Below are 56,859 nucleotides of genomic sequence, written 5' to 3'. Positions count from 1 at the left end.
AAACACGCTGTAGAAACTGCAAATATTGCTTTAGAAATAGAGCAAATGCCCTTAGGCTATCAAACCGTGATGGGAGAAATGGGCAGGGGATTAAGTGGTGGGCAAAAGCAGCGTGTACTAATTGCCAGAGCTTTATACAAAGATCCTGAATTTTTATTTTTTGATGAGGCAACTAATGCACTGGATACTATTAACGAACAAAAAATAGTGACGGCCCTTGAAAATGTGTTTAAGGAAAAAACTGTGATAGTAATTGCTCACAGGCTCAGTACTATTAGGAAGGCAGATCAAATAGTTGTTATGCAAAACGGAATGATAGTAGAAGTGGGTACCCATGAAGAACTTTTAAAAATGCAGAGAAGATACTGGCAGTTAGTACAATCGCAAGTTGATTTGGTAACTAATATTGAAACTAGCAAGGCAAATGATGTCGCATTAACAACTCTGACCTCTTAAACGTATCAAAATGACTAACGAAACTACAATCCCACATATATCACAACGTACTGAAGAAGTACAGGATATTATAGACCGCATGCCAACAAAGTTTGGTATTTTAATCTCAGCATTTGCGTTAACCCCGGGTATATTGATTTTTGCTATTGGGTGGCTTATTAAATACCCAGACGTAGTAACCGGAGTAATTGTTATTAACGCAAACTCGTCACCTGTGAGATTAGTCGCAAATGCAAACGGTAAACTTCTGTTAAATAAAGTGCATTCACAAAGCTTTGTTCATGAGGGTGATTACATCGCCATAATTCAAAACTCAGCAAAATTAGAGGACATCGTATCTGTGCATAAATTAGTGATGGATTTTAATTTAAATGCGCTCAATACTATTGTGAAATTTCCGAAAAGTGTATCCTGGGCGATCTTAACACAAAGTATTTTGCTTTTATAGATGCCTATGATGAATTTATTAACCACCGCCAAGATGACCTTTTAACAAAGCAGGCCGATATTGCTAATAAAATACTAGCCGAGCAACAAAACTTGCTCATGGTTGCCCTGCAAAAACAAAAACTAAGCACCGAAAACGTTCGGTTAATGAAGAAGTTTCATATTAGAGATTCAACATTATATAAAAGAAAAGTCATAACCGAAGCTGAAATGGATAAATCTGATATGAATTATCTTGGAATTCAGGACTCTTACAATTCTACGCTTAATGATATTACAAATATCAGAGAACAAATCAAAGAGTCTACGAATAAAATACAACAAATAAATATTCAGAAAAGCCAACTGCAAGCACGCGCACGTTTAAATTTAATAACCACCTATACTGAACTTGCTGATAGTTTTAAAACGTGGGAGCAGCAATATGTATTCAAAGCTCCGATATCAGGTCGACTACAATTTTCAAAGTTTTGGACTAATAATTATTTCATTCAAGCAGGCGAACCTGTTTTTACAGTTGTGCCTGTAAAAACAAAATTGTCGGACAAATGACTTTACCGTCAACAGGAGCAGGTAAAGTTGAACAAGGACAGGAAGTAATAATTAAATTAGAAAATTATCCATATCGCGAGTACGGAAGCATAAAAGGTAAAGTTTCTTCAGTCTCACTTACTGCAACTGCAATGAAAACAGAGAAAGGAGAGATTGAAACCTATCTTGTAAATGTTGAACTACCTAATGACCTTAAAACTAATTATGGTACGTATCTCAAATTTAAATACGAAATAAAAGGCGAAGGCGATGTAATAACAAAAGATAGGCGTCTGATAGAAAGACTATTTGATAATATGCGGTACTCGGTAAAAAAATAATCAGATAACCATAACCACTTTAATATTTAAAACATGCTTGAAATTAACGCCTCTATAGCAAAACACAAGGGAAGGATATGGTGCTGTTACAGAACTAAACATCTATTTCAATATGATTCAAAATCTTATATAACCGAATTAAATGCCGATTTTACCCCTATTTCTAATAGGAAATTAACTGTAGAAAATGGAAACACTGCATTTGAAGATGTAAGGCTTTTTTCTACCGGCGAGCATTTACTGGCTTTTTATACCTACCTGCCACGTTTAGCTTCTGGAAAATGGGATTGGATATTTGGGGTTGGTATGGGTACGTTAGATGTGGACAAAGCTTGCATAGTTAAACAAACTTCATTAAGGCCAATGTCAAAGCGTGTACACGAAAAGAACTGGACTCCTTATATGTTTGCCAACGAGTTGTTCCTTATAACAGACCTTGCCCCATTTTTACGCGTATTAAAATTAGAATTGAACAATGGCAAAAATTTAGCGCGTGAACATTTTTTATCAACTACCAGAACATTGGGGTGGCCATTTGGAGAACTTAGAGGCGGAACGCCTTTATTGCAACAACCTGGCGATAACAGCGGATGGGTTTATGGCTTTGCACATTCTTATTTGGATAATTTTAACGGATTTAAACGATTTTATTATTATACAGCTATAAGATATAATCATTATCGAAAAATTCTAGAATATCATCCTGATGCACTTGGTTATAAAGATGAGGACCCTGATAGTGAGTATAAAAAACTTTGGCACTACAGTAATAACAGCGAATTAAAAATTGTTTTTCCAATGGGTATCATGTATCAGGATGATGGCGTTTTGGTGTCTTTTGGTAAAGATGATGTTTGCAGCTTTACGCAACACTTTAAATGGCAGTACTTAAAATCTCTGTTTAAAGACAGTTAACCTAATCGGTATGATAAAAAAACAATTCATCAGATAACTGGCCCTAAGGCAAATAGCTTTATAGAAAACTGTTTAACTTCATGGGAGATCTTAAAAAAAAACGACTTTGAAATTACACGTTGGACAGACCAACTAATTGAGCAATTTATTGAAACGCATTATAAATTTGCATTAAACGCTTTTAAAGAAGCTCGTAATCACGGGGAAGCGTCAGACATAGCAAGATACCTGATTGTATATCATTATGGAGGGTATTACGTTGATTGGGACCTTGAGCTAATAAACGCTACTAAATTTCTGGAGCTTCATTCAAAATACAACAAGGGATATCTAATTATAGATCCTAAAACATCAACATTGTCTTCCGAGCACTTTTCTGCCCGGATAGGTGAACCATATCTATTAAATGTAGCCAGCGATATTGCTATTTCATTCGATAACTATGATCGAAACTTTATGAACACGCCGGAGTACTCTGGACCGGGCAGAATGAAAAGGTCCTTTGAAAAACATAAAGGTTCTGATCAGGAACTAATTAACATTAAAAATATTTTTGAATATGATTATTGGGAAATTAAAAAGGCAGATTTTAAAACTCGCTCTAAAATAATGATTCATTATTGGTTAAACTCTTGGATACCGGATGAAGTAAAACAATCATCATCAAAGTAGTTCGCTAGATTAAGTAAGAACAAATTCTATCTCAGCTAACTGACGGAATTTATGTTTTTATTGTCGATATCTGCGTATAAAAACCAACAAATAAATATCGCCAAACCTAAGTGCACCTATAAACCTTTCACTAAAAATAAATGAAAAAAAAGTAATGCTCCGCACTGTAATTCTATGTGCAATAAACATCTCACTAATTTCTATTACCACCACAGGGCAGGAAAAAATAACTTTACCTACTGCTATTCAACGCGCGTTATCCAACAACATCGCAATTAAGCAATCAAAAATAGACGAATCGTTGAATACTCTGGAGATTAAACAAGCTAAAAACAATTTGTTGCCAAGTTTAAGTGCCAGTACAGTTGGGGGCTATAACTTTGGCCGCAGCCAGGCTGCGGGTACTTTTGCCTATACATCATCAACCTCAATAAATGTAAATGGCGATGCTCAATTACAAATCACACTTTTTAAAGGCGGAGCTCTGCGAAATCAAATAATCCAAAATAAGTTACTTTTGGATATTAGTAAAAGTCAAACTAATAAATTAAAGAATGACCTGACTTTAAACGTTTTAATAACCTATCTGCAAATTTTAACAGATCAGGACCCGGTAGTGGCAGCCAAACAACAATTGGAAATCGCTAATCAAACACTGCAAAAGTTGATGATAGGACAAGAGGTGGGTAGCCAGTCGTTGGCAGATGTTTCGCAAGCAAAGGCGCAAGTATCAGTCGCCACCCTAAACTTAACTACTTCTCAAAGCCAGTTAGATATTTCAATGCTTACTTTAAAACAATTTATGGAAATGGATCCGTATGCCCCAATTGCTATTGAACGCCCTAACATAAATAACGAAGCTGGGGTAAAAACTTTTTATGACGCAAAAGAAGTGATTAAAACAACTTTAATGGTTAACCCCGATATGCTATTGGCAGAGTTGCAACAAAAGACATATCAGCAGGCTATCCGCATTGCTAAAAGCGGATATTATCCGACGGTTACTTTATTTTCTGGAATTGCATCAAGTTATTCTAATACAGTTCGTGAACATACTATTGCAACAACACCTGTAGAACAACAAATAGGCACAACTGCTTTTAGTGGCGAACCTGTGGTTACAACTTCACAACAACCCGTTTATGCACATTATCCTACATTTAGACAGATAGGAGATAATTTAAATCAAAATATAGGATTGAGTATTGAAATACCCATTTTTAGCCGATTCAATAATAATTCAGTATTAGCAAAGCGAAATTAAACTTGCAAAATGCTCAGCTTAATACTCTAAGTGTTAAAAACAATCTAAGTAAAACTGTAATCCGGGCGATACTGGATCTTGACGTTGCGGATAAGAGATGCAAATCAGCACAACAAAATTTTGAAACTAATAAGGTTGCTTTAGACAACATTAAACAACGTTATGAGGTAGGGCTAATAAATTTGGTTGATTACAATGTTGCAATTACAAATTTCGATAAAGCACAAAACGATTTTATAGAAGCGAGGTATGCCGTTATTTTTAGGAGTAAAATAATAGACTATTATCAAGGAAACGCGATAAAGTTTTAATAGGCAATATGGGTTCATTGAAATCCAAGACGTTCAAGGGTCTGTAAAATAAGCTGTGTTAGTTGTAGCTATGAGATTATTTATCTAATCACATATTTGCAAAGTATGATCATTGTTAAAATGGAAAAGTGTTCTTCACCTTTACAACCGTTGTTGTAGACCCCTATGACTTTGGCAATCTCCCTTATAGTAAGCCCTCTTTCAAGACATTTAGATATTTGCCTGGAAATGTTTTTATTTAAGAATTTTTTTTTCGCTCCCGTTTGTACCTTTCGGCCTACCCAACTTGCCGCCGTTTTGTAAATCTACACCTTTCTCACCTTATGGTAAGCAATTCATCAATTTTATAATCTGATAGGATCATTATTTCTTTGAAAATCAATAAGATCAGGCATTCTCGCTTTATTCATTAAAAATCTTCTATAGCTGTTATAATAGCTACTATAATGCAAGTGGTGGCGACGGGGAGTCGCCACTTACACTTACGACCAATTGTACATACTCAGGGACTAAGCATGTAGATTTTAATATTATTGCTCGCGCGGATCATAGATTTGTGGCAGCCAAACCCTAAACCAGGAATTTTGATCAATAGTATTGCCTGCTGACGCGTAATCGCAGAGCGTTACAGCTATAGGTTTATTCCCGCCTTCTTTATAGGATTCGACTTTGAATAAGGCATTATATTTCATCCAAATACCATTTTTATCAACACCGGCAGGTTCCGGGTTGATAAAGCTGTCTTTACCTGTCACCGGCGTAATACTGGCATCCACAGCAGGGCCACCTAAGCGCAGATCGCGGGCTAAAACAACGGGGCCGCGCATAATAGCGATATACTGAGGGGCCGCACCAACGTAGGCTAACCTGCCACGCATATCAAGCTCCAGTTTAACAACGTCGCCTGTTTTCCATAGTCGGTGTATTGCAGCATATCCGCCGGGTTTTACCTGTATTTGTTCTCCGTTTACAGTAAGCATACCTTCCTTGCTCCACGCAGGGATACGAATAAAAACATCCATGTTTTCGGGCTTAGGTACCGTAAACTCAATAGCTATATTACCAGATACCGGATAGCTGGTATGTTGGGTTACTTGCAGGGGCTGACCTGCAGGAGTTTGAAGCTTATAATTTCCATCAACAAAAAAATTAATATATGGGCCTTGCTTCCCTCCCATTACCGCGGTTAAAGGCAAGGTAAATAACCCACGCGGGCCGCTCGCTACGCAACAATTAATTCCCATGCCGCATTGTTCATTACCTTCCAACCTTTCGCCCGCCGGGGGCTGTATTTAGCCCAATCCGATCCGTCAGATTTCATGGCTCCCAGTAAAGCGTTGTAATAAGATTGTTCTATAGCGTCTGCATATTTAGCTTCGCCGGTTAAGCGTAGCAATTGCTGGCTTAGTTTTATCCATGTAGCAGTTACACAAGTTTCACGGTAATGCGCAACAGGCATTGCCTGCAAGCTTTTGCCGCCAAACCAACATTCAACAGCCGACCCGGAACCCGCTATATTTATCTCAGTATTCTTAATATTCTCCCGGTTTGCCCAACAGCTTCGCGATATTTGTTTTTGCCGGTTATACGATACAGTTCCAGCAACCCCTCGTAACACGACATCATTTCATAAGCCTTTTGGCCCTGATCCCAGCCAAACCATACTTTTGGTTTGGCAAAACGTTTAGCTACATCAACATTGGCTTTACTTATTAACTGCGGTCCGTTTGGTGATTCCCATTGGCTCACGATCTCTTCGGCAAATGCCGGTAACTTTTATCGCCGGTGCGGTTATACAGTAAACAAATTGGTTCCAGAACTGATGTAGCAGCCATGCCCCGGTGGTTGCCTTTTTTAACTATGAGTACCTTTTTATCGGCAAGTTCTTTTATTAAATGGTCGGCAAGTCTACGGGTGGCATAAAGTACTTTTTGATCCTTAGTAAGATCAAAATAAGCCAGCAAGCCCAACATACAATATTTACGCCCCCAAATATCCCATTGTTCAAACCGTGCAGCTTCGGTATAGTTACCTATGTAGCCATCAGGTGTTTGGGTTGCCAGCAAATCTGCCACAGCTTTATTAAGCACTGCTTTCAATTTAGGCTCCGGGCGATATTTATAGGCCAAAACGGCCGAAGTAAACCATTTACCCCAAAACTCGGTTTGCCAGCAACTGGTTTCTGTACGATTTTTAAATGGCGCTATCAGGCGATCAACATCCTGTGCAAGTATGCGGTTTTGGTAAGATGCATCTAACTTTTCACCAACATAACCTTGCATTTTAGCAGTTTGGGCCGGCGAAAGCAGATCAACAACGGCAGGCCTTACAATTGTTTGTGCAACGGCACTCCTAAATAAAACATGCAGCAATAGCAGTGCGGTATAAATCTTTATCCTCATATAAGTTTTAATCTGTATTGGTAATTGGTTATCCCTGTAATATATGACAGTAATGCACATACTTGGGCGTAGATAATAATTAAAAAATGTTCGCACTGATTTATTCTATATAAGACGGAGATAGCATGTGCTTATCATATATTATTCTATTTGGGCGTAGCTACTATTTTAGGCATGCCAACTTTAGAAGCGTCTAATACTAATGATGCCTTTAATAATTGTTCTTTTAGCTGCTGATAACTAACCTGTTGTACTGTTATATGCGCATCAATAGCCAATGCCGACGCGATGGCACAGGCCTGGCCCAGCTCCATGTAAGTAAACTCGATACGTATTGCGCCATAAGCAATATGGCTGGATGAAAGACAGGTTGGGGTTAAAAGGTTGGTGCATTCTTGTGTTTTTGGCGTAAGCGCCCGATAAGAAATACCGAACGGCCGCCAATCGTTCCCACCAAAAACATAGCCTTCATTATAGGCATAACCATCTTTAACAATTCGGCGTACCGAATGCAAATCGGTGGGCCAATAAGCTACGGTTACCGGGTCGGGTGCTATTGAAGGATTATTTCGATTAACATATTGCTGTGTTATTACAAACTTTGAAACCATACGCCGGGCATCGCGTACATAAAATTGTGCGGGCCAGCCTTTAGTATCTTTAAACTCATCTTTACAAAGCCCCCATTGCTGCCATTCTTTTTGCAGAGCCGGGGATAATTTGCCCACTTCTTCATCATTAGCCAAAAAGTAGAATAAGCCACGGGTAAAAGTTTTATGCTGGTTAAAGATTTGTTTGCGCGTAGCGTAGTTACCGGTAGGATAAGCCCGGTTCATGCCATATAAATTATGAGAGAGGTCATGCCGCGCCCAAATCGGTTTTGCCATTGGGGATACTTACGTCAGGCACATAAAGTTTGCCGCCGGCTTTTAAATACCTTAGATAGATCTCGTACAGACCACGGTCATAATTTTCGGGCTTGCTAAAGGCGATCCGATTTTGCGGGTTCCCGGTAAGGCACGCCCTAAAACAATAGGCTTGGATTAACCGATCCCCATCTCCCGGAACGCCAAATGGTTCATCCCGGATGGTTGGAATAACGCCGCTGTTCGGATCACCCGGTATTTTGTAAGGGTCTACTTTTACCAAAAACTGTGCTTTGGTGGTTTCGCGGATGATACCGTTTTTAGTTTCATTGTATAACGCATTACTTTCACGGCCCCGGGTAAAACTCACACCTGCCCGCGCCATCAAATCACCTTCAATTGTGGCATCAATAAAGATGCGGGCCTTAAAGATTTTACCGTTTACTGTTTTTATTTGTGTAATGTTGGTACCTGTCTTTTTAACAGCATCGGCACTTTCTTTTAAAGGCATATTAATAAACACCTGAATTTTATATTCATCAAGCCAGCTTTTGATAATACTATCGGCTACATGCGGTTCAAAACGCCAGATCGTAAAATCTTTTTGCCATTCTTCAGCTTATCATCAAATTCTTCAAGCCTGCCGTAGTGTTTGGCAACTTTTCGGTAAAACTCAATGCAATACCAGCAACGGCGGGGCTATTTTGAAATTCTGGTGATTATCAACATCGGTACCGCCCAAACCGTTAACCATAATGCCCCTACGCTGGCCAATGGTTCAACAATAGTTACGCTTTTACCCAACCTTGCTGCCTGTATGGCAGCGCTAACCCCGGCGGGTGTAGCCCCATAAATTACAATATCAAATTTATGCGTGGTTTTTACCTGTGCTGCACTATTAAACGCCAGAATTAGCATTTGCAGTAAAACTACCGCTATATATTTTTTAGGCATGTTTATCTATATTTTATCATCGCTATGCCATTGTTGGGCATCGCGGTTATATACTACACCCGCTTTTTTAAGTTGCTGATGTAAGACGTTAATATTTATTTGTTGTACAGGTTTTTGCTTTTTGCTGCAATACCCGCTGCTATGCCTGCTGCCCGGCCCAATTGCATCCACGTAACTTCGACACGTAGCGAACAAAAACCAACATGCGAAGCAGAGAGCGCTACAGGTACTAATAGGTTGGTACACTCTTTTTGTTTTGGGGTGATACTACGATACGACACCTCGTAAGGCTGGTCGACTTTAACCCATATCCGTCCCTCGTTTATATACTGTGTTTTTGAAACGGCGACCCGTTGTACGTGATGGCAATCAACAAAGTGCGAACCTAGAGCGATGGCATCTTTTTTATACGGATCAGTAAAAATATCTTTTTGCGTTTGTACATAGTCGCCTATCATTCGCCGTGCTTCGCGTACGTACAGGTAGTATGGAAAATTATGATTATCTATAAATTCATCCGCAGATAGCCCGTATCTGGCTGTCTCAGCTTTTAATGATGCAGGTACTGATGGATCATTCAGCAGGAAATAAAAAAGGCCCAGCGTCCAGTCTTTATGATCCTGGTAAATAGCTGCCCGTTTAGCATAATTAGCGTCGGGATATTCGGCATTGCCTCCAAAAAGGCCCAATGATATTAGCGCGTTTTGTTTATTGTTTGATTCAAATTTACCCTTTGGATAGTTCCATGAATAGAGGTCGATAATATCCTGCAACTTAGTTTGGGGCCGAGTGGCAAGCAATCGCTTTAATAACAGAAAACGATTGGGGTCATACTTTTTGGAACGGGGAAAGGTATTTTACTATCTAATGTAGACAGCATCAGCCTGAAATTATAATTGATTACCCGTTTACTGGCTTTACCATTTTCCAACGTCGCGGCATCAACAAAGCCGGGCAATAAATTGCCATTATCATCATACGGTGAAACATCTATAGGTTTATCTAACAGCCTTATACCAGCAAGTGGTTCGTTATATTGGGCAGTGCTTTCCCTGCCATAAGTGTATACTACGCCAGAGCGGGCCATTAGGTCGCCCTCATAGGTGGCATCAATAAATACATCGCCGCTGATAGTTTGGCCATTAGTTAGGTTGATGTTTTTGATAGCGCCATTAGCCTTATTTACCTTTTTTACGAAAACTCCAAAATAATTTTAACATGTGCATCGCTAAGCAACTTATTAAATACTTGCTCGGCCACGTGCGATTCAAAGTAAAACGCGGGTTTACTTAAGCCATAATTTTTACCCAGCAATGTATAAAACTCTAAAGGCAGGCCAGATATGGTCTCCTCTATCATATGCTCTGTTTCGGCAGTACCTATGCCACTGGTGTTAAGTCCGCCTACATGTTTGGTTTGCTCAATTAGTACCACACTGGCTCCCTGCCTTGAGGCAGCAACCGCTGCGGTAATACCGCCGGGCGTACCCCCATAAACAACAACCGAATATTTTTTTGCGCCGGGAGTGACCCGGAAAAAAGAGCCTGTATGCACAGAAAAAAAAGATAGACTTTTTTCATATCATATTTAAATAAACCCCTGCTATTCAGCAGGGGTTATGGCACGAATTAATAACCCAGATTTTGAGTAAGCGCGCTGTTAACGTCGCGCTCATTTTGCGGAATAGGATACAATAAGTTTTTTTGTTGTACCGGTATACCCGCCGCTTGCAGCGTAGAAAGATATTTGCCTGTACGTAACAGATCCCAGCGGCGGTGGCCCTCAAAACATAGCTCCCAGCTTCTTTCTTTTAACACAGCATCACGAAACTGATCTTGCGTTAACCCACCAAGATTTTGCGGATTGGCTGTTGCCACGCCATTACGTGCACGTGTACGCACCTGGTTAATGGCATTATAAGCTTCGGTAGTAGGGCCGCTCATCTCATTAACAGCTTCGGCATACATTAACAATACATCAGCATACCGTATCACCATAAAATTGTTGCGAGCTGGTCTAAACCGCATGGTGATGGATCCCAGTATTTATCCACATGCGAGCCGGTACGCGAATCTACTTTTGTATTGTTGGACGGATTTACCTTCGAGGTAATTATGGTTACTTTTTTCGGTAATCATCCGGGTAGTATGATGAAGCAAAAAGTTCTTCGGCCCGGCAACTACCACCGCTTTGCTGAATTGGCCATGAAAAGAATATGGCAAAGTTAAGCCCCATGCTACTACCATAGCTACTTTTTACGCAGCTATACTGCACTGAAAAAATATGCTCGCGCCCGTTTTTATTTGCCGGCGGGAAGATATCCTTGTAATCAGGAAATAAGCTGTATGCATTGCCATCAATAACCTCTTTGGCTTTTGCCGCAGCGTTGGTCCAATCTTTTTGGGTTAAGTAGACTTTTGCCAAAATAGATTTTACGGCACCTGAAGTTGCACGGCCAATTTCGCCGGATGCCGTATATTTTACAGGCAGGTTAGCAGCGTCAGCTTCTTTCAGGTCCTTTACAATTTGCGCGTATACTGCGGTTGCCGGTGTACGGGCAATGGCCACATTAACCACATCACTGGTAGGAGCGGTTATTAAAGGCACATCGCCAAAGGCCTGTACCAGGTCAAAATAAATAAGGGCACGTAAAAATTTAGCCTCGCCAAGTATCTGCCCCTTTTGGGTTTCGTTCATGGTGATACGGGGCACATTTTTTAACAAACGGTTTGCCCTGTCAATAATCAGGTAGCAATTGGTATAAAACCCGTCAAAGTTACCGTTTGCCGATGTATAGGTATTTTTATCGATTTCTACTACATTAGCCCCACCATCCGGTCGTATATTCATTTCCTCGCCGTTCATATCCGAAAGAATCAGCATTGGCATGCCATATATCGACCTTAAACGATCATAAACACCGTTGATAGCGGTAACAGCATCAGCTGCTGATTGATAGGAATTATCTTCACCTAAAAATGAATAAGGCACCTCCTTAAGTTGCTTATTGCAACTAACCGACATTGTTAAAAATAGTATGCAGCAGCATAACCATTTCCATTTATTTGTTAAAACTGTAAATCTTTTCATCGTATATAATATTATTAATGAACTATTGATTAAAATGAAACCGTTGCCCCTAAAATGAAAGTACGCGCCGGCGGATAGTTAAAGTTATCCAAGCCATATACCGTTGCATTATTAAATGCGGCATTAACTTCCGGATCAAAGCCCGGGTAATTGGTGACGGTTAACAGGTTTTGGGCGCTTAGATAAATACGAGCCTTTTTAACTACGCTGCTTTTAACCGGGATCTGGTAACCAAGTGTTACGTTTTTAACACGCATAAATGACCCATCTTCTAAATAATAATCAAACGTAGTAGGGGTGCGCCATTGGCGAATAGAAGCCCTTTTATTACTTGGATTAGTCGTGGTCCAGTGATCGTCTATAGCAGCTTTCAGCATATTGGTACTCGGGTCTGATCCATCCAGCAGCGTACGCGGAATGTTATAGACCTTGTTGCCCTGCACCCCTTGTAAAAACACAGAAAGATCAAAGTTTTTAAAGCTCATGGTATTGGTAAAACCAAATATGAAGCGCGGCAAACCGTTACCTAATATCTTACGGTCATTTGCTTCATTATAAACCCCGTTACCATCAACATCTTTAAACTTATAGGCACCGGGTAGTGCACCTGCCGTAGCCAAAGGCCCGGCGGCAGTAATTTCTGCCTGAGTTTGCCAAATGCCATCAAATACGTTACCATAGAATGAGCCTACCGACTCGCCTACCTGTACAACGCCATTTGACACAAAGAAGCGGTTAACATCATTTGCTAACGACAAAACCTTATTGCGGTTAAACGATATATTGGCCGATGTGGTCCAATTAAAGCCTTTGCCGGTATTTTGAATATTTACGGTATTAAAAGCAAACTCAAAACCACGGTTATCTACACTACCAACGTTACGTAAAACACTGGTTGAGCCGGTTGTGGCCGGTAGTTCAACGGCCAGCAACAGATCACTGGTTTTCTTAATATAGTAATCAGCAGTGATATTTAAACGGCTGTTAAAAAACCCTACATCAAATCCTACATCAAGTTGTGCTGTTTTCTCCCATTTCAGGTCGGGGTTTTCAATACGATCTATCTGGTTTGTTAGTACCTCCACATCGTTAAATACGGTGCGCCCTACTACATAGCGCGACAGCGAGTTGTATAAACCAATACCGTCATTACCGGTAATACCGTAGCTGGCCCTTAATTTCAAATCACTAAGTAGCTTATTGTTCTTCAGGAAACTTTCTTCAGACACGCGCCAGGCAAATGCTCCCGAAGGAAAAAAGCCATATTTGTTGTTGGCCCCAAAGCGTGATGAACCGTCTTCGCGAGCCGTAATCGTAAACAGGTATCGGTCTTTAAAGCGATAGTTTAACCTGGCCAGGTAAGAGTTAAGCCCCCATTTTTCCGGGGCTGTTCTGGACGCTATCAGTTTATCGCCTGCACCCGGTTGTTGGCGCCTAAGGTATAGTTAGGAAATCCCTCTGTTTCCAGATAAGCCCGCTCTTCTGAATTGGTTTGAAAAGTAACACCGGCTAAAAATTCAAAAGCGTGGTCGTTAATTTGTTTGTTATAGGTAAGTGTATTTTCATTTAATAAGTTAATATTGCTTGATGAGCCATTGCTGCCATAGCCATTACGATCACTTCCTGCCAATGTTTGTGGGGTATAAAACACATTACGGCGCGAGTTTAAAATATCTGCACCAATACTTACACGTGCTGAGAGACCCGGCAAAATAGTAACCTGCCCAAATATATTACCTAACACCCTATCGCTGGTTAGTGCGTTGGTTGATGTTTTTGCATAGCCACCGGGTTGGCAACTGTAGAAAAGCCACTACCCGGGCCAAAGTTTATTAACTGCCGGCACCGTTGGCATCATAAACAGGGCTGGCCGGCGATATACTTACAGCCGCACCAACAGGGCTGTAGGAGGCACCTGTTTCATTAACCCCCTTATTTAAAGTACGCGCTATAGTAACATTGCTTCCTATTTTTATATTCTCAAAAAGCTGGGCATCCAGATTAAAGCGGGTAGCGTAGCGTTTAAAATTATTTTCAATAACAATACCATCCTGATCCAAATAGTTAGCACTTACCGGGTAACGTGTCTTTTCTGTACCCCCGGTGATGGATACCTGATAGTTTTGCATAATAGCATCCCTGAAAATTTCATGCTGCCAATTGGTTCCATCGCCATAAGCTGCAACAGGTTTTGGATAAGGGCCGGTTGGGTTTCCAAATCGCGAAGCAAAACCAAGATTGGCCAACTGCTCGTTTTTTAGATTTAAATGATCCATGGCTTTACCCAATTCAAGCATTTTGGTAACGCGTTGCGTACCTGTATAAGTTTCAAAGTCAACCGCCGTTTGGCCGGCTTTACCTCTGCGTGTTGTTACTATAACCACACCGTTTGCGCCGCGCGAACCATATATAGCCGTTGCTGAAGCATCTTTTAACACCTCTATAGATTCAATATCATTAGGATTTATAGTTGATAGTGGATTAGCATATGGGGCGCCGCCATTGGCGGCACCGGTTGGCGCCGCCGGATTTGCCAAAGGATACCCATCAACTACATACAATGGATCATTACTGCCCGATATGGAGCCTGTACCTCTTACGCGGATGGTTATACCACCGCCCGGCGCGTTTGAGGCTTGTGTTATCTGCACGCCTGCCACCTTGCCTTGCAGCGCCTGGTTAAACGAGTTAATGGGTTGCAGTTTAATGTCTTTTGCACCTATTGATGACACCGACCCGGTTAGGTCCTTACGCTTTTGCGTACCGTAACCCACTACTACAATTTCGTTAAGTTTTGATACCTCCTCCTGCAAAATTACATCAATACGTTTCCTTTTATTTATTGCGATCTCCTGTGTGGTGAAACCAATTGAACTGAAAACCGTGGTACCGTCATCGTCTGTAGCTCTAATCGAATAAGTACCTTCCGTATTTGTAAACGTGGCCACTGTGGAGCCTTTGATCTTTACAGTTACACCGGGTAGGGCTTTCCCTGTTTGGTCTGTTACCTTCCCACTAACATCAATAGCAACCTTTGCTTCTATGGGCTTTTCTTTTTCCTTTATTATAATTGTTTTTTGATCAATACTATAGGTTAAAGCAAAGTTATCAAGGCAGGTAAATAATGCTTCCTCAAGCGGGGTCTGGTTAAAATTTACATCTATTTTTTTACCTTCCGGATAACCTTGGGCGACCAGAATACATTAAAGCCTGTTTGTTTATTTATCTCTGTAAAAATTTGTTTTAACGTCGCCTCTTTTTGGTGATACGTTATTTTTTGCGCAATGCTGGTTGCGCTTACCTGCATTAAAGTAGTGAAGAATAAAAGAAAGGTAATCTTCATTATTAAAAAGCACTTTTTTTTGCACGCCGAAGGCCTGCAAATGTTTTTTATAAAATTTTTATACATTTGTTTAGTCTGTTTTAATAGTAAAAATGTTAACCACAAATTGCATTCAAGCTTTATACAGGCTTTAAGATCAGGGACATCGCGAGTGTTCCTGATTTTGCCTTTATAAGCCCTTAGTTACCCTCGTATCACGAGGTGTTCTGATCTCTTCTTCTCTTCATAATTTAGATTGGTTAGGCAATAATTGGTTCTTTGGATGGTCAGTCCGTTTATTTTTTCTGGTTATTATGATCTTATTATCTTCGATGGTGAATTTTGCCACGCCTGTTTGCTCGAGCATTTTTAGCAGTCCGGATACATTGGTAAACCCGGTACTTACGGCAGCAAATGTTTCGTTTTTAAGCGCTTCGTCTTTATAGCTCACTTGTACATCATACCAACGGGCAATTTTGCGCATTACCGTTTCTAGCCGCTCATCATCAAACCTGAAGTATCCGTTTTTCCGGCTACAGCTTCTTCGGTATCTTCGTCGCTTATTATAATATCGTTACCTACCCTAGCTTGCTGGCCCGGTTTTAAAACACGCGAGACGTTGTTTGAAACGATTTTTACTGAGCCTTCCAATAACGTGGTTTTGGTATTAGTTTCATCAGTGTAGGCGTTGATGTTAAAGTGTGTGCCCAATACCTCTACAGTTTGATTTTTTGAGGCTACAATAAATGGTTTGGTTTTATCTTTAGTTACCTCGAAATAAGCCTCGCCGCTAAGCTCAACTTTACGGTTACTTAAACCGGCAAATGATGTTGGATACTTTAACTTTGACGCGGCATTTAACCAAACATGCGTACCATCCGGTAAATAAACCCGGTATTGCCCGCCATTAGGTGTTTCTATTGTATTATATGCAATCTCATTATTGGTTGATGAAGTGCCGTTGGTACCTGTCTTATAAATTATTTCGCCGGTGGATGTTTTGGTGATGTCAATACCACGCTGAATTGCGATGGTACCGTTTTTAGCTCCGGTAAGCAATATGCGTTTACCATTATCAAGCGTTAAATACGCTTTGTTATTTCCTGAGGAGATATCATGCACTGCTACAAGTTGCGGCGATACTTTCTTACGTGCCTTATCAGAATAAAAATAAATACCTGCCCCAATACTAAATAATATGGCAGCCGCGGCAGCTAAACGCGGTAACCACACAAGTGTTTTAACAGGCTTAACAGTGCGAAAGGGAAAAGCCTCATCAAGCGTTTCCATTTGTTGCTTATATATTGTTTCATCTGTTAATGGTTCAGATAACTTAGCATGGTGCAAATACCAGCCGTTAAGTTCTGAACGTTCTTTATCAGTTAGCTCGCCATTTCTATATTTCTCAAAAAGCTGCTCCGCTCGTTTCTTATCCATTACAAAATTGTATTGAGTATTGATTTTCTATTAAAAAAATAATGAGTTAATGCAACTCCCGGTTTAACTGGTATAGCCAGATTATTGGCCTATTTTTATATTATGACAGTATAAGCGGCAGGTGGTAGTAGATAAAGTTAAAAAAACAACGTTTTTTAACATCTACATAAATAATATAGAGAGCAGGCTCACCTTAAGTTTGAGCCTAATTATTTTAATGGCATTGCTCACTTGTTTTTTCACTGTTTTATCCGAAATATTTAATTGGGCGGCAATTTCTTTGTGTGATAAGTCGTGCTTTCGGCTTAGCTCAAACACTGGCGCATTTTGGGAGGTAGCAGGGCCACTTCATTTTCTATCAGGCTGATCAATTCTTTCTCCAGAAATTTTTCATCTGATGCGGGACTGCCTGCTTCAAGATAATCTTCCAAACTATTGGTGTACCCGGCAACTACCTTTTGATGCGCAATAAAATTTAAAATGCGGTTACGTATAGCGCTATATAAATAGCTATTTACCGTGGTAGTAATAATAAGTGTATCGCGTTTGGCCCATATAGTTGCAAAAAACTCCTGAACAATATCCATTGCCTCGTCTTTATCCTGCAACATTCTATAGGCATGCAGGTATAAACAACCTTTATACCTTCGGTAAAGTTCGGCAAAAGCAGTCTCATGGCCCTCTTTTATAAAGGCTATCAGTTCATTATCTGTAAACGTGTTATATACCGGCACTTATAATTGTTGTTATATAAATATAGCTAAATACCTATCAATGCTAACATATTTTATTAAATGGAACTACTGTGTACCAAATACTTTTTTAACCTTTTCCGTGTATTGCATCTGGAATGTTTTTGTTGGTTCTATATAGGAGCCCTCGCCAAATTCGTTCCATGCACATATCACGCCCATTTTCATGGTTTTCTGCGGATTTTCATCCATGAAGGCTTTAGCCCGTGAGAGGTGCTGTTCAAATAACTCGGGCGCACTTACAGAATTATCGTGCAAAGGATTTGAACTGCCACCCCAGGGGCTTCCTGTTCCAGCCGGATGTCATTGGTACAATAAAATTCAGGCCCTGTGTTTTACTAATAACAAATTTCCAGTGTGCCGTACCCGTCACTTAACTCCCGGTAACTTTGCGATTGTACATTAATATCAGGCCCCCGGTGATAATTATAAGCCGAGAAAAGATCATAACTATTCTTTACCCCATAATCTAACCAATACTCGTCGCCGGGCTGGCCGGTAGTGTTAGCTACAAAGCTGATACCTGCATAACCTGCGGCTTTGGCCATTGCATCCGCTTCATCCAATAATTGTTTAGATGTCATACCAAACTTTTTGCGTCTTCATGAAGGTTGGAAATCGAAAAAATATAAACCAGCGGCATCCCATTAACTTTTAAAAACTGAGGCTGCGAAAAGCAGGTGGTTATCCAGCTTTTAACCATACTGGTAAACTGCGTTTCGTTTAAGGTAGCGGTTGATGCATTATCCCAAAGCAATGAAAACTTAAGTAAGTTTTTATTTTTTGCCGCAAGATAAGCTTGCAAAGCGTGCCCATTATCCTCATAATTTCCTTTATTCCAATACCAGTCGTACACTACAAAATCAATCCCATAATCATGCATCCATTGGATTTGTTGCTCGGCAAGGGCTATCTCACCCTCTTTATACCAACCTAATAACGGTTCTCTTTCAGGATATGCTTTTATCTGGTTCCATGGTAGAGGGTTGGATGCATTGATATTATCCCGCCAGCCGGGATAGTAAAAACGCCGATATTATATTCGCCGGGGCCAGAATAGGTATAAGTTTCTGTATTTCCGCCAGTAACTGGCGGGATAATCGTTTAGTACCCCCAGCCGGTTGTTGTTTTTTACAAGATGGACTTGTAAAAATTAAAAAAGTAGTGAGCAAGCCAAAGGTTGCTATTTTATTAATTTTCATACGGATATAATTGGTGAACAACTTACAGAACTATATGCATGCATCAAGTCATTAACGCTCACAGCATAGTCATTCAGCGGGTTATTCGATACTTGGTTTATTATTGGTTTATACGCCTGGTATATTAGTAAGACAGCTACGAGGTCAGGTGGTAGTAGATGAAAGAAAATTTATTTTCATGGACCTATTAACCATAAAATGTAAATATTAATCTTCGCCTTTATAAATAGCAACACGTTTAAACGAAGTTTTATCGGCAGCGATAAAAAGTCTATCAACCCCGGCAATAAATAACAGATAAATTATTCGTTGCTGAAAGTATTGCTTAATTTTAATTTACTGGTAGCAGGTGAATTATATGATAAAAGAAAAACATTGGAGCGTTTTATTTAATGCCCAACCTATCCCAACCGTATTATTAAAGGCAGATCACCCGGTCTATACTATCGTTTTTGCTAACGAGGCGTATAAAACACTTACTAACACACATCATAAGGATATTATCGGTAAAAGCTTTGCGGACCTGCTGCATAACCACTACAGCAATATCGACGAAACATTAAATTCTCTGGGCCAATTACTTAAAGATAAAGCAGCGCAGAAACAATCTGCCGTAAAGTTTGAATTCCAGCTACCTGAGACTAAGAGTACCGAGTTAAAATATCTAAATATATTTAACACGCCTTTACCGGGCGATGATGGCGAGGTGGAGTACATCATCCGCACTATCAATGATATTACGGACGTTGTAGCGGCGCAAAAAAAGAAAATGCCCTTTACGAAGACCTGATTAAACATGAAAAGTTTTTAAGCGAATCGCAGCGAATAGCACACATTGGTAACTGGGAGGTAAATATGGTGGATAATTCTATCGTATGGTCGGATGTACTGAAAGATATATACGAGGTTCCCCCGGATCATCAGCCTACATTTGAATCATCATTAGCTTTATATAAAGACGACCGAACACGCGAAATACTGATCAACGCCATAAACGAGGCCGTGGAAAAAAAAGGTGTATTTGATGTTGAGTTGGAGATAATTACTGCCAAAGGTAACCCGCGCTGGGTACGCAGCACCGGCAAAGCTGATTTAAAAAATGGTGAATGTATACGATTATATGGCGTTACACAGGATATAACTGCAAAAAAGCAGCCGAAAAAGCGCTCATTGAGTCGAGCAACCAATATCAGGCGCTCATTGAGTCGGTAGATGGTGTGGTGTGGGAAGCTGATGCCAATACTTTTAAATTTACCTACATCAGTAATAAAATAAACAAGATACTGGGTTATACCTCCGAGCAATGGCTAAGCGACCCTGACTTTTGGGCCAATCACATTTACGAGACTGACCGCCACTGGGCCATAAATTTTTGCCAGACACAAACCCGCAAAGTGCTGAACCATGTCTTTGATTACCGCATGCTAAAGGCCGACGGCGGGTTGGTATGGATAAAAGACCTTGTATCGGTAATTGCCGAAAACGGCGTGCCAAAACTGCTACGCGGTGTAATGATCGATATCACCAGTTCAAAACTATTGTCAGACCCGGATAACCTCGAAAAAAATGTATTGGAGCTTGTGGCCGACAAAGAGCAGGACCTGCAGGGCATACTTGCTACTTATTTAAAAGGGATAGAAAGTTTGCTGCCGCATATGAATTGTTCGCTAATGCAGGTTAAAAATAATAAGTTATTTGTGTTAGCCGCGCCATCGCTCCCTAAAGATTACCCTGGCTGCCATAAACGGTCTGCCTATCAGCAAACAGGGCGGCTCCTGCGGCGCCTCGGCTTATCTAAAGGCGAAAGTGATCGTGTCTGATATCTCAACTGATCCTTTGTGGGAAAACTACGGGCACCTTGCTTTAAAATATAACTTAAAAGCATGCTGGTCATGTCCCATCATCGACAGTGATAATAACGTAATGGCCGTATTTGGCATGTATTACGACTATACAAAAGCTCCAGACACTATGGATCAGATGGTGATCGATCGATCGACCGCTATCCTAAAGGTGATACTGGAGAACAGGCAGCATGCCCGGCTGATTAAAGAGACTACCATGCTAATGATCCAGGGGCGGGGAGCTGGCCAACTTTGGCAACTGGCAGTGGGATATTAAGAATAATACAGTTAAATGGTCGGACGTATTATTTAGCATATACGGTGTTGACAAGGACAACCACGTTGCTACTTACGAAAGCTACATGTCTATGCTGCACGAGGAGGATCGCGAGCCGGTGCAAAATATTATTCTTGGTGCATTAAACACTAAATAAGATGTGGTATTTGAGGAAAGGATCATCCGCCCGAATGGTGAGTTGCGCCACCTCAAATCATGGGGCAGGGTGCTTTGTGATGATGATGGCAATCCCGAAAAAATGATCGGCTCCTGTCTTGATATCACAGCGGCTAAGATCGCCGAATCACAGCTATGGGAGATAGCCTGGATGCAGTCGCACTTAGTGCGTGCCCCGCTGGCCCGTCTTATGGGTTTGGTAAAAATATTAAAAGAAGAGCAATCTGTTAATGGCGAGGTTACCAAACTGCTTGACTACATCATGAGCTCCGCGCACGAGTTGGATAAAGTTGTAAAGGACATTTCAAATAAAACCGTAAGCGAAGCAAAATAGCAGTAACAAGCCCGTATGCAACAAAGCATTAGTAAGATTATATTACTTCTATATAAATGATCAGAGATAAATTATAAAGCGCAAGTATTACGTCTTAAACCTAAAACAGAAATTGATGGTAAACCGGATTACTTTAGGGTTAGTTTATGGTCATCAGTCAAAAGGATATAGGAGTTAGTGCGAAGTGCTAACTAACTATATATTCAAAAACTCCTTTCTATAATCCGAGGGCTTTTTTTTCATTTCGTCTCTAAACTGCTTATTAAAGTTTGAAAGGGTTTTAAATCCTGATCTCTCTGAAATCATTGCAACGCTCAGGTCTGTTTCTGTAAGTAACTTGCACGCATGCTTAATTCTAAGTTCGGTAATAAACCTGGCGAAACCCTTATTGTTAGCGGCGGCAAAATAACGGCTAAAAGAAGATGGGGTCATACATAACATGTCGGCCAATTCATTAAGGTGTATTTTCTTACGGTAGTTCTTCAGGATATATTCATAGACATTGCTCATCCTGTCGGTTTCATTCTCTTTGAAGGGATCGACATATTCATTGTGCGATATGTAGTGATATTCTTTTGTAGACGACAACAAGTTTAAGATTTTAAGCAGATGAATAAATGATTCTAAACCAGTTAGCTGCACCAGTTCATTCATCATCGTTATTACCTGTTTCTTTACGTTTCCATAAAACTCCAATCCGCGCGACGACCGCTTGAATAGCTTTTTCAATTGTACCATTTCATCCTTAGCCATGAGGTGTTCGCCCAGCAAACTTTCCTGCAAATAGATCACAACGCCGCGGATCTTTAACACACTGTTCTTTTCAAAATAGGCCTCGTCGCTTCGCCACAAATGCGGCAAATTTGCTCCGGTTAATATAAGTTCACCGGGTTTGAAAGCTTTGATGCTATCACCTATAAAACGCGTACCCGTACCCTCAAGCGGGACGAAAAGCTGGTATTCTGAATGCGAGTGCCAAACGGGATCAAAATATTGATCTTCCAGATACTTGATCATAAATATCTGCGATTCTGGTATAGCCGACTTGTGAATAGCTGCCTTCATAATTGATTATTTGCATAAAATAAATCAAATCTAAATTATTAAGGACAAAATACAGTCAGAATTGGACAAAAAAGTAAAGGATTTGATAAGCATATTTGTTTATACCTAATCTATTAGGTAATATATAAACCTATTTAGCTAACTTTCATGAAGAAGTATATTACCCTGGCGGCAGTTTGCCCGGTGGCTTTTGTAAGCATTAACAGTACATTTAAAAGTGATCCGCCGCATCACCGGAGATCTTATTCCTTGGCCACACCGCCGCTCACCACGAATCGGGCAAACTGGCCGAAATAGTTCAGCAGGCTTTTTTAAGGATGGGATTAACATTACCTATACCACTAATCCGGACGATCTGAACGACGCCACACTGTCAAAATACGACGGCTTAATGGTTTACGCCAATTACGATACTATTTCGCAATCACAAGCAAAGGCCTTATTGCAATACGTAAAAAGTGGAAAAGGATTTATCCCGGTGCATTGCGCATCATTCTGTTTCCGTAATAACGACGAAGTGGTTAAGCTGATAGGCGGACAGTTCAGCACTCATAAAACCGACACCTTTAAAATGGTTGTGGTAGATAAAAAAATCCCATACTAAAAGGTGTAAACGCTTTTACCACCTCGATGAAACCTATGTACACACTAAGATCAACAAAGATATCCATGTGATAACAGAGCGTGTTGAAGGCGACCACCATGAACCTTATACCGGACGAATACCTATGGCAAGGGCCGTGTGTTTTACACCGCTTACGGTCATGACGAGCGTACCGGAAACAGCCTGATTTTTTAAAAATGCTGGAAAACGGTGTGTTATGGGCAGTCGGCAAAAAAGCAGAAAAGGATTTAGAAAAGCTACCTAAGCCAAATCCTGAATATACTGTGGCAGACATTCCAAACTATGAGAACCGTAACCCTGCCCCTAAATTGCAGGCCCCGCTATCTCCGGCCGAATCGCAATTATTAACGCAAATCCCTGTGGGTTTTAAAATGCAACTATTTGCTGCAGAGCCCGATATTGAGAAACCGATAGCTATGGCCTGGGACGAACGAGGCAGGCTTTGGGTATTAGAAACTATTGATTACCCAAATACAGTAAGAGATAATAAAGGCGAGGGACTGGATCGCATTAAGATTTTGGAAGATACTAACGGTGATGGCAAAGCCGATAAGTTTACCATTTTTGCTGAACATTTAAATATACCTACCAGTATTGTCTTTGCGCGTGGTGGTGTAATTATATCGCAGGCTCCTGATTTTCTTTTTTAAAAGATACAGATGGCGATGATAAGGCCGACGTAAGAGAAAAACTATTTACAGGTTGGGGAACGTTTGATACCCACGCAGGGCCTTCAAATTTAAAATATGGTTTGGATAACAAGATCTGGGGGACAGTTGGGTACTCGGGTTTCAACGGAACCGTTGGCGGTCAGAAATTTAACTTTAACCAGGGCAGTTTATAGGTTTACCAGCGATGGTAAAAGTCTGGAGCATTTAGGATCAACCAGCAACAATACCGGGGACTGGGTTTCTCTGAGAATTTTGATGTATTTGTATCAACCGCAAATAACTCACATAGCGATTACCCGGGGATACCACTACCCTACCTGCAACGGTTGGCTATGCCGGGAATGGAGTCTGTCCGGAAAATAGAGGGTCACTATGGTATGCACGTAGTAACTAAAAACCTGCGCCGGTTGACGTGTTTAATGGTTTTACCGCTGCCGCGGGACATAATTTATACACCGCCCGTAACTTCCCCGAAGAATATTGGAACAAAGTAGGTTTTGTAAATGAGCCTACCGGTCGTGTTATTCACCGGGCTATTTTAGAGCCGGATGGATCTGGCTTTAAAGAAAAAGATGGCTGGAACTTTTTAGCCAGCGCCGACGAATGGATGGGCCCTGTTCAATCCGAAGTTGGCCCGGATGGTGCCTTATGGGTATGCGATTGGTATAACTTTATTATTCAGCATAACCCTACGCCAAAAGGTTTTCAAAACGGCAAGGGTAATGCTTACATTAACCCCTTGCGCGACCGTACTCATGGCCGTATTTACCGCATAGTTTATGATGGCGCCAAACCATCGCCCATTACACAACTTGATAAAAATAACGCGGAAGGATTAGTAGCTGGCTTACAAAGCGACAATATGTTTTGGCGCACCACAGCGCAACGACTGATTGTTGAAGGCGGGTACAAACAATTAGCGCCGCAATTATTCGGTCTTATCCGCGACAAAAGTATTGATGCTATAGGGATTAACGCTCCTGCAATTCATGCTTTATGGACCCTAAATGGTTTAGGACTATTAGATGGATCAAACGCCGAAGCACTGGCGGTTGCCGAAGATGCTTTAACCCATCCATCAGCAGGGGTACGCAAAGCGGCATTGCAGGTGTTGCCAAAAAATGCACAGTCAATGGCGGCTATTCAAAAAGCAGGTTTGTTAAATGATATCAACCTAAATACCCGTTTGGCAGCTATATTGGCTATTGCTGATATGCCTGCTTCTGAGGCGATGGGTAGTGTATTATTGGAAGCTCAAAAAGTTCCGCAAAACGCTAATGATTATTGGATAAGCCGTGCGGTAAAAGTTGCTATAGCAACCCATGTTAAAGGCGCTTTAGAAGAAATGAGGGCAGCAAACGAAAAAGCTGCTACCCAACGCGACCTGGCCCGCACCCGTCCTGACCAAACTGTAAAAATAGCGGTGGTAAAAAACGCTATGAAGTATGATACCAAAACCTTTGCCGTAAAGGCCGGCAGCATGGTTGAAATTGAATTTACCAACCCCGATTTTATGCAGCACAATTTATTAATACTGCTAAAAGGAAGCCTTGATAAAGTAGGCGCGGCTGCCGATAAGCTGGCCCAGGACCCAAAAGGAATCGACCAGAACTATGTACCAAAAATGCCGGAGGTGCTATTCTCCACCAAGCTTATTAACCCCGAAGAAACTGTTAAACTAAAATTCAGGGTGCCGGCTGCCGAGGGCGATTATCCGTTTATCTGCTCGTTCCCCGGTCATTGGCGCATCATGAATGGGATAATGAAAGTTGTTAAATAACCCGTAAACATAATTTTTATGACCACTCTAACTAAAGATAATGCACCGGATATGAAGCTGTTTTACGCATGCTTTATATCGTTGGTGACTACCGCGTTCGGGTTTATTTTGCGTGCGCTGATATTGCCGCAATGGGGGCATGATTTTAACCTTACCCAAACCCAATTAGGCGAAATTGCCGGTGTTGGCCTGTGGCCCTTTGCCATAAGCATTGTTTTGTTCAGTTTGGTGATAGACAAGATAGGCTATAAAACGGCTATGATCTTTGCGGTGATCTGCCATATCACATCGGCCGTACTTACCATTTTTGCCAGCGGGTACTGGATGCTGTACATCGGCTCATTTATTTGCGCCATTGGTAACGGTACTGTTGAAGCTGTGGCTAACCCGGTGGTAGCAACCATGTTCCCGAAAGAAAAAATAAAATGGCTAAGCCGGTTACACGCAGGTTGGGCAGGTGGTTTAGTTTTAGGTGGTATAATGGCGTTGCTTTTAGGTGTAAATACTCGTTGGGAATATAAAATAGCCCTGATATTGATACCAACCCTCACTTACGCTTTAATGACAATATCGCGCAAGTTCCCGTTAAACGAACGTGTGCAGGCAGGTGTATCCTACAAAGAGATGTTGCAGGAAGTTGGCGCAGGTGGCGCTTTAATCATTGTAGCATTAATCATATTTCAATTAGGTGCGGTGTTTGGCTGGTCTACTTCTGTTAATGTTATTATCACCTTACTAATTACTGCGGGCTTTGGCTACTATACACGTAGTTTCGGCCAACCCCTGTTCATTATTTTATTACTGATCATGATCCCGTTGGCCACAACTGAGTTGGGGACCGACAGCTGGATAACCGATCTGATGACCCCGGAAATGAATAAGATAGGTTTCGTGCGGGTTGGGTATTGGTTTATACATCGGCCATTATGTTTGTGCTGCGCTTCTTTGCGGGGCCTATTTCTCATAAATTCTCATCACCGGGTTTGCTTGCAATCTGCTCGGCCATTGCTGCTGCGGGTTTATACTTTATGTCATTTTCCGCAGGTACCATGATATTGGTTGCGGCAACTATTTATGGTTTCGGCAAAACATTTTTTTGGCCAACAATGCTGGGCATGGTGTCTGAACGTTTCCCTAAAGGTGGTGCATTAACGCTTAATATAACTGGTGGTTTAGGTATGATAGCGGCGGGAGTTATCGGCGCGGGCATACTGGGTTTTATACAGGATAAATCTGTCGATCAAAAAATAACCAGTTACGACAGCAAGAACAATACAGCTATCCATAGCACTTATGTAACCGAACAAAAAACCAGCCTGTTTGGCGATTACAAAGCGCTTGATCAAACTAAACTGGCTACTGCAAATGCCAACGAGCAATTGACCGTTACCACTATCCGCGATGCGGCGAAGAAAGAAGCCTTGCGCTATATTGTGGTATTCCCGTTAATTATGCTGGCAAGTTTTATACTGCTTATTCTGTATTTCAGATCAAAAGGTGGTTATAAAGCAGTTTTATTAAATAAAGTCGACGAGCCGGAATCTACTCCCTATTAATTAGAAAAACATGTCATTACCAATAACATTCGGTGTAAGCTCCTGGCTATTTACGTCGCCATTTCAAACATCGTCAATAGAAGAACTATTCCCCAAAATTGCCGCTATGGGCTTTGACGCGGTCGAGATAGCAGTTGAAGATCCGACTTTAATTGATGGCAACGCCGTAAAGATCGCGTTAGCAAAATATAACCTGAAAGCTATTGTTTGCGGTGCCTTTGGCCCTACCCGCGACCTTACAAATGAAGATCCGGCAATACACGATAATTGCTTTAAGTACATTGCCGACTGCCTTGACCTATGCGCATTATGGGATACCAAATTCTTTGCCGGGCCAATGTATTCGGCGGTTGGTAAGGCGCGTATGCTGCCACCTGAGCAACGTAAAGCCGAGTGGAAACTTGCCGTCGCAAACCTTCGTAAAGTTTGTGATATGGCACAGGAACGCGGCTTAGAGATAGCACTGGAACCATTAAACAGGTTTGAATCAGACCTGGTAAATACTGCCTGGGATGTAGTGCGTTTGGTTGATGAGATAGACCATCCGGCAGCTAAAATCATCCTTGATGGTTTCCACATGAATATTGAAGAACCGAACATTGAGGAAGCCATTAAATTAGCAGGCGATAAGCTGATACATGTGCAAGTAGCCGAAAACTATCGGGGCACCCCGGGAACGGGCCAGACCAATTGGGCCGCTTATCGCCGTGGATTGGAAGCCATAAATTATAAAGGAACAGTATCAATAGAAAGCTTTACACCCGATAATAAGGAACTGGCGCAAGCGGTTTGTATCTGGCACCCGTTAGCGCAAAGCCGGACAAGTTTGCAGCCGAAGGATTAGCATTTTTAAAACAATGGGCACAATAGCCCGCAATTTTATAATATGGAAAACAAGAAAATTAACATAGCCATTGTAGGCTTAGGTTTTGGGGCAGAATTTATACCTATTTACCAGCATCACCCAAACGCCAATATGTACGCCATTTGCCAGCGCGACCATACTAAACTTCATCAGATAGGCGACGCTTTTAATATTGAAAAACGTTATACAGATTATGATGAGTTATTACGCGATCCAGAAGTGGACGCAGTACATATCAACACGCCTATTCAAAGCCATGCAGAGCAATCTATAAAAGCACTACGCGCTGGTAAGCATGTGGCTTGTACCGTGCCTATGGCCACTACGGTAGAAGAATGCCGCCAGATAGTAGAAGCTGTAAAAGAAACCGGTTTAACCTACATGATGATGGAAACCGTGATCTACAGCCGCGAGTTTTTGTTTGTGAAAGAGCTTTATGAGAATGGTGAGTTAGGGAGGTTACAATTTTTACGCGCATCCCATCAGCAAGAGATGGCGGGCTGGCCGGGCTATTGGGAAGGCTTGCCGCCAATGCATTATGCAACCCATTGCGTTGGGCCGGTTTTGGCATTAGCAAAAGCGGATGCCGAATATGTTTCCTGCTTTGGCTCGGGCCGGATTGATGAAAATTTGATTAGTAAATATGGGTCGCCGTTTGCTGTAGAAAGCTGCCATATCAAGTTTAAAGACTCAGACCTCTCTGCAGAGGTAACCCGCTCGTTATTCAATACCGCAAGACAATATCGCGAAAGCTTTGATGTTTACGGCTCAAAGAAAACCTTTGAATGGACATTGATTGAACACGAACCATCTGTAATACATACCGGCGAAGTGCCCGAAAAGGTAACCATTCCTGACTATGCGCACCTGCTGCCAAAAGAGATCCGTGCCTTCACTACCGGTGGCGTTTACGACGCTGACGATAATCAACACCTTTCTTTCCTTCAGGGATCAGGACATGGTGGTTCTCATCCGCACTTGGTGCATGAGTTTGTATCAGCATTGGTTAATAACCGCCAGCCGTTCCCAAATGCAAGGCAATCGGCAAATATTACGTGCGTGGGTATTTTGGCGCATGAATCGGCTATGGATGGCGGTAAAAAAATAGACCTGCCCGGCTTTACTTTAGTTGATTAAGTTATGGAAAGAAGAAGTTTAATAAAAGGGATGGCAGTTGGGCTATCGTCATTATATCTTTCAAAAAGTTATGCAGGGCGAATATTAAAAGCACCCTATGCCGATCCGTTTAAACCCACCGGGACTCGCTAACACAGTACCAGGTGCCAGATTGGTTTCGCGATGCTAAGTTTGGCATTTGGGCGCATTGGGGGCCACAGTGCCAGCCCGAATATGGCGATTGGTATGCGCGTGGCATGTACCAGAAGGCAGTTCGCAATATAAATACCATGTGCAGAAATACGGGCATCCGTCAAAGTTTGGTTTTAAAGATGTTATCCATGAATGGAAAGCCGAAAACTGGGACCCTGAGGAATTATTAGGTTTATACAAAAAGGCCGGAGCCAAATATTTTATGGCGCTGGCTAATCACCACGATAATTTCGACCTGTACAACAGCAAATATCAAAAGTGGAACTCTACCCGCATGGGGCCGAAAAAAGATTTGGTAGGCGGCTGGGCAAAAGCGGCTAAGCATCATAGTCTTCGTTTTGGCGTTAGTGTACACGCGGCCCACGCCTGGAGCTGGCTTGAAACCGCGCAACGTGCGGATAAAAGTGGGCCAATGGCCGGCATTCCGTATGATGGTAAAATTACTAAAGCTGATGGCGAAGATAAATGGTGGAACGGCGAAGACCCGCAGGAATTGTACGCACAAAATCATCCACTTAGCGAGAACAGCTTAGACAATGGGATGATCCATCGCCAATGGAACTGGGGCAATGGCGTAGCCGTACCATCAAAAGATTATTGCGAAAAATTTTATAACCGCACAATTGACCTTATAGATAAATACGGACCGGATGTAATCTATTTTGATGATACCGCGCTACCGTTATGGCCGGTAAGCGATGCGGGTTTGCGCATAGCTGCTCATCTGTACAATACCAGCATAAAGAAACACGGCAAGTTAGAAGCGGTAGTGTTTGGTAAGATATTAGATGAACAGCAACGCAAATGCATGGTGTGGGATATTGAGCGCGGCCAAAGCAACCAGATAGAAGCACAACCATGGCAAACCGATACTTGTATTGGCGACTGGCATTACAATCGCAGGGTTTATGATCGTAATGGCTACAAAAGCGCTAAAACCGTTATCCATACCCTTATTGACGTAGTCAGTAAAAACGGTAATCTAATGCTGAATATCCCGGTACGGGGCGATGGTACCATAGATGAAAAAGAACGCGCTGTGGTAGAAGAAATAGCTTCGTGGATGCAAATTAACAGCGAAAGCATTTATGGCACCCGGCCCTGAAAACTTTTGGCGAAGGCCCCGCGATTGAGGCGGCCGCTCCATTAAACGCGCAAGGCTTTAATGAAGGTAAAGGCAAGCCATTTGGCGCACAAGATATTCGCTTCGTCACTAAAGGAAAAACGCTTTATGCCACCTTGCTGGGCTGGCCTACAGACAGGGTAGCGACTATTAAAACCCTTAAGCCAGACACTTCGGGCAAGGTTGAAATAGTTAGCCTGTTAGGAAGTTCAGGAAACTTGGTGTTTGAGCAAACTCCTTCCGGATTAAAAGTAAATTTACCTGAACAAGTGCCGGGCAAAAGCGCCTTTGTTCTAAAAATACAAGGAGCAATAAGCTAATTGACTTGTCCATTAATTTTCCAAAGATTCACTTAAGGAGATGCTCAAAAGTGAGCATCTCCTTACATTTAAACGGATATTTTCACTTTGCGGCCATATGTATAACGGCCTTCTTTACCGTTCCAGTGGCCAAAATCATAGACAACAAATAACTCGTTATTTTTGGGGGTTTCTTCAACACACATATAATGTGTGGTATCAATCCCTGTTGTAAGCCGGGTTACTTGGCTCCGTGTATCACCATGGTCAAGGCTAAAGGCAAGATAATTGCCGTTCCACGGATAGGTTGGTATTGTCCAGCAAAGCTTTGCTGAGATCCGCACACCAAAAGCGGCAATCAGTATTCCACTTCGGGTTTCTATCAGGTCTGGGTCTACAACGGCACCGATCAATTCGGGCGAATCCGGAGCAACCAGCACGCCTTTGCGTTTAACATCCTTAAACATAGCCGCCCAATTGTTGGTTTTATAAACATCAAGATCAGCGTATACTAATGGTTTAGCTTTTGTCCATGTTTTACCACCATCGTCAGAATGGTTACTATATAATTCATACCCGGTACGCATCTGGCAAATTAAACGACCTGCTTTTGGCCCTTTTGATACCCGTGCAATAACCGGCTCGCCAAAACCTTCGGTACCTACTTTCTTATCTACAGCTACAGTTGAAACAAAATCCCAATGCTTGCCTTTATTTTTAGATTTAAACAGCATAACCCGGCTTTTTTTTCATTTTTGGCTGATACGGGCAAGGCTCGTCATCTCCTTTCTGGAAACCATAAATAGTAGTAAGCAGATCGCCGTTAGGCAATTCCGGGATACGGCGGTGCAGGCGCATGGCTATATGCGGGCGTCCGCCGTCGTCTGCTGAACCATAGAACTCGGCATTAGGGATATCAAAAGTAATAGGAAACGGGCCTTGCAGCGTTTTATATTCATCGATTGATGTGTACATTAAGCCGGCACCGGTATCGGGTTTATCGCCTGGCGTAACGTACGTTTCAAGGGCGATGATGGTACCATCTTTTAGTTGCGTGATACCGCCTTCCATATCTACCCCATTATCTCCTTCTTTTAAAGGAAATCATTCCATGTTTCACCGCCATCGCGCGATACCACCGTCGACATAGCAAATGGATAATAGATCCTTTCCTGCGGAAGTGGTTTATTGTGATTTTGCGACTGAACGATCAATGTCCCTTTGCGGGTGCATAGCATTGAGGGTTGCAAACCATCATTTAAAACCATTACCTCCTTACCAAAATCAAGCTTTATACGGTGGTCGGCCAATACGGTTTGGGGTATGTTATTTTGCAATACAGGCACCGGTAATTAAACGGAGGAGCTGCAAAGCCTTTCATCCGCATTAATGGAATGGCCGCGAGCAATAATGACGAGTTTTGCAGGAACTTTCTGCGTGATGTGTTATTAAGATCACTCATAATATTTCTTTTTAAAATGTTTTATTTTCCTTTTAGGTCGGCCGGGGTAAGCTCATTTAATAAATGCCGGCCATTGTGCAACCTTTCAATATTCTGAACAAAAATATCCCATACCCTTTCTAAAAATTTCGGACTTAAACTTGAACCGGATATATGAGGCGTTAATATCACATTAGGCATCTTCCATAAAGGGTGGTCTGCCGGCATTGGATAATAATAATGCGTATCTAAGGCCGCGCCGGCTATCCAATTTTGTTCGAGGGCTTTTATAAGCGCCTTCTCTTCAATCAGCGGGCCACGCGCGGGATTTAGTAAATAAGCGGTTGGCTTTAGCATTTTCAGCTCCGCCTCGCTTATTATCCCGGCATTAGTGTCTGTTTGGGGCATGGCTATGATGAGGAAATCCAATCCTTTCAAAAAGCTTCTTTTTCTTCCATTAAGAAAACTTTATCGGGCAGTACGCCTTCCGGGTCGCCGGTGCCGGCTACACTATATATATCTGTGCGGGGTTTTACACCGCTGCGGCTCAAAACATGTACTTGCATACCCAAGGCTTTTACTAAACGTGCGGTTTCGCGACCAATACCTCCATAGCCCCAAATACCTACTATGCTGCCCCGGATCTCGTGCTGGAAACGTGCCGAGCGGTCCCAAACAGCCGCATCCTGATTATGCATCATTCCACGCATATCGCGCGCCAGATTTATCATCATCGCTACATTCCATTCGCCTATAGGTACGTCAAAAACGCCAAGTGCATTGCAGGCTTTAACATTCCGGTCATCAAATCCCTTCCCTATTAACTGCGTATACCCTGCCGAACTGATCTGGATAAATTTTAACTGATCCATATCCTCGTGATTTTGCGGTGGAAACGTACAGAAAAGCGCATCGCAATCAGCTATCAGATTAGTGGGTAGAGGTCTTACACGTTCTTCTGGCAGATCTACTACTTTCACATTCACACCCGGCATATCCTTTAGCTTTTTTAAAGCGGGAACATAAACAGGCATATCAATTAAAATATTCATGAGAAATAGATCAGGTGGTTAAAATTTTACCCGGCACGCTGTTAAATTCTCCCGAACCGCGCTGAAATGGATAACGTTTAATGGTAGCCTCGGTAAGCTCAATGCCTAATCCGGGTTTTTCGGGTGGCAAGGCATAACCATCTTTCATTTGCAGACTATCGCCTATCACCTCGCTATGTAAAGGTCCATAGGCCGGAGCCACTTCCAATATAATAGTATTTGGGCTTGCAAAACCACAATGTATATTTTGCATTTGCGATGCGCCTGCACCCCGGGCATGCGGCGCTATTTTACGGCCACGCTGATGAAGACTGGCCGCTACTTTCATGAACTCATTTAAACCGGCGGTAAATGAAGCATCGGGTTGGCCTATATTAAAGCTGTCCTGTTCAAGGAATGTTTGCCACTCGCAATAGGCAGTTAGGCACTCGCCGCCGGCAATTGGGGTGGTTGTGTTTTTACATAATTCGCTGTATAAATCCGGGCGGGTATAATGTAGTGGTTCTTCTAAAAGAATAGTTTGTAGGGTTCCATCGCTTTGGCTACAGCCAAAGCGGTATCAAGCCCCCGGTAGTGGTTGAACTGTTGCCCATATGCGCATCCATCATCAGCCACAAATGATCACCAAACTGCTCGCGGATGTAAGCCATTTTTGTTGATTCCAAATCAGCAGCTTCGTTAAGATCAGACGGAATATGGAAACCCTTATCCTTATAGTAAGCGCCTGCCCCTATTTTTGCGCCTTTAAAACCAAGCGATTGGTAAAATTCTATTTTGCCTGCCAGTTTATCTAACGGATAATTGCTGGGGCCGCCGGTGGCATAACAGGGTAGTTTGTCATGGTAAGCGCCTTTGGTAGCTGCTAACCCAAAATCGTTCCTCCATTTTTCCTGTAGTAGTTTCCATACAGGCATATTTTCCTCTTTGCCTTTTAAATCCCATAATGCCGCTTCTATCCCGCAAAGTACAATAGCGCCTAAACCAACCCTGCACCAAAAATTACCGCAATGGTACATTTTTGCCCACAGGTCGGGGATATCATCAACGTTATTACCTATCAGGATAGGCTTAAAAAATTCCACTATCTCCGGCACCATCTCGGGGCAGAAATAGCCCGCATAGGTTTCACCAATGCCAATCAGCCCGCTGTCGGTTTTTATTTGGATAAAGGCCGCGCTGCGCAATTTTCGCGCTTCAGAAAGATAGGGGTCTAAAGTACAGGGGCCCGTAAGTAAAATGGTTTTAACATCGGTGATCTTCATCTTATTGATTTACCCGGAAATTGGCTAGCTAACCCGGGGATTAAACCAAAGTTAAAACAATGGGTACCCCTTAGATGATACTTTCATTTATATTGATAGTATTTTCTTTTATTGCGTGCTATCAATTTTTAATATCGCGTAAGCAGCGGCGGCCCGCATATCGGCACCTTCGTCGCTCGTCGGGTCGTATATGCCGGTATCCTTATCTTTCATTAAATCTATCAATAACGGCAAGTGTTTTTTGTGCCTTTTTCGGCCGGGGCCTGTGCTATTTCTGTGCGTTCGCCTACGCTAAAGCTATGCACATCTTTAGTCAGCAATTCATCAACTTGTGTTAGTTTTTTACTATCGGCTTTTGCCGGGGCTGTAACCGGGGCAGTGGTTAAAAGGGCTACGTATAACTCATCGGTTTTATGGGCTGCAAGGGCAGCGGCTGTTATTTTATCCCATTGTTGTGTGTTTAGGCCTTGCTCTTTGCGTAAAACATAAGCGCTAATCCGCCTGATGATAGCATTTGTATCGGTTAATGCCCTATGCAAAAGTTCTTCGCGGTTAACCTCCATCCTTATTCCCGAACCATAAGAACTGGCCCAAACCGCATAAGTTTGCAAATTTCTATCGTCAGACACTAAAGTTTTTGAAGTTACCTGCGGGAATAAATCGGCAACCGGTTGCTGCAGTTTAGCCAAAGCCTCTGTAGCATGTGTCCGGTCAGGGCCGTTCAGATCTTTATAAGCATCATACATTTTGTTGAGCCACATCTTTTTTCGTGCGTCATCATGCTCGGCTTGTACTAATATTCTCCATATCACTACCCTGTATTTGGGTTCAGTTCCATGCAGCTTTTCTTCCTTTAAAAACTCTTTTAATGCTACATCCGCGTGGCCTGTCCATATCAGGTATTCAGCCGCGTGAGCTTTTATAAATTTTTGACGATGCGCTAATATCAATTTTAGTTCGGCAAGGGCTTGTTTTTGGGGCGTAGTTGGGGTAGGATTTTGCATGGATAATATATTGATTGCACTAAGCATACCTATTAACAGATGTAACATCATATCATTTAAATGTTATGTTATCTCAAATGTATCCTTTGCCGGGACAAGTAGGTGCTACTTTATTTTACAATACTGATACTATTTCATTTACCCAGTATTAAGGCGCAGTATATATAAGTTTAAATTCGCTTTTCGGCGCTTCGCACACAGGGCACGTGTAGGCATTAAGCAATTCAAAATCAACGCCTTTTTCAATATTATTTGCAGCATCGCCATATTGTTTGTCATAGCGGGTAAGACAGTTATTGCACTCGTAAACAGACAAGCTATCTTGTTGCAAAATAGTATCTTCTGATAAAACTAAAGTAGCTGATAAATGGGGATCGGCTTGCTGACTGTAAAACTCTTTACATAAAGTAATTAGTTTTTTACTTAACAATCGGGGCGTTATTTTTTGGGCGTAGCGTACTTCGTCTTTTGAGTTTGGGTTAAAATCTCGTGTGTGCAATATGTCGTAGTCGCCTGACTCATTCTTTCGCAGAATTACAGCACCTTGCAAACCCGTTTTGGGTTGCGTTTTAATAGCAAAGCTAAGTTGGTAAGTTCGCAAATCGGCTTCTTCAAATTGCCGTACTAACTGTTGTTTCAGTTCCAACCCTTCGCTACACATGTCTTCAATTTGCCAATTTAACTCGTTAGCAGCATGGCGCACATTTAAGTGATATTTGCTTAATATCAGTCCCCATTGGTTTCTGTCGGTCTGTTCAATGCCTTTTATGATAATAGTTTTCCGGGGTGTGGTATAAACTTGGCCTATCCTGCTTTTCAAGCATAATAAACACACATCCTTTAAAAATCCTACCCGGAAAAGTTCATTGCGCCGATAAATACCCAACCAGTATTTATTGCCATACCGGTTAAAACCTTCATAATAAGGCAGCTGAAAATCGGGTACATTTAGTGGTTCGGTTACCGGCCTGAGGGCGAGGCTTATTTTTTTGAGCAGAGTTTTATAAAACAACTCTTCATCTATATCTGCCTGATTGTAAAACAGGTCTTTTTTTTGCATGATAATGTCTTCGGCAGCTTTGGTTAAAGCAGGTATATCTTCAGAATACACCAATGAAGGTAAACAATACAGTTTATCAGTTTTGGGGAACCTGATATAAGTAAACCAGTAATTATTAACGTTAGATGCAATGAAATTTATATTGCCACTAAAAAAAGGGACAAACGTTTGGCGATCATCAACCAGGTTCACTTTTAATTTTGGTTGATGTTCAAACCTGTCAAAGATGTCCTTATATACACCCTCGCGCAGCCACCCTTCATGATGATTAAATATAGTATCTGCTACGTACGAACTTATAATGTTGGGATAGCTGTCATCATCTATCTCATAGCTGATCTCAGCTTTCAGCATATCCAGTTCCATATCCTCCAGCTTATCTGCTTTAACAGTAAAATAAAGTTGTTGCCGGTTTCCGAAGCGGATATCAGTTGCGCCGGCATTTTCGGCGATCAATAATATCTCATACAAATCGCCGGCTGATATAAAGCCCCCGGGTAAGTTTATTTTAATGAGGTGATCCATATTAAACCGCTTTGGCTAATGATAAATTATTCAGTGCTTCTTCGAGTAATCGTTTCACTTCAGGACGGCACGATCCGCAACCCATGCCCGCACCGCTGGTAGCACATAGGTCCTTCAGGTTAGTACAGCCTTCATCTATTTTTTTGCGGATATTCTCGCTGCCTACATTATTACAGCTGCAAACCAGTTTACCTAATACCGGGTCTGCTTTGTTGCCGCTACGAAGTAATTGCAGCCGCTTTTCGCTCAATTCTGTTTGGTTGGCTATCAAGTCCCTAAACTCAAGAAACTCACTCTTATCGCCAATTAAAATAGCCCCTACCAGCCTATCCTGGTGGATAATGCATTTTTATAATAGCGTTTGGCCTTATCGGTAAAAACCACTTCTTCATAATTAATGTCATCGGGGCATTCCGGCAATCCTATACTGCACAGGTCAAATCCATGGATCTTAATAATATTCATAAACAGGCTGCCTTTGTAATAGCTGGCAATGTCGCCATTCATGTAAGCGGCAACTACCTGTGCCTGTTGCTCGGCGGCTGCGGTTATGCCATATAAGGTGCCATTAAATTCGGCTATTTCGCCAATAGCATAAACGTCAGGATCGCTGGTTTGCAGGCGCTCATTTACGATAACACCCCGACGGCATTCTAACCCGCACTCTTTAGCAAGTTCAAAATTTGGCGTTGTGCCAATTGCCAGTATCATGGCATCGCAATTGATCTTACGGCCACTTTTCAACCCAATACCTGTTAGTTTTGAGCGGCCATAAAACAGTTGGATCTCATCATCATAATAAATATCGCAGCCCTGGTCGGCCATTTCTTCATGTAATAACTGGCTTCCTAAGGCATCGAGCTGCCGGTTTAAAAACCGCGAAGTACGCTGTATGATGGTTATTTTAATACCAATCTCGCGTAGCGAAGCAGCCATCTCTAACCCCAATAAACCACCACCTACAATTACCACATGCCCACCCGCCGGCACATGCTTTTTAAAGCTATCGGCGTCGTTACGGTTGCGCATGGTAAAAATGCCGGGAAGCGCTGGTACATTTCGGGGCACTGCAGCCCGGCTGCCCGTGGCAATCAACAATATGTCGTAAGGAGTTTTTATACCCACGGAGTCTAATACGTATTTATTAACGCGGTCTATGCGCTCTATACTTATGCCGCGCAAAAGGTTTATTTTGTATTCGGGTTCTTCCTCGTCCTTCATTTTTACCAGTTGCTCCCATTGCTGCTCGCCGCTGATATAATCAGGCAGCATAACCCGATTGTAGAACGGGTAATTTTCTTTGCTAAAGATGGTGATCTGGTCGTCCTTATTTAATTCACGGTATGATTTTACGAATCCGTATGATCCTGCGCCTGCCCCAATAACTACAATGCGCTGAAAAGGCTTTTTAAACTTAGCCACGTTTACAGCGCAGAATTTAAAATCGGGTTCTTTTGATACGGGGTCTACCTTATCGTTGGTTAAGTTATTGGCACGGTTTAGATCATTACCTAAAATCTTGCCCCAATGCATAGGCAAAAACACAACTCCTTGTTTTATTTGGGTCGATAGTTTAGCTTTAACTTGCACCGTACCGCGTTTTGAGGTTATAACCGTAACATCACCTTCGCTGATATTTAATTTTTCAGCGTCGTCAGGATGTATCTCCGGGAACGATTGCGGGTAATGCTGGTTAAGCTTATTTACCTTGCCCGTTTTACTCATGGTATGCCACTGATCGCGGATACGGCCGGTTGTTAAAATAAATGGAAAATTTGCATCAGGCAATTCGCTGGTCAATGTATCAGCCACCGGATAGATAATAGCCTTTTGCGATTGGGTATAAAATTTTCTGTCGGTAAATAAACGGGGCGTACCTTGCGTCTGACTCTTCTTTTTATAGGGCCATTGTACTGTTTTATGCTGTTTCAATATCTCATAGCTTAAGCCGCTTATATCGATATTGGTTTTTGCAGTTAAGCGAACATGCTCGGCATAAATAGCGGCAGGATTTTCAAAGTCGAATCCTTTATAGCCCATTTTTTCGCAAAGCGACAAATGATCTCTGCATCGCGTAATGCTTCGCCGGGCGCGTCAAGTACTTTGTTTAAGTAGCTTATGCGGCGCTCTGAATTGGTCATCGTACCTTCCTTTTCGGCCCGGGCGGCAGCAGGTAATATTACATCGGCAAATGCCAAACTTTCTGATTTATTGGTAATCTCCTGCACTACTACAAACCGGGCTTTTTTCAATGCCTCTTCAACCAAACGCACATTAGGCATACTGGTTAAAGGGTTGGTGCACATTATCCAAATAGCTTTTAAACGACCGTCATTTAACGCCTCAAACATCTCGGTTGCAGATAATCCGGGATTTGGGTTTATAGTGGTACCGCCCCAAAATTTCTCTACCTCTTCACGGTGTTGCGCATTTCCTAAATCGCGATGAGCGGGCAATAAATTGGATAAGCCACCCACCTCGCGCCCACCCATGGCGTTGGGCTGTCCTGTTAGTGACATCGGCCCTGAGCCGGGTTTCCCAATGTGCCCGGTTATTAAATTTAGATTGATCAGGCTCAGGTTTTTATTTACGCCGATAGCGCTTTGGTTAAGCCCCATCGTCCACATAGCGATGTAGCCTTTTGCTTCAGCTATATACTGCGCTGCCAAACGAATATCAGCTTCGCTGACACCGCATATTAATGCTGATTCGGTTATCGTGCGTTCAAAAACCAGTTTGCTGTAAGCCTCAAAGCCTTCGGCATGGTTGGTGATGAAATCAAGGTCTATATCTCCATTTTCTATCAGTACCCGACCAATTGCGTGGTTTAGGGTAATATCTGTACCGGGATTTAATTGCAAGTGTAAATCTGCTACGCTGCAGGTATCGGTGACGCGGGGATCAACAACAATTATTTTGACATGCGAATTAGCGGCTTTATGAGCCTCAACACGTCGCCATAAAATGGGATGACACCAGGCAGGGTTAGCACCTGTTACATAAAAGCAATCGGCCAGTTCAATATCATCATAACATAGTGGCACGCTGTCCTCGCCCAGCGCCAGCTTATACGCCGCTACCGCGCTGCTCATGCAAAGGCGGGAGTTAGTGTCGATATTATTACTGCCGATAAAGCCTTTAATGAGTTTGTTAACTACATAATATTCCTCGGTTAAACATTGCCCGGATGCATAAAACGCTACCGAATCAGGTCCGTACTTTTCTATAAATGTTTTAAAAACCGCTGCGGTACGGTCAAGCGCTTCGTCCCAGCTAACACGCTGCATAGGCATGTTTTTATTGTACCGCATTTGCGGATAGAGCAACCTGTCGGTTTTGTCATTAACCGTGTGATGCAGGTTCATGCCCTTGCTGCATAACGCGCCTTTATTTACTGGGTGATCTTTATCGCCCTCCAAACTAACCGAACCATTTTTCTCTTTGTTTAAAAGCACACCACAGCCAACCCCGCAATAACAGCAGGTGGTACTTAGTTGGTTTGTGGTGTGCCTTGTTTTTTGCATAATAAATTATACTGCGCCCACTAACCCGCTTTTTTCAGATTGCTCGTCAGTGATGGGTTTCTTTTGGAAACGGGTTACCAATACAATTACCGATACTACAATTACCGTATAGCCTATATAAGTAAATGCCTCAACATAGGTAACCGAAGTTGATTTAAAAAGGAAGCCAAACAGCATACCACCCAGATTGCCACCGGCACCTACAATGCCGCTAACCAGTCCTACATTTTTAGCGTTAACAAACGGCACAATACCATAAGTGGCTCCGTTTGACATTTTAAGGAACATAGCAAACGTTAACATGGAGAGTATGGCAATTGGTAAAGAGCCAGACTTGGCAAACAATATTAACCCCAACCCTTCTAAAAGTAATACACCGGCAAGCAGTAATCCTTTACCGCGCATACCAAATTTTTTGCCTGCTTTATCAGAGGCAATACCACCCAACGCACGGGCAAATAAATTCATGAAGCCAAATATGCCGGCCCAAAAACCGGCAGAGCTTTGGTTAAGATGGAAGGTATCAACAAAGTGCAGCGAGGCTACGTTATCAAATGTAAGCTCCATCCCAAAGCACATCGCATAAGCTAAAGTTAGTGCCCAAATACGCCAGTCGGCCAATACGCTCCAATCAGTTTTTGACGACTGTGTTTTGGTATGGCCAATCTCATCATAGTTTCCCTCAGGGGTATCTTTGGTGTATTTGTTATATAAAAAAGCGATGATCAGCATCATTACACCCGGTACAATCATCGCGTAACGCCAGGCTTCGGCCTTGGTATAACCAAAACTTACAATGGCTGCGAATATTAAAGGCATTACCATATTGGTTACCCCGCCGCCAAGGTTGCCCCAACCGCCGGTAATCGCGTTAGCGGTGCCTTTAATATTAGGTGCAAACATCATAGAAGTGTGGAACTGCGTGATAACAAACGAGGCTCCTATCACACCAATAGCCAGTCGAAATAACAAAAACGAAGTATAATCATGCGCTAACCCGACAAAAATACCGGTATCGACCCGATCAATAACAACCTTACCGCGGTTTTACGCGGGCCCCGTATCGCAAAGCTTGCCTATGAGCAACCGGGCAATAATGGTTACCGCTACTGATGCAATGATTGTATTACCTACCTGCGCCTTGGTTAAATGTAATTCGGCACGAATGGTAGGCATTAAAGGCGCCGAGGCCAAACCAGCCAAAAAAGCATACAAAAAACATTAGCCAGGTTGTATGGAACGTACGCATTTGCACACCCTTTAAAGAAAATATATTGAGTTTAGTAAGTTGATTTTTCATGTCCGTTGAATAATTATTTGTTTAAAAATTCTGGTTTGATATTGATCTGCAAAAGGCCCAAACAGGTTTAAGGCTGGCAGTTGATGGAGTGATGTTTTTAGCATATTCCATGCTGCTTGTTGCCGCCATGTAGGATACACCCACATCTATATTGGTAAACTTATTAAGTTTGTAGCCAGCGGTAAGGTCAAACTCGGTACCGAGGTGTTTGGCTATTGCTGCACCGTTAATATTTTTCTGGTTATCGGCTAAAGAAAAGTAGTGCCCGGCAAGCTCTGTGGTAAGCCTACTGTTGGCCGAGGTATATTTTATCTTTAAATACGGATCGCTTAAACCACCCAACGGCGAACCGCTTACGGCATAGAAATAATCCATATATCCCCAAAACTTATGCGGAGTACCATATAGTGGATCAAAACGATGATTAACTGTTGATGTTGAAAGCGCGTCATTGCCGGATAAGACATCTAAACCTGCGGTATAGCTAAATTTGGCCGGTTTGTAGGATAGCGCCAATGTATACGTATAAGCGTTCAGTTCTAACCCATCCTTGTCATGGCCGCCCTGATAATAGTAACCACCATTAAATGCCCATTCGTTTTTATTACCAAACACCGGGTTAATTAATATGCCGGTGGTAATGCGGGTGTTTACGCCGGGTTGGTTAAAGTGTTTACCGTATAGATAGCCAACATCTGTACCCGATGTGTTTTTAACAGAATCCAGTATATATTTCCCAAACTGATCTGCCAGGAAGAGACCGGATATTTTAGTTTTGCCGAACTTTTTAGCGGCGTATAAATATTGCAATGCTTTATAATTTTGATTAAGTGCATTGGTACCAGGCGGGTTAAGGAATACCAGTGAACCATTTTTTGCGCTAACACCTGCTGCATTTATCAGCGGAATATAACCTGCAGGAGTATTCATTACATTACCTTTGCTGTCTTTTACAGTTGTCGGTACATTCGCCGGTGTATAATAAGTTCCGTTGTAATTTACAGCATCGGTATTTTGGTTAAATGCCGCGCCAAGGTCAACCTGCCAGCCTTTTTGCAGTAGTTTAAAAACTACAGCATCATGCCGTCTTGCCTGGGTTAACCAATCTGAAGCGCCTAATAAGCGTTCGTCATCATAAACTAATTCCTGGCGACCTATTTTTATAGCGAAGTAATCAAAAGGAGAAACTTTAAATGCTGTATCTTTTTTATTGGAGAGAATTAATTCGGCCCGTGCTTCATGAATGGCTAATTTAGCGCCATCTGCCGGGTTGATTGTAGATGCGTCCTCGCCCCATAACCGTACATCCTGTATAGACGTCTGAAAAACGATTTTGCTTGATTTGTAATTAAAAGTAAGCCGGGTGCGTTGCCCTATAGAGGCGGCACTTTTACTGCCGATGGTTTCTAATGTTCCGTAACCGTCGCGCAGCTCGCCCCGCGTTCGGAGCTGGCCCGTTAAGGAAAGCTGTGCTATGGCGGATTGGGTAAAAAGCATGACGAAAACAATAGAATTAACGCAGTAATGCGGTGGTTTAATTCATTTTTGTACATTTGGTTTGGTTTTTTTGTTAAAGCGATTAAAACTATTTGCCCTGTCTGGGAATGCGACCTCCCGACGGGGTTTTTTATTGACCAGATTTTATTTTCGTTACACTCCTTTCTTTCTTAATATCAGTGTACTTGTAAAATTAAAGCGCAATAAATACTTTACCATCCTCAACCCTTACCGCGTAAGTTTTTATTGAAAGTTCTTCGTTTGTTAAACAATGACCGCTTAAAAGCGAGAATGTATTTTTATGAAACGGGCAAGCAACCTTTGGCTCGCAATTTTCGCCGGTACTGCCAATCATGCCTCTTGATAAAACCATTTGTTGTTTATGCGGACATAAGTTCTGCGTGGCAAACCATTCGCCGCGGCGGCTGAAATTAAAAATCGCTATTTGCTCGTCGCCCAGCTTTACACAAGCCCCGCCGTTCTGCGGTATATCATTAACACGGCAGGCCAGTACCCAGTTATCTGTTATAGTTTCCATATTCTTGATTTTTTAAGTTGATTACCATTGTGCCTTTATCTGCTCGCGCATCGGCTCAAACTTAACTGTAGGGTCCTTTTCTTCGGGGGCGTTTACAAAATGAGTAAAGCGTTTGCGCAATTCCGGGTTTTCAACAACTTCTCTCCATTCGCAGTGATAGGTGTTTATCAACAGTTGCATTTCTTCTTCCAATAAATCGCAAATACCCGGCTATCATTTATCACCACGTTTTTAAGGTAACTTAACCCGCCATCCATTTTATTTAGCCAGGTAGCTGTGCGCGATAGAGGCTCGGCTGTTTTTATGTAAAACATCAGGAAGCGGTCCGTATTTAACCAGCGTTTCTTTATTAATATCTGCTGCAAACAACTCGGCATGCTGTGGTTTTGATCCGCCATTGCCGCATACATATAAGTTCCAGCCCTTCTCGGTAGCTATAATTCCAAAGTCTTTTGATTTCGCCTCGGCACATTCACGGATACAACCACTAACCCCACCTTTCAGCTTATGCGGTGCGCGAATCCCTTTATACCGGTCCTCAATTTCTATCGCGAATGAAACACTATCATGCAAACCAAACCGGCACCGTACTGCCCACACAGCTTTTCACGGTACGTAATGCCTTTCCGTAAGCATGCCCGCTCTCAAAACCGGCGTCAATTAACTCCTCCCATATAGCCGGCAGGTCGTTAAGATGCGCGCCAAACAAATCAATGCGCTGGCCGCCTGTTATCTTGGTATACAAGCCATATTGTTTGGCTACCTGACCTAATACTATAAGCTTATCCGGCGTAATTTCGCCGCCAGGTATGCGCGGCACAACTGAATAAGTGCCGCCTTTCTGGATGTTTGCTAAAAACCGGTCATTACTATCCTGTATCGTATCCTGTTTTACAACAACATCGTTCCATAAACTTGATAGTATGCTTGCAACGGCAGGTTTACAAACCTCGCAGCCATCGCCTTTACCAAAGTGGTCAAGAACCAGATCGTAATTTTTAAGCTGATTTATTTTCACCAGGTCAAACAGTTCTGGCGCGAGTAGTCAAAATGCTCGCACAATACATTTTTTACATATTGCCCGTTAGCTTTCATAGTACCTGCTATCAGGTCCTTAACCAACGGAATGCATCCGCCACAGCCAGTTCCGGCTTTGGTACATTTTTTCATACCATCAACAGACGTGATACCCAGATCAGTAACCGATGAACAGATCATCGCTTTATCAACCGCTTCGCATGAACAGATCAGCGCGTCATCAGGCAGATTCATCACACCGGCGCCTTCGTTTTCCGCTCCGCCCCGCGAACCCAATATTAAATCCTCCGGGTTTGGCGGCAATACCAATTTATTATTAACGGTTTGCAATAACATATTGTAAGCGTCAGCATCGCCAATTAAAATGCCGCCTAACAGGTATTTACCATCGGTAGTAATATTAATGCGTTTATATATCCCCTTATGTGTATCCTCGAAAACAATAGTGCGGCAGTCGGGCTCGGTAATAAAAGCATCACCAAAGCTGGCAACGTCAACTCCTATCAGCTTAAGCTTGGTGCTCATGTCATAGCTATAAAACAGCTTATTACCGTCCATTAATTGTGATACCACGATTTCGGCCATCTCATAACCCGGTGCTACCGGGCCATATATCATACCTTCATATAAAGCGCACTCGCCTATGGCAAAAATGGCTTCATCGCTGGTCTGCATTTTATCATTAACCATTATACCGCCACGGGTACCTACCTGCAGGCCCGCCAGCTTAGCTAATTCGTCGCGCGGACGTATGCCTGCCGATATGACCAGCATATCAATAGGTAATACACTCTCATCGTTAAAATGCAAAGCATCCGCCTTAAGTGCGCCACCTATATAAGATGTACTTTTATTTAAATGAACAGTCAGGCCCAATTCTTTTAATTTAGACTGTAACATAGCGCTACCGGCCGAATCAATTTGCCTCGGCATTAAACGCGGCGCAAATTCAATTACGTGGGTATCGGTAATGCCGAGATCCATTAACGCCTTTGCTGCTTCCAAGCCAAGCAAACCACCACCCATAACCGCACCAGTTTTGGCAGTGGCTGCATAGGCTTTTATTAATTCAAGATCCTCGATTGTGCGATAAACGAATACGCCTTCTTTTTCAATACCGGGTATGTCGGGCACAAATGCCGATGAACCCGTAGCCAGCACCAGGTAATCATATTTTAAGGTGAGGCCTTTTAAAGAATGTACAGTTTTATCTGCACGGTTTATTTCCTGCACCGGGTCACCCAGATACAAGGTAATACCTTGCTCATCATACCATTCCCGGCTTGACAGGGAAAGATCATCTGCTGATTTTCCGTTAAAATATTCACTTAAATGAACGCGATCATAAGCCTGACGCGGCTCTTCGCCAAATACGATGATATTGAACCCGGATGATTTAGTTACAAGTTTTTCGCAAAACTTGTAACCAACCATACCATTGCCAATCACTATGACTGTTGATTTTATCATATCGATTTTTGTTTGTTAAAGCGTTTTACTGATAAATACAATAAAGTGCGACCTAAAATGCATTTACAATAGCAATTTTAATCAATAAAAGTCTAAAATCAAATAAATAGTATTAATTTTATCATATTAAACAGTAAATATTGTGCATAGATGACGACTTAAGTGTGATATAAAACAGATTTTGTTAAATATTTTTAATAAAACTTAATAAATCATTAAAAATTAAATTTATTTAAGGCAAAAATTGATCAATTTTTAACAAATCATTAAAAATTACAATAATTAAGTAAATATTATCAATACAATATGTTTTAAACAGAATAACGGGGCTTATTAAAGATGATAGCAATCGGGATTCTTTATCTATTAAATTATAAAACATGCTACCGTACAGGCGTCCCAGATGGCACCGTTGTCTCTGGGACATTAGAGTAAATAATATTATTATGAAAATCAGGATTAAAGGAAATTCATTACGTTACCGTTTAACTAAAACAGATGTTGAGCAATTTTCACTAAACGGCTATATAGAAGAAATTATAGATTTCGGCAGTCAAACGCTTACTTACGCATTGGAGCGAAGTGGGTTTAATAGCCTAATAGCAACTTTTGATCACAATAAAATAACGCTGTTAATGCCCGCAAAAATGGCCACCGAATGGGAAAGAACCGACAGGGTTGGTTTCGAAGGCTTTGACAATAACTTATTTCTGTTGATTGAAAAGGATTTCAAATGCCTGGATAATGTAGCTGAGGATCAGAGCGATAATTACCCTAATCCGTTGGCTAAGTCATAACTTACCGGCCCCCAAACCGGTCTTTAATTAAAAAACAACTCATCTACCCATACAGAGGCTGTTTTTGCGGCGGGAACCATGGCTGTGGTTTAACCGGCTTTACCTTGATCTGAAAATATTTGAGTGGCTGGGCAGTTGTCAGCTTAGCCTCAAACAGGCTTCTCTTATCCGGATCATCCTTTAACGGTTTTGCCGGTTTTATTCTACCAACCAAGGTCAGTTTACGTTTATCATTGCCTCCTGATATTTCTATACCTTCAGGGAAAAGTATTTGCTGCCCGTTAAGGCGCAAACATCCCATCCCAATTGTTTTCAAGCTTACGGCGTTATTAAAAGTTATATGGATCACCATTTCAAATGGTACACCAACCCATTTACCATCAAACGGTTTAAAAGAGCCCAGCTCTTTATCGATCATCATCTTGCCCCCATTATTTTTTCAATGACGGAAGTATCGGGTGTATAGGTATTCCGGTTATAATTTAAAGTAACGATATCACTGCCATACCAACCTTCTTTATAGGCGCGGGTTTTTATTGTCACATCGCTGCTGATGATCATTCCGGGCTTATAGACCGGCGATTTAATGCTATCCGGATCGCTGCCATCTGTAGTATATCGAATGATCGCGCCTTTAATCGGGTGACTGATGACTAATTCGAACGGCTTTGAAAACACCCACGTAGTGCTTTTAACTTGAGGGGCATTCAATTTTATTGGTACACCATCATCTTTAAATCCGGTAACAAAATTAACTTGTTTATAGCGCTGTTTTAATTGTTGCAGTTCCGCATCCTTTATACCGGTATTCCATATTACTAATTCGGTTAGGGTTTTTACAGATAAGATTGGTTCAAGTTCCTGAGCCTTAAGCTGGACACCCGCTAATGATAACTCCTTTAAATTTTTAAGTTTAGAAAGTTCGCCAAGATCTTTTCCCGAGATATCTGTAAAATTCAGGTTTAACCGGCGCAGGTTAGTAAATTTTGAAATAGTTTTTAGTTCCGCATCTTTTACTGGTAGCTTATTAAGACTAAGCGATACTACTTGTTTTTTTACCGGCTCAAGTTCCTCTATCGCTTTTGGCGTATAGTTACTTTTGCTATAGATGCTTACAGATAGTGCAGGCGATTCCTGCGCTATTTGCTGCACCACTCTATAATTATTATTTAACTCTTTTATTTTCTTTTCATCTGCAGCCGAAAAATCATAGTTTTCGGTAGTAGCTTCAGGTGGGCTTAATTTTGACGCAGCAAGTAATCTTAATGAATCATTAACAGGCAATGCTATAACCTTTTGTGTAAAGTTTGGCTTGCCTTTTATCCAAAGGTATAACAGGGCTATTTCGTCATCGGTTAGTTGGGGTTTGCCTGCCGGCGGCATGTGCTTATCGTCAGCTAAGGGTAAATGTAAACGCTGTAACAACAAGCTTAACTGAGGGCTACCGGCAACAAATAGCTTACCGCTTTTACCACCTTTTAAAACACCCTCCATGTCACTAAGCAACAAGCGTCCTTTTAACTTATCATCATTATGGCAACTAACGCACTTGCTTTCAAATATAGGTTGTATAACATCCCGGTAAACCAAAGCTTTATCAATAGGTACAGCCGCTTGCTGATGCATAACAGGCCCTAATACAAAATTCTCCCCGTGGGTAATATCAGCTCCGTAATGCCCTGCAAAAACAAGACAAATAAACGTAATAGTTGCGCTTGCTTTAGCTACCCAAGTTTTATACCATGAGTAATTACGGCACCAATAAATGGCAGAACTTAGCCAAACAAGGCTCACACCTGTCCATTTATGCCATTGCAAAACATTACCCGAGTATCCCGCTTCTTTGGACAAGAAAAGGCCCATTATGGCTGTAATGGCTGCCAACAAACTACCCATTAGTAATAATACAGTAGTAAAATTTTGATAAAGGGCTTCTTCTTTAAACGTTGAGCGGAAACGGAAAAACTCAAACAATACCCCCATCATCAATATAACAATAGGGAAGTGTAAAAGTAACGGATGCATACGCCCAACCGGCTGTAACCAATGCGGTACAACCAGTGATTACTGAAGATCAGTAAAAAAACCAGTAATGTATTCAGTACAAATAATAAGGTTTCAGCAAAAGTTTGGTGACTTTGTCTAATCATTTAGCAGCCCAATAAATTAAACGCGGGTGAATTTATAAGGATACACCTTGCCCGATGCCCATTGAGTCACATACAAATTATCATCCTTATCAACACAAACGTCATGCGGATGAATAAAGATCTTTTCTGCCTGGTTCATCGGTTGTAATACTCCGGCCTGGTAAACCGGCTCGGTACCGCCTATGTTAGAGACCACTTTATTATGCTTATCCAGTATGGTAGTAAACCCGCTGGCCGGATGGCTCATATCAATCGATCTTAATACTGCGGCATATAAATGTTGGTCTTTTATTACCGGCCGGCATACGCAAGCTCCGGGCAGTTTTATTATTTCCTGCAGTTTACCATCCAAACTAAACCGTTTGAAACAATTACGGGTACGGTCAGTGATTAATAGTGAAGGTTTCTTTTGACGGCGATCAATTACTATTCCATGTGCGTTATCAAAATGGTCATCACCATCGCCCCGGCCCCCAAAATAGTTTAGTAGTTTACCATCTTTGTCGTAATGGGTAATGTATTGCGCGCCATAACCATCAGCAATAAAGATATCACCGTTGGTATCGACAATAGTTTCCGTAGGGACAAACTCCTCTGCTTTTTTGTAAACCCCTGTTTCCAGCGGTGCGTTAATGGTCATTAGTATCTTACCATCCATGGTAGTTTTATATACCTGGTGCTTAACGGTATCAGTAATAAACAAAAACTCCGTTCCGTTTTCATTAACTAAAGTTAAGCCATGCCCGCCGGGAAAATCATGTCCCCAAAAATCAAGCAGCTTACCGGCTGTATCATATATAAGTATATTATTCTTAGTCTCATTAGTCAGCAGGATCAGGCGGCCTTTCGAGTCTTGCACCATTTCATGGCAATCATTCACCGGGTGGTTTTGCGGGTCGAGTTTACCCCGGTATTATCCATGCGATACTTCATGCCGTTATGACCATATATAGGGCCGTCGTTTTTTGCCATCAGATCTTTCGCAATAAAAAAGCTTGCCGTAAAAACGGTGCTTTGTTGTATAAATTTCCTTCTTTCCATTATGTGGTAATATTAGGTTATAATTCCGCGTACTACCTTACCTGCTACATCGGTAAGGCGGTATCTGCGGCCCGGCTTTTAAAAGTAAGTTTTTCGTGATCGATGCCTAACTGATTAAGCACCGTGGCATGGAAATCATTCACATGCACACCGTCTTTAACAATATTGTAACCAAAATCATCTGTTTCGCCATAAACCATACCTGATTTAATACCACCACCCGCCATCCAGATACTAAAACAGCGTGGATGATGGTCGCGGCCATAATTCTTCACATCCAGTTTACCACGGCTATAGTTGGTACGGCCAAATTCGCCGCCCCAAATTACCAGTGTTTCATCAAGCAACCCTCTTTGTTTTAAATCAGTGATTAATGCTGCTGATGCCTGATCCACATCTTTGGCCTGCATGGCCATCTGGTTAGGCAAATCACCATGCTGATCCCAACCACGGTGGTATAGCTGTACAAAACGCACACCATTCTCAGATAGTTTACGAGCTAACAAGCAATTAGCGGCATAAGTGCCCGGCACCAAACAGTCCGGCCCATACATTTTTACGGTATCATCTGATTCTTTGGACAGGTCCATAATATCAGGCACCTCAGTTTGCATCCGATAGGCCATTTCATATTGCTGCACCTTGGTATTGATCTCAGGGTCACCAAACTCTTTGTAGGACATATCATTCAGTTCCGCAAGCTTATCCAACATCTTACGCCGCTCGTCACGGCTCATTCCATCCGGATCTTTTAAGTAAAGCACCGGATCTTCGCTACTGCTAAATTGTATGCCCCTGGTGAATGGAATCCAAGAACCCATTACTCCAGAGTTTGGAATATACGCCTTGCCCGTTACCCCTGCCTTTTGACAGTAATACGGTAAATGCGGGAAGATTTTTGTTCTCGCTACCTAACCCATAGCTTACCCACGAGCCCATACTTGGCCGATTGCCTTGTTGCGCACCGGTTTGAAAAAGGTTAATGCCGGATCATGGTTGATCGCTTCAGTATGTAAGGTCTTAATGATACAGATATCATCGGCTATTTTGGCGATATGGGGAAACAAGTCGCTTATCCACGCACGCCCCTGGCCGTATTGCTTAAAATCATAAAACGAACCTACCAATGGGAACGACGCCTGTTTAGCCGTCATACCGGTCAGGATCTGGTTACCACGTACCGATGGCGGCAACTCCTGCCCCATCATTTCCCGCAATTTTGGTTTATAATCAAATGACTCTAATTGCGACGGCGCCCCGTTCTGAAAGAGATAGATTACGCGCTTAGCTTTAGGCGCAAAATTGGGCATGCCGGGGATAAAATCAGTCCCGCTATCCGTACCGCTAAATAGGTCAGGAATAAGCAATGAGCCCGGGGCAACACTACCCAACCCAAGACTTAGCCTTGATAAAAACTTTCGCCGGTTTAAATTAAGATGATGTTCTAAAATATCTTTCTCCATAGCCTTAAGTTTTTACAATGGTTTCTTCCAAATTATATAGCGCAGCCATAACCTTCATTAAGGCAGCAAGCTTAACTTTATCTATTTTATCAGGTATTGGGTATTCGCCAACATTTAATAGTTTGATGGCTGCCTTACTATCGGTTGTTTTAAGCTCGTCCTGGTAATAACCCGTTAATAAAGCCAATTCCTTATCGTTAGGCTTTCTACAAACTACCAAACGGAATGCTTTATATATTTTACTTTTCACCTGCGTATTCTCGGTTAGTAAATTAGCTGCCAATACACGGGCTGCTTCCAGCACAGTTGGATCGTTCATCATTACCAGTGCCTGGTTAGGGGTATTAGTGCGCAGGCGCCGGACTTCGCATTGGTCGCGGTTGCTGGCATCAAATATGGCCAACGACGCCGGCGGAACGGTACGTTTTATTAAGGTATACATACCACGACGATATAACCCCGCACCGTGCACCTGTTTGTAAGTGGCCAACTGCCCCCGGCCCGAACTGGCCATTTCCCATAACCCGGGTGGTTGGTAAGGGTTAACACTTGGCCCGCCAATACTTCGGGTTAATAAACCACTGCTGGCTAAAACTACATCACGCACTAATTCGGCCGGTAAACGCGAGCGTGAACTATATGATAGTAATTCATTATCCGGGTCAAGCTTTAGTTTTTCAGGACTAATAACTGCTGATTGCCGGTAAGTCGCTGACATTACAATTTGTTTAACCAGTCGTTTAACGTTCCAGCCATGCTCTTCGAAATCAACTGAAAGCCAGTCAAGCAAGGCCAAATTTTTTGGCAGGTCGCCCTGCATCCCAAAATCGCCCGAACTTTTTACAATACCGCGTCCAAAAACTCCTGCCATTGCTGGTTCACAAATGACCGCGCGGTAAGCGGGTTCTTCTTGTTGAACATCCACATAGCAAGCCCTAACCTATTTTTAGGATAATTTGCCGGGAAAGGTAATATTGCTTTTGGCGTACCGGGTTGTACCTCATCGCCGGGCGCGTCGTAATTACCACGTTTAAGTATAAAAGTTTTCCGAACGGTATCGCCCATTACAGATACGATGAGTTTATTTGTATCCTGCTTGTTTACAAAATTTAATATGCCTTTTACATCATCATTGGTGATCTGTATCATTGGCTTTTTGGCATAGGTTTCGGGGCCGCCAACTACTGATGTTATCCCTTTCTCATTAACCTGGTTAAAAAAGCAAACAGTTGGTAATATTCTTTTTGTGAAAAGGGATCGTATTTATGATCATGACAATGTGCGCACTCCATAGTAACACTTAACAGGCCTTTGCCAAAAGTATTAGTGCGATCTGTTACGTAGCTTATGCGATATTCTTCATCTATCACGCCGCCCTCTTCAGTAATTTTATGGTTACGGTTAAAACCTGTAGCTAACAATTGCTCTTTGGTTGAATTCGGCATCAGGTCGCCGGCCATTTGCCAGGTAATAAATTTATCGTAAGGCAGGTTCTCGTTAAATGCATGGATCACCCAATCGCGCCACGGCCATTGGCTGCGGTAATTATCGTCCTGGTATCCATGCGAATCGGCATAGCGGGCAACATCCAGCCAATGCAAAGCCATCTTTTCGCCGTAATTAGGGCTTTGTAGTAACCTATCAACAACCTTTTCATATGCATTCGGGCTGTTATCAGCCAAAAAACTATCCATTAGTTGCAGGCTTGGTGGTAGCCCGGTAAGATCAAGACTAACCCTTTTTAGTAAGCGCTCTTTATCCGCTTCGGGGTTAGGCGCCGGTTTTTCTTTTCCAGTTTACTTAATATAAAATAGTCAAGCTCGTTTTTTGGCCACGATTTATCTTTTACAACTGGTAATGGGGCTTTTTGGGGGCAACAAAAGCCCAATGCTTTTCATATTTAGCACCTTGTTTTATCCATTTTTTAATAAGATCTGTTTCGTGTTCCGTTAATCTTTTCAGGTTAGACGCCGGTGGTGGCATCATCATAGCTGAATCTGACGACGTAATCCTTAAATACACTTCGGATGCCGACGGATCTCCAGCTACAAAAGCATGCGCTTTAGGATTATCCTGCAAAGCTTTAAATGCTTCTTCAGGCAGATCTAATCTTAAACCGGCTTGTCGCTTGTTGGCATCAGGGCCATGGCATTTAAAACATTTGTCAGATAATATCGGGCGTATATTAAAATTATAGCTTACTGTATCCGGAATCTCGGCCTCGGCTTCCTGATTGCTTATTGGGCGGTTACAGGCTGCAACCCCGCCTAAAATAATAGCGGCACAAGTAAAGAATAAAAGATAAATACTCTTCTTCATAATTAATTCAGCAACAGGGATGCTTCGGTTTATTGGAATAGTCTAAGATAGGAGCAATTATTCAATCTTACAAGAGTTTGTACATACAAACTCTTAAAATAACCAAATTACCACGTTATACACCTTCATTAATTTTATGTTATATTCGTTTTAAATTAAAAATTGTGAGCGCTATTCATTTACTTGACGACGATCAATTGACCGGGCTGCTACGGACCGGAAATGAATTAGCCTTTACTGAAATCTATAACCGTTATTGGGATAAGCTTTACTATATCGCACATAAATTATTAAAAGACACCGATGCAGCGGAAGAGATTGTACAGGATGTCTTTTTCATTTTGTGGAAGAAAAGGGAAACTTTAACCATTAAATCATTGCCGGCATACCGGCCTCTATGGCCCGCTATTCTGTCTATCGTGCGCTGTCCAAAGAAAAAAACACAAAAAAACAAGAAGACATCATTAGCCGGTTAGGTTTGCAAACTGCCGAAATAAATATTGATGACAAATTGCTGTTGGAGATCATCACTGAGTTGTCCAATAAACTACCTGAGAAATGCCGCTTGGTGTTCCAATATAATAAATTGCAGGACCGCTCGCTGGCCGATGTAGCCGAGCAACTCAACATATCACAAAAGACGGCTGAGGGCCACCTAACTAAAGCGTTAAAAGTCATTCGCGCCAATATGGGCGATATGATGACTTTTTTCTTATAACCTCCCTTTAATTTTAAAAAATATCATTTTAGACCAAGGGTATTTTGTCCTTAGGCTACTCTATACTATAAAATAGGGTAATTAAAGTCCGAGATGAGTACAAACGAGTTAAAACGCCCGGCAGAAAAATATTTCGAAGGCACCGCATCTGAGCAAGAGAAACAACAGCTTCACCAATGGTATGATACAACCAACGATGGGTGGGTAGAAGTTGTAAATACTTCATCGCCCGAGGACGAAGAGGAGATTAAACAACGTATTTTTAAGAACCTGCAAAAAAGGATTCAACAAGAAAAAGAAATGCAACCTGTCCGTGAGGCCGATTTCTTTAAGACGGATCTTATTACCAGTTGCTTCTGTTGCGGCTATTTTACTTGCGGGCTTCTTTATCTTCCGATCGGCTGATCAACAGGCTTTACCGGTTGAGAAACATGTCGTTAAGGCTCCGTTAAATAAAGTGATCCAAATTTTACTGGCCGACGGCTCTAAAGTTTGGTTGAATGCAGGTTCGATATTTAAATATCCTAAAAACTTTAATGGAAAAGTGCGCGAGGTAGAGTTAATTGAAGGGCGCGCTTTCTTCGATATCAAACATATGACGGATCACCCTTTCCTGGTTAAGACACATAATCTGAATGTCACCGTCCCGGGGACATCTTTTGATGTACGCTCTTACCAGCGCGAGGGGAAAACCAAAGTAAGCGTGGTTACTGGCAAGGTAGGTATTACCTTACTTAATGAGCCAAAAAAACCTGCAATTATGTTGCTTGCTAAAGAAGAAATTGTACTTAATACAACCACTAAGCACATTGCTAAAGCACAAACCAAAGAAGCAATAGTTAATCTATGGTGCAAAGATGTACTGGTATTTGACCGGGAAGACCTGAGCAATGTATTTAAAGCTATAGAAAAGAAATACAATACCAAAATAACTGTAACAGATAAAGATCTGTTAAAAGAAAGGATATCCATTACCCTTGGTAACCAACGCCCGGATACCATTATGGAAATATTAAGCTTTACTAAACACTTTAACTATAAAATGGCCAATGACAGTACAGTAGTTGTTAAATAAGGCACTTTCTTTCTTAGTAGCTAAAAAGAAAAAACCGGGAACATAATGCCCCCGGAATAAGATTAGCCGGCTGTAAACATGCTTGAGACCCATAAACAGCATAGGCTCAGTTTAATATTAATATTTAAACCATTACAAATATGAAGAATTTTTACGGCAAATTATTGCCTATACTTCGAAAATGCATGCGCATTACTACAATTATCATTGGAATTCAGTTATGCTGTGCCGCGATGCTGGCCGCTAAAGGCACACGTGCCCGAAATGAACTTAAATGTTGACAATGCCAATATTAAACAAGTGTTTAAGCGCATTGAGCAGCAGGCAAATGTAACTTTTGTATATGATGCCCGTGTAATCAATAAATTACCCGGCCTTACCCTGCATATCAGCAAACAACCGCTTAGTGATGTGCTCACAGAACTACACAATCAAACCCAGTTGCAATTTAAACTGGTTGGCAATTTTATAGGGGTTGCACAAAACTTAGGTAGTATGCCTATACTGACCCCGGTTAGCGTTGATACCAAAGCAACCATAAAAATAACAGGTTTAGTAAGGGACGCCAGCGGACAGCCGCTGATAGGCGTAAGTGTTACGCGAAAAGGAACCGCGAGCGGCACTACAACAAATGTTAACGGCCAGTTTGATATTGACGCTAATATTGGTGATGTGTTG

General features: G+C 42.0%; 76 protein-coding genes and 6 pseudogenes (1 of these 82 only partly in view). 29 read left to right on the top strand and 53 right to left on the bottom strand.

The features are described 5' to 3' along the window. The 9 genes and pseudogenes from HK413_RS02245 to HK413_RS21830 form a co-directional block, all read left to right on the top strand. Positions 1-456: part of an ATP-binding cassette domain-containing protein coding region (locus HK413_RS02245; protein ID WP_175268983.1), annotated on the top strand (this coding region is incomplete at its 5' end). The annotated region extends 542 nt beyond the left edge of the window; the window shows 456 of its 998 annotated nt. A gap of 10 nt (positions 457-466) precedes the next feature. After that, positions 467-904, top strand: coding sequence for a hypothetical protein (locus HK413_RS02240; protein WP_175268982.1), 438 nt, complete (start codon positions 467-469; stop codon positions 902-904). Between the two features lie 98 nt (positions 905-1,002). Next, entirely contained in the window at positions 1,003-1,455 is a 453-nt protein-coding gene (locus HK413_RS02235) for an HlyD family secretion protein (protein WP_175268981.1), read from the top strand. Beyond that, positions 1,452-1,775 (top strand): putative HlyD family type I secretion protein, encoded by a 324-nt coding sequence (locus HK413_RS02230; RefSeq protein WP_175268980.1) that lies wholly within the window; start codon positions 1,452-1,454, stop codon positions 1,773-1,775. Before HK413_RS02235 ends, HK413_RS02230 begins: the two co-directional genes overlap by 4 nt. 33 nt (positions 1,776-1,808) lie before the next feature. Next, positions 1,809-2,690 carry a hypothetical protein gene (locus HK413_RS02225; RefSeq protein WP_175268979.1) on the top strand — a complete coding sequence of 294 codons (882 nt, stop codon included), beginning with the start codon at positions 1,809-1,811 and terminating at the stop codon, positions 2,688-2,690. Between the two features lie 24 nt (positions 2,691-2,714). Next, positions 2,715-2,966 (top strand): annotated as a pseudogene (locus HK413_RS21835) (glycosyltransferase); the annotation flags it as partial. 81 nt (positions 2,967-3,047) lie between these two features. Then, positions 3,048-3,362, top strand: coding sequence for a hypothetical protein (locus HK413_RS16180; protein WP_246229536.1), 315 nt, complete (start codon positions 3,048-3,050; stop codon positions 3,360-3,362). A 154-nt stretch (positions 3,363-3,516) separates the two neighbouring features. Next, positions 3,517-4,626, top strand: coding sequence for a TolC family protein (locus HK413_RS02215; RefSeq protein ID WP_175268978.1), 1,110 nt, complete (start codon positions 3,517-3,519; stop codon positions 4,624-4,626). A gap of 2 nt (positions 4,627-4,628) precedes the next feature. After that, entirely contained in the window at positions 4,629-4,937 is a 309-nt protein-coding gene (locus tag HK413_RS21830; protein WP_175268977.1) for a TolC family protein, read from the top strand. A 530-nt stretch (positions 4,938-5,467) separates the two neighbouring features. Here the strand turns inward: HK413_RS21830 and HK413_RS19045 are convergent. The 22 genes and pseudogenes from HK413_RS19045 to HK413_RS02115 form a co-directional block, all read right to left on the bottom strand. Beyond that, positions 5,468-6,115, bottom strand: coding sequence for a hypothetical protein (locus tag HK413_RS19045; protein ID WP_394353111.1), 648 nt, complete (start codon positions 6,113-6,115; stop codon positions 5,468-5,470). A 44-nt stretch (positions 6,116-6,159) separates the two neighbouring features. Then, positions 6,160-6,555: a beta-L-arabinofuranosidase domain-containing protein gene (locus HK413_RS19040; RefSeq protein WP_217451963.1), complete on the bottom strand. Its 396-nt coding sequence runs from the start codon at positions 6,553-6,555 to the stop codon at positions 6,160-6,162. Then, positions 6,456-6,686 carry a hypothetical protein gene (locus tag HK413_RS19035; RefSeq protein ID WP_217451967.1) on the bottom strand — a complete coding sequence of 77 codons (231 nt, stop codon included), beginning with the start codon at positions 6,684-6,686 and terminating at the stop codon, positions 6,456-6,458. Before HK413_RS19035 ends, HK413_RS19040 begins: the two co-directional genes overlap by 100 nt. Further along, positions 6,683-7,339 (bottom strand): beta-L-arabinofuranosidase domain-containing protein, encoded by a 657-nt coding sequence (locus HK413_RS19030; RefSeq protein ID WP_217451962.1) that lies wholly within the window; start codon positions 7,337-7,339, stop codon positions 6,683-6,685. Before HK413_RS19030 ends, HK413_RS19035 begins: the two co-directional genes overlap by 4 nt. Positions 7,340-7,485: 146 nt before the next feature. Continuing rightward, entirely contained in the window at positions 7,486-8,226 is a 741-nt protein-coding gene (locus HK413_RS19025) for an FAD-dependent oxidoreductase (RefSeq protein WP_175268976.1), read from the bottom strand. Beyond that, a complete protein-coding gene (locus HK413_RS19020) occupies positions 8,198-8,797 on the bottom strand; it encodes an FAD-dependent oxidoreductase (RefSeq protein WP_175268989.1) in 600 nt (199 codons plus the stop codon). Before HK413_RS19020 ends, HK413_RS19025 begins: the two co-directional genes overlap by 29 nt. A 107-nt stretch (positions 8,798-8,904) precedes the next feature. Then, the gene (locus HK413_RS02190) at positions 8,905-9,159 is read right to left on the bottom strand and encodes an FAD-dependent oxidoreductase (RefSeq protein WP_175268975.1); all 255 of its coding nucleotides are present in this window, start codon (positions 9,157-9,159) and stop codon (positions 8,905-8,907) included. 95 nt (positions 9,160-9,254) lie between these two features. After that, complete coding sequence (locus HK413_RS19015) at positions 9,255-9,959, bottom strand: FAD-dependent oxidoreductase (protein ID WP_262886736.1); 705 nt, start codon at positions 9,957-9,959, stop codon at positions 9,255-9,257. 5 nt (positions 9,960-9,964) lie between these two features. Continuing rightward, positions 9,965-10,713, bottom strand: a pseudogene (locus HK413_RS19010) (FAD-dependent oxidoreductase). A gap of 74 nt (positions 10,714-10,787) precedes the next feature. After that, positions 10,788-11,186, bottom strand: a complete 399-nt coding sequence (locus HK413_RS02170) for a RagB/SusD family nutrient uptake outer membrane protein (protein WP_262886735.1) — start codon at positions 11,184-11,186, stop codon at positions 10,788-10,790. A gap of 91 nt (positions 11,187-11,277) precedes the next feature. Then, a complete protein-coding gene (locus tag HK413_RS02165; protein WP_217451961.1) occupies positions 11,278-12,150 on the bottom strand; it encodes a RagB/SusD family nutrient uptake outer membrane protein in 873 nt (290 codons plus the stop codon). 128 nt (positions 12,151-12,278) lie between these two features. Then, positions 12,279-13,652, bottom strand: a complete 1,374-nt coding sequence (locus tag HK413_RS02160) for a SusC/RagA family TonB-linked outer membrane protein (RefSeq protein WP_317169206.1) — start codon at positions 13,650-13,652, stop codon at positions 12,279-12,281. Next, entirely contained in the window at positions 13,652-13,993 is a 342-nt protein-coding gene (locus HK413_RS02155; RefSeq protein ID WP_175268971.1) for a hypothetical protein, read from the bottom strand. The genes HK413_RS02160 and HK413_RS02155 overlap by 1 nt, the downstream gene beginning before the upstream one ends. A gap of 88 nt (positions 13,994-14,081) precedes the next feature. Continuing rightward, positions 14,082-15,275 (bottom strand): SusC/RagA family TonB-linked outer membrane protein, encoded by a 1,194-nt coding sequence (locus tag HK413_RS02150; RefSeq protein ID WP_317169205.1) that lies wholly within the window; start codon positions 15,273-15,275, stop codon positions 14,082-14,084. A gap of 134 nt (positions 15,276-15,409) precedes the next feature. Beyond that, positions 15,410-15,592: a hypothetical protein gene (locus HK413_RS02145; RefSeq protein WP_175268970.1), complete on the bottom strand. Its 183-nt coding sequence runs from the start codon at positions 15,590-15,592 to the stop codon at positions 15,410-15,412. A 223-nt stretch (positions 15,593-15,815) separates the two neighbouring features. Then, complete coding sequence (locus HK413_RS02140) at positions 15,816-16,055, bottom strand: DUF4974 domain-containing protein (protein WP_175268969.1); 240 nt, start codon at positions 16,053-16,055, stop codon at positions 15,816-15,818. Positions 16,056-16,063: 8 nt separating this feature from the next. Next, positions 16,064-17,008 carry a FecR family protein gene (locus tag HK413_RS02135; protein WP_175268968.1) on the bottom strand — a complete coding sequence of 315 codons (945 nt, stop codon included), beginning with the start codon at positions 17,006-17,008 and terminating at the stop codon, positions 16,064-16,066. Positions 17,009-17,170: 162 nt separating this feature from the next. After that, positions 17,171-17,326, bottom strand: a complete 156-nt coding sequence (locus tag HK413_RS16160) for a sigma factor-like helix-turn-helix DNA-binding protein (protein WP_317169204.1) — start codon at positions 17,324-17,326, stop codon at positions 17,171-17,173. Further along, a complete protein-coding gene (locus HK413_RS16155; RefSeq protein WP_317169203.1) occupies positions 17,314-17,742 on the bottom strand; it encodes an RNA polymerase sigma factor in 429 nt (142 codons plus the stop codon). The genes HK413_RS16160 and HK413_RS16155 overlap by 13 nt, the downstream gene beginning before the upstream one ends. 66 nt (positions 17,743-17,808) lie before the next feature. Next, the gene (locus HK413_RS02125; RefSeq protein ID WP_175268967.1) at positions 17,809-18,018 is read right to left on the bottom strand and encodes a glycoside hydrolase family 99-like domain-containing protein; all 210 of its coding nucleotides are present in this window, start codon (positions 18,016-18,018) and stop codon (positions 17,809-17,811) included. Between the two features lie 80 nt (positions 18,019-18,098). Further along, positions 18,099-18,344 (bottom strand): hypothetical protein, encoded by a 246-nt coding sequence (locus HK413_RS02120; protein ID WP_175268966.1) that lies wholly within the window; start codon positions 18,342-18,344, stop codon positions 18,099-18,101. Continuing rightward, on the bottom strand, positions 18,341-18,643 hold the full coding sequence (locus HK413_RS02115; protein ID WP_175268965.1) for a glycoside hydrolase family 71/99 protein: 303 nt from the start codon (positions 18,641-18,643) through the stop codon (positions 18,341-18,343). The genes HK413_RS02120 and HK413_RS02115 overlap by 4 nt, the downstream gene beginning before the upstream one ends. Positions 18,644-19,320: 677 nt before the next feature. Here HK413_RS02115 and HK413_RS02110 point away from each other — a divergent pair. From HK413_RS02110 to HK413_RS02090, 5 genes are all read left to right on the top strand, one after another. Continuing rightward, complete coding sequence (locus HK413_RS02110; protein WP_175268964.1) at positions 19,321-19,752, top strand: PAS domain-containing protein; 432 nt, start codon at positions 19,321-19,323, stop codon at positions 19,750-19,752. Between the two features lie 65 nt (positions 19,753-19,817). Next, the gene (locus HK413_RS02105) at positions 19,818-20,174 is read left to right on the top strand and encodes a PAS domain-containing protein (RefSeq protein WP_175268963.1); all 357 of its coding nucleotides are present in this window, start codon (positions 19,818-19,820) and stop codon (positions 20,172-20,174) included. Between the two features lie 5 nt (positions 20,175-20,179). Continuing rightward, positions 20,180-20,782 carry a PAS domain-containing protein gene (locus tag HK413_RS02100; RefSeq protein ID WP_317169202.1) on the top strand — a complete coding sequence of 201 codons (603 nt, stop codon included), beginning with the start codon at positions 20,180-20,182 and terminating at the stop codon, positions 20,780-20,782. After that, positions 20,775-21,083 (top strand): hypothetical protein, encoded by a 309-nt coding sequence (locus tag HK413_RS02095; protein ID WP_175268961.1) that lies wholly within the window; start codon positions 20,775-20,777, stop codon positions 21,081-21,083. The genes HK413_RS02100 and HK413_RS02095 overlap by 8 nt, the downstream gene beginning before the upstream one ends. Before the next feature lie 160 nt (positions 21,084-21,243). Beyond that, positions 21,244-21,594: a histidine kinase dimerization/phospho-acceptor domain-containing protein gene (locus HK413_RS02090; RefSeq protein ID WP_175268960.1), complete on the top strand. Its 351-nt coding sequence runs from the start codon at positions 21,244-21,246 to the stop codon at positions 21,592-21,594. A 195-nt stretch (positions 21,595-21,789) separates the two neighbouring features. On the opposite strand, the gene HK413_RS02085 is transcribed toward HK413_RS02090, so the two are convergent. Next, complete coding sequence (locus HK413_RS02085) at positions 21,790-22,659, bottom strand: AraC family transcriptional regulator (protein WP_175268959.1); 870 nt, start codon at positions 22,657-22,659, stop codon at positions 21,790-21,792. 217 nt (positions 22,660-22,876) lie between these two features. Between HK413_RS02085 and HK413_RS16150 the strand changes: the two genes are divergently transcribed. The 9 genes and pseudogenes from HK413_RS16150 to HK413_RS19005 all read left to right on the top strand — a co-directional run bounded on the left by HK413_RS16150 (position 22,877) and on the right by HK413_RS19005 (position 30,928). Continuing rightward, positions 22,877-23,263 (top strand): ThuA domain-containing protein, encoded by a 387-nt coding sequence (locus tag HK413_RS16150; RefSeq protein WP_175268958.1) that lies wholly within the window; start codon positions 22,877-22,879, stop codon positions 23,261-23,263. 197 nt (positions 23,264-23,460) lie between these two features. Continuing rightward, a pseudogene (locus HK413_RS02075) lies at positions 23,461-24,128 on the top strand (PVC-type heme-binding CxxCH protein). A 239-nt stretch (positions 24,129-24,367) separates the two neighbouring features. Then, positions 24,368-25,735: a DUF7133 domain-containing protein gene (locus HK413_RS20510; RefSeq protein WP_175268956.1), complete on the top strand. Its 1,368-nt coding sequence runs from the start codon at positions 24,368-24,370 to the stop codon at positions 25,733-25,735. A gap of 18 nt (positions 25,736-25,753) precedes the next feature. After that, positions 25,754-26,788, top strand: coding sequence for an MFS transporter (locus HK413_RS02065; protein ID WP_217451960.1), 1,035 nt, complete (start codon positions 25,754-25,756; stop codon positions 26,786-26,788). Next, a complete protein-coding gene (locus tag HK413_RS14440; RefSeq protein WP_217451959.1) occupies positions 26,764-27,291 on the top strand; it encodes a hypothetical protein in 528 nt (175 codons plus the stop codon). The genes HK413_RS02065 and HK413_RS14440 overlap by 25 nt, the downstream gene beginning before the upstream one ends. A 10-nt stretch (positions 27,292-27,301) precedes the next feature. Further along, entirely contained in the window at positions 27,302-28,135 is an 834-nt protein-coding gene (locus HK413_RS02060; protein ID WP_217451958.1) for a sugar phosphate isomerase/epimerase family protein, read from the top strand. Between the two features lie 42 nt (positions 28,136-28,177). Then, entirely contained in the window at positions 28,178-29,293 is a 1,116-nt protein-coding gene (locus HK413_RS02055; protein WP_175268955.1) for a Gfo/Idh/MocA family protein, read from the top strand. Between the two features lie 143 nt (positions 29,294-29,436). After that, a pseudogene (locus HK413_RS02050) lies at positions 29,437-30,590 on the top strand (alpha-L-fucosidase). Then, on the top strand, positions 30,587-30,928 hold the full coding sequence (locus tag HK413_RS19005) for an alpha-L-fucosidase C-terminal domain-containing protein (RefSeq protein WP_262886738.1): 342 nt from the start codon (positions 30,587-30,589) through the stop codon (positions 30,926-30,928). The pseudogene HK413_RS02050 and the gene HK413_RS19005 overlap by 4 nt, the downstream one beginning before the upstream one ends. Positions 30,929-30,996: 68 nt before the next feature. On the opposite strand, the gene HK413_RS02045 is transcribed toward HK413_RS19005, so the two are convergent. The 20 genes from HK413_RS02045 to HK413_RS16085 form a co-directional block, all read right to left on the bottom strand. Next, positions 30,997-31,641: a sialidase family protein gene (locus HK413_RS02045; protein ID WP_175268954.1), complete on the bottom strand. Its 645-nt coding sequence runs from the start codon at positions 31,639-31,641 to the stop codon at positions 30,997-30,999. Continuing rightward, on the bottom strand, positions 31,631-31,978 hold the full coding sequence (locus HK413_RS02040) for a hypothetical protein (RefSeq protein WP_175268953.1): 348 nt from the start codon (positions 31,976-31,978) through the stop codon (positions 31,631-31,633). Before HK413_RS02040 ends, HK413_RS02045 begins: the two co-directional genes overlap by 11 nt. A 23-nt stretch (positions 31,979-32,001) precedes the next feature. Further along, a complete protein-coding gene (locus tag HK413_RS02035; protein ID WP_175268952.1) occupies positions 32,002-32,244 on the bottom strand; it encodes a hypothetical protein in 243 nt (80 codons plus the stop codon). A 146-nt stretch (positions 32,245-32,390) separates the two neighbouring features. Then, positions 32,391-32,786: an NAD(P)-dependent oxidoreductase gene (locus HK413_RS19000; RefSeq protein WP_175268951.1), complete on the bottom strand. Its 396-nt coding sequence runs from the start codon at positions 32,784-32,786 to the stop codon at positions 32,391-32,393. Further along, positions 32,783-33,400: an NAD(P)-dependent oxidoreductase gene (locus HK413_RS18995; protein ID WP_175268950.1), complete on the bottom strand. Its 618-nt coding sequence runs from the start codon at positions 33,398-33,400 to the stop codon at positions 32,783-32,785. The genes HK413_RS19000 and HK413_RS18995 overlap by 4 nt, the downstream gene beginning before the upstream one ends. A gap of 10 nt (positions 33,401-33,410) precedes the next feature. Beyond that, entirely contained in the window at positions 33,411-33,917 is a 507-nt protein-coding gene (locus tag HK413_RS02020; RefSeq protein WP_175268984.1) for an enolase C-terminal domain-like protein, read from the bottom strand. A 25-nt stretch (positions 33,918-33,942) separates the two neighbouring features. Further along, positions 33,943-34,662: an enolase-like domain-containing protein gene (locus tag HK413_RS02015; RefSeq protein ID WP_175268949.1), complete on the bottom strand. Its 720-nt coding sequence runs from the start codon at positions 34,660-34,662 to the stop codon at positions 33,943-33,945. 221 nt (positions 34,663-34,883) lie between these two features. Continuing rightward, entirely contained in the window at positions 34,884-35,717 is an 834-nt protein-coding gene (locus HK413_RS02010) for a hypothetical protein (protein ID WP_175268948.1), read from the bottom strand. Between the two features lie 97 nt (positions 35,718-35,814). Beyond that, positions 35,815-37,251 carry a rubredoxin gene (locus tag HK413_RS02005; RefSeq protein ID WP_175268947.1) on the bottom strand — a complete coding sequence of 479 codons (1,437 nt, stop codon included), beginning with the start codon at positions 37,249-37,251 and terminating at the stop codon, positions 35,815-35,817. Position 37,252: 1 nt separating this feature from the next. Further along, positions 37,253-37,522: a (2Fe-2S)-binding protein gene (locus HK413_RS16125; protein ID WP_246229533.1), complete on the bottom strand. Its 270-nt coding sequence runs from the start codon at positions 37,520-37,522 to the stop codon at positions 37,253-37,255. 47 nt (positions 37,523-37,569) lie between these two features. Beyond that, on the bottom strand, positions 37,570-39,291 hold the full coding sequence (locus tag HK413_RS16115; protein ID WP_246229532.1) for an FAD-dependent oxidoreductase: 1,722 nt from the start codon (positions 39,289-39,291) through the stop codon (positions 37,570-37,572). Then, positions 39,228-40,775 carry a molybdopterin-dependent oxidoreductase gene (locus HK413_RS16110; RefSeq protein WP_246229531.1) on the bottom strand — a complete coding sequence of 516 codons (1,548 nt, stop codon included), beginning with the start codon at positions 40,773-40,775 and terminating at the stop codon, positions 39,228-39,230. Before HK413_RS16110 ends, HK413_RS16115 begins: the two co-directional genes overlap by 64 nt. Before the next feature lie 6 nt (positions 40,776-40,781). Further along, positions 40,782-41,723, bottom strand: a complete 942-nt coding sequence (locus HK413_RS01995) for an MFS transporter (RefSeq protein WP_317169201.1) — start codon at positions 41,721-41,723, stop codon at positions 40,782-40,784. 99 nt (positions 41,724-41,822) lie between these two features. Continuing rightward, a complete protein-coding gene (locus HK413_RS16105) occupies positions 41,823-41,969 on the bottom strand; it encodes a hypothetical protein (RefSeq protein WP_246229529.1) in 147 nt (48 codons plus the stop codon). Between the two features lie 127 nt (positions 41,970-42,096). Then, positions 42,097-43,572, bottom strand: a complete 1,476-nt coding sequence (locus HK413_RS01990) for an alginate export family protein (protein ID WP_217451957.1) — start codon at positions 43,570-43,572, stop codon at positions 42,097-42,099. Between the two features lie 193 nt (positions 43,573-43,765). Beyond that, positions 43,766-44,110 carry a nitrite reductase small subunit NirD gene (gene nirD / locus HK413_RS01985; RefSeq protein ID WP_175268946.1) on the bottom strand — a complete coding sequence of 115 codons (345 nt, stop codon included), beginning with the start codon at positions 44,108-44,110 and terminating at the stop codon, positions 43,766-43,768. A 21-nt stretch (positions 44,111-44,131) separates the two neighbouring features. Further along, entirely contained in the window at positions 44,132-44,302 is a 171-nt protein-coding gene (locus tag HK413_RS16100; protein WP_246229528.1) for a hypothetical protein, read from the bottom strand. 66 nt (positions 44,303-44,368) lie between these two features. Further along, the gene (locus tag HK413_RS16095) at positions 44,369-44,683 is read right to left on the bottom strand and encodes a hypothetical protein (RefSeq protein WP_246229527.1); all 315 of its coding nucleotides are present in this window, start codon (positions 44,681-44,683) and stop codon (positions 44,369-44,371) included. Continuing rightward, the gene (locus tag HK413_RS16090; protein WP_317169200.1) at positions 44,676-45,128 is read right to left on the bottom strand and encodes a hypothetical protein; all 453 of its coding nucleotides are present in this window, start codon (positions 45,126-45,128) and stop codon (positions 44,676-44,678) included. The genes HK413_RS16095 and HK413_RS16090 overlap by 8 nt, the downstream gene beginning before the upstream one ends. Next, positions 45,125-46,618, bottom strand: a complete 1,494-nt coding sequence (locus HK413_RS16085) for an FAD-dependent oxidoreductase (protein ID WP_246229526.1) — start codon at positions 46,616-46,618, stop codon at positions 45,125-45,127. The genes HK413_RS16090 and HK413_RS16085 overlap by 4 nt, the downstream gene beginning before the upstream one ends. Positions 46,619-47,064: 446 nt before the next feature. On the opposite strand from HK413_RS16085, the gene HK413_RS01975 reads away from it, so the two are divergent. Beyond that, positions 47,065-47,415, top strand: coding sequence for a DUF7009 family protein (locus HK413_RS01975; RefSeq protein WP_175268945.1), 351 nt, complete (start codon positions 47,065-47,067; stop codon positions 47,413-47,415). 43 nt (positions 47,416-47,458) lie between these two features. Here the strand turns inward: HK413_RS01975 and HK413_RS01970 are convergent, their stop codons facing one another. The 10 genes and pseudogenes from HK413_RS01970 to HK413_RS14405 form a co-directional block, all read right to left on the bottom strand. Beyond that, positions 47,459-47,836, bottom strand: a complete 378-nt coding sequence (locus HK413_RS01970) for a hypothetical protein (protein ID WP_175268944.1) — start codon at positions 47,834-47,836, stop codon at positions 47,459-47,461. Continuing rightward, positions 47,833-49,440 (bottom strand): FN3 associated domain-containing protein, encoded by a 1,608-nt coding sequence (locus HK413_RS01965; RefSeq protein WP_175268943.1) that lies wholly within the window; start codon positions 49,438-49,440, stop codon positions 47,833-47,835. The genes HK413_RS01970 and HK413_RS01965 overlap by 4 nt, the downstream gene beginning before the upstream one ends. Positions 49,441-49,581: 141 nt before the next feature. After that, complete coding sequence (locus HK413_RS01960; RefSeq protein WP_175268942.1) at positions 49,582-50,445, bottom strand: 6-bladed beta-propeller; 864 nt, start codon at positions 50,443-50,445, stop codon at positions 49,582-49,584. Further along, entirely contained in the window at positions 50,442-50,606 is a 165-nt protein-coding gene (locus HK413_RS01955) for a hypothetical protein (RefSeq protein WP_175268941.1), read from the bottom strand. Before HK413_RS01955 ends, HK413_RS01960 begins: the two co-directional genes overlap by 4 nt. A gap of 44 nt (positions 50,607-50,650) precedes the next feature. Next, on the bottom strand, positions 50,651-51,427 hold the full coding sequence (locus HK413_RS14435; protein WP_217451956.1) for a DUF1501 domain-containing protein: 777 nt from the start codon (positions 51,425-51,427) through the stop codon (positions 50,651-50,653). Further along, positions 51,387-51,916: pseudogene (locus tag HK413_RS14425) on the bottom strand (DUF1501 domain-containing protein). The gene HK413_RS14435 and the pseudogene HK413_RS14425 overlap by 41 nt, the downstream one beginning before the upstream one ends. Before the next feature lie 157 nt (positions 51,917-52,073). Beyond that, positions 52,074-52,994: a DUF1553 domain-containing protein gene (locus tag HK413_RS14420; RefSeq protein WP_394353110.1), complete on the bottom strand. Its 921-nt coding sequence runs from the start codon at positions 52,992-52,994 to the stop codon at positions 52,074-52,076. Then, the gene (locus tag HK413_RS21825) at positions 52,910-53,218 is read right to left on the bottom strand and encodes a DUF1553 domain-containing protein (protein ID WP_217451953.1); all 309 of its coding nucleotides are present in this window, start codon (positions 53,216-53,218) and stop codon (positions 52,910-52,912) included. The genes HK413_RS14420 and HK413_RS21825 overlap by 85 nt, the downstream gene beginning before the upstream one ends. 41 nt (positions 53,219-53,259) lie before the next feature. Next, positions 53,260-53,844: pseudogene (locus HK413_RS14410) on the bottom strand (DUF1549 domain-containing protein); the annotation flags it as partial. A 70-nt stretch (positions 53,845-53,914) separates the two neighbouring features. Then, a complete protein-coding gene (locus tag HK413_RS14405; RefSeq protein ID WP_217451952.1) occupies positions 53,915-54,388 on the bottom strand; it encodes a c-type cytochrome domain-containing protein in 474 nt (157 codons plus the stop codon). A gap of 164 nt (positions 54,389-54,552) precedes the next feature. Here HK413_RS14405 and HK413_RS16080 point away from each other — a divergent pair, with 164 nt between their 5' ends. The 5 genes from HK413_RS16080 to HK413_RS01925 all read left to right on the top strand — a co-directional run. After that, positions 54,553-54,864: a sigma factor gene (locus HK413_RS16080; protein WP_317169199.1), complete on the top strand. Its 312-nt coding sequence runs from the start codon at positions 54,553-54,555 to the stop codon at positions 54,862-54,864. After that, a complete protein-coding gene (locus HK413_RS16075; RefSeq protein WP_246229525.1) occupies positions 54,786-55,106 on the top strand; it encodes a sigma factor-like helix-turn-helix DNA-binding protein in 321 nt (106 codons plus the stop codon). Before HK413_RS16080 ends, HK413_RS16075 begins: the two co-directional genes overlap by 79 nt. Positions 55,107-55,199: 93 nt before the next feature. Next, complete coding sequence (locus HK413_RS01935) at positions 55,200-55,511, top strand: hypothetical protein (protein WP_175268940.1); 312 nt, start codon at positions 55,200-55,202, stop codon at positions 55,509-55,511. 52 nt (positions 55,512-55,563) lie between these two features. After that, positions 55,564-56,181 (top strand): FecR family protein, encoded by a 618-nt coding sequence (locus tag HK413_RS01930; RefSeq protein ID WP_175268939.1) that lies wholly within the window; start codon positions 55,564-55,566, stop codon positions 56,179-56,181. Between the two features lie 264 nt (positions 56,182-56,445). Continuing rightward, positions 56,446-56,859: carboxypeptidase-like regulatory domain-containing protein (locus HK413_RS01925; RefSeq protein WP_394353109.1), on the top strand; the 414-nt coding region annotated here is incomplete at its 3' end.

The sequence above is a fragment of the Mucilaginibacter humi genome, from assembly GCF_013087555.1.
Note: the sequence above shows the minus strand (reverse complement) of the source record. Positions and strands in the feature narration are given on the sequence as shown.

Bases quoted from the DNA above. Each gene is read 5' to 3' on its own strand.
- HK413_RS02065 (WP_217451960.1), top strand. From the start codon at position 25,754: ATGACCACTCTAACTAAAGATAATGCACCGGATATGAAGCTGTTTTAC.
- HK413_RS19025 (WP_175268976.1), bottom strand. From the start codon at position 8,226: ATGGCAAAACCGATTTGGGCGCGGCATGACCTCTCTCATAATTTATAT.
- HK413_RS02115 (WP_175268965.1), bottom strand. From the start codon at position 18,643: ATGCATGATTATGGGATTGATTTTGTAGTGTACGACTGGTATTGGAAT.
- HK413_RS14405 (WP_217451952.1), bottom strand. From the start codon at position 54,388: ATGAAGAAGAGTATTTATCTTTTATTCTTTACTTGTGCCGCTATTATT.
- HK413_RS02225 (WP_175268979.1), top strand. From the start codon at position 1,809: ATGCTTGAAATTAACGCCTCTATAGCAAAACACAAGGGAAGGATATGG.
- HK413_RS19030 (WP_217451962.1), bottom strand. From the start codon at position 7,339: ATGAGGATAAAGATTTATACCGCACTGCTATTGCTGCATGTTTTATTT.
- HK413_RS02055 (WP_175268955.1), top strand. From the start codon at position 28,178: ATGGAAAACAAGAAAATTAACATAGCCATTGTAGGCTTAGGTTTTGGG.
- HK413_RS18995 (WP_175268950.1), bottom strand. From the start codon at position 33,400: ATGAATATTTTAATTGATATGCCTGTTTATGTTCCCGCTTTAAAAAAG.
- HK413_RS16115 (WP_246229532.1), bottom strand. From the start codon at position 39,291: ATGGGCTATAAAGGATTCGACTTTGAAAATCCTGCCGCTATTTATGCC.
- HK413_RS02010 (WP_175268948.1), bottom strand. From the start codon at position 35,717: ATGATGTTACATCTGTTAATAGGTATGCTTAGTGCAATCAATATATTA.
- HK413_RS02170 (WP_262886735.1), bottom strand. From the start codon at position 11,186: ATGCGGTTTAGACCAGCTCGCAACAATTTTATGGTGATACGGTATGCT.
- HK413_RS16110 (WP_246229531.1), bottom strand. From the start codon at position 40,775: ATGCAAAAAACAAGGCACACCACAAACCAACTAAGTACCACCTGCTGT.
- HK413_RS01955 (WP_175268941.1), bottom strand. From the start codon at position 50,606: ATGGAAAGAAGGAAATTTATACAACAAAGCACCGTTTTTACGGCAAGC.
- HK413_RS02045 (WP_175268954.1), bottom strand. From the start codon at position 31,641: ATGCTGTTTAAATCTAAAAATAAAGGCAAGCATTGGGATTTTGTTTCA.
- HK413_RS02145 (WP_175268970.1), bottom strand. From the start codon at position 15,592: ATGAAGATTACCTTTCTTTTATTCTTCACTACTTTAATGCAGGTAAGC.
- HK413_RS02240 (WP_175268982.1), top strand. From the start codon at position 467: ATGACTAACGAAACTACAATCCCACATATATCACAACGTACTGAAGAA.
- HK413_RS16075 (WP_246229525.1), top strand. From the start codon at position 54,786: ATGGCCCGCTATTCTGTCTATCGTGCGCTGTCCAAAGAAAAAAACACA.
- HK413_RS14440 (WP_217451959.1), top strand. From the start codon at position 26,764: ATGTCATTTTCCGCAGGTACCATGATATTGGTTGCGGCAACTATTTAT.
- HK413_RS01965 (WP_175268943.1), bottom strand. From the start codon at position 49,440: ATGCATCCGTTACTTTTACACTTCCCTATTGTTATATTGATGATGGGG.
- HK413_RS02135 (WP_175268968.1), bottom strand. From the start codon at position 17,008: ATGGATAAGAAACGAGCGGAGCAGCTTTTTGAGAAATATAGAAATGGC.
- nirD (WP_175268946.1), bottom strand. From the start codon at position 44,110: ATGGAAACTATAACAGATAACTGGGTACTGGCCTGCCGTGTTAATGAT.
- HK413_RS02190 (WP_175268975.1), bottom strand. From the start codon at position 9,159: ATGCCTAAAAAATATATAGCGGTAGTTTTACTGCAAATGCTAATTCTG.
- HK413_RS01935 (WP_175268940.1), top strand. From the start codon at position 55,200: ATGAGTACAAACGAGTTAAAACGCCCGGCAGAAAAATATTTCGAAGGC.
- HK413_RS19045 (WP_394353111.1), bottom strand. From the start codon at position 6,115: ATGGGAGGGAAGCAAGGCCCATATATTAATTTTTTTGTTGATGGAAAT.
- HK413_RS02215 (WP_175268978.1), top strand. From the start codon at position 3,517: ATGCTCCGCACTGTAATTCTATGTGCAATAAACATCTCACTAATTTCT.
- HK413_RS01975 (WP_175268945.1), top strand. From the start codon at position 47,065: ATGAAAATCAGGATTAAAGGAAATTCATTACGTTACCGTTTAACTAAA.
- HK413_RS01970 (WP_175268944.1), bottom strand. From the start codon at position 47,836: ATGATGATCGATAAAGAGCTGGGCTCTTTTAAACCGTTTGATGGTAAA.
- HK413_RS02060 (WP_217451958.1), top strand. From the start codon at position 27,302: ATGTCATTACCAATAACATTCGGTGTAAGCTCCTGGCTATTTACGTCG.
- HK413_RS02085 (WP_175268959.1), bottom strand. From the start codon at position 22,659: ATGAAGGCAGCTATTCACAAGTCGGCTATACCAGAATCGCAGATATTT.
- HK413_RS02110 (WP_175268964.1), top strand. From the start codon at position 19,321: ATGATAAAAGAAAAACATTGGAGCGTTTTATTTAATGCCCAACCTATC.
- HK413_RS02005 (WP_175268947.1), bottom strand. From the start codon at position 37,251: ATGGATCACCTCATTAAAATAAACTTACCCGGGGGCTTTATATCAGCC.
- HK413_RS02230 (WP_175268980.1), top strand. From the start codon at position 1,452: ATGACTTTACCGTCAACAGGAGCAGGTAAAGTTGAACAAGGACAGGAA.
- HK413_RS02120 (WP_175268966.1), bottom strand. From the start codon at position 18,344: ATGACATCTAAACAATTATTGGATGAAGCGGATGCAATGGCCAAAGCC.
- HK413_RS02015 (WP_175268949.1), bottom strand. From the start codon at position 34,662: ATGAAGATCACCGATGTTAAAACCATTTTACTTACGGGCCCCTGTACT.
- HK413_RS01990 (WP_217451957.1), bottom strand. From the start codon at position 43,572: ATGCTTTTTACCCAATCCGCCATAGCACAGCTTTCCTTAACGGGCCAG.
- HK413_RS21825 (WP_217451953.1), bottom strand. From the start codon at position 53,218: ATGATACAGATCACCAATGATGATGTAAAAGGCATATTAAATTTTGTA.
- HK413_RS02235 (WP_175268981.1), top strand. From the start codon at position 1,003: ATGGTTGCCCTGCAAAAACAAAAACTAAGCACCGAAAACGTTCGGTTA.
- HK413_RS16085 (WP_246229526.1), bottom strand. From the start codon at position 46,618: ATGATAAAATCAACAGTCATAGTGATTGGCAATGGTATGGTTGGTTAC.
- HK413_RS02040 (WP_175268953.1), bottom strand. From the start codon at position 31,978: ATGGAAGGCGGTATCACGCAACTAAAAGATGGTACCATCATCGCCCTT.
- HK413_RS02105 (WP_175268963.1), top strand. From the start codon at position 19,818: ATGGTGGATAATTCTATCGTATGGTCGGATGTACTGAAAGATATATAC.
- HK413_RS02140 (WP_175268969.1), bottom strand. From the start codon at position 16,055: ATGCGCAAAATTGCCCGTTGGTATGATGTACAAGTGAGCTATAAAGAC.
- HK413_RS14435 (WP_217451956.1), bottom strand. From the start codon at position 51,427: ATGGGTTCTTGGATTCCATTCACCAGGGGCATACAATTTAGCAGTAGC.